Genomic DNA, 57671 nt, shown 5'->3' on the forward strand with positions numbered 1-57671 from the left:
GTGACCCCGGTAGGGCCGTCGTAGGGCGGCTCGTCGAGGGAGCTCAGCTGGGTGTCGAGAACGGCGTGAACCTTGGCGGGGTCGGGCTTGTAAGGGCCGACCAGGCCGGCCGCGCCGGCGGCCACCACCGCTCCCATTCCCGGGCCGCCGTGACCACCGTGGTGGCCGCCCTGGTGGGCGTACGGGTCGTGGCCACCGCCGTGGGCGTACGGGGCGTGGCCGCCCTGGTGGGCGTACGGGTCGTGGCCGCCGTAGTGGCCGCCGCCGTGCGAGTACTGGGACAGCGCGGCCAGCCAGCCGTTGATCTCCGAGGCCCAGTCGCGGTGCGCCGCCTCCTGGTGGCTGGTCTGCCAGCGGCCGAAGGCGTCACCGCCGGAGCCGTAGCCGCCGGTACGCTTGTCGGCCTCCAGGACGATGTCCAGCCCACCGGGGTTGGCGATGAAGGTCAGCTCGACCTCGTTGATCTGCCCGGAGTAGGCGGGCGGCGGGTAGAACTCGATCTCCTGGTAGAACGGCAGCTGCTGGCTCACCCCGTAGATGTGGCCATGCTCCAGGTCGGCGCTCTTGAAGTGGAAGCCGAGCTGGGAGAACGCCCGCAGGAACGCCTCCTGGGAGGCCAGCGGCTCGATCTCGACCGGGTCCATGTCGCCCTTGTCGACCGCCGCGGCGATCGCCAGCTCGGTGCGCACCCCCATGCCCATGCCGTGCAGGTGCTGCCCGGCGATCTCGGTGATCGGCGCCTCCCAGGGGACGGGGAACTGGAAGGGAACGGTCCTGTCCTCCCCGCTGCGCAGCCGGAACGGTCCAGAGACCTGTGTACGGTGAAGTTCCATCAGGCCGATCTGCTCACCCTCGCCGTGCTCAGATTCCACCCGGGTGACCAGGCCAAGCGTGATGTACTCGATGTCGGCGTCGAAGTCGCCGCCCTTGATCCTTACCTCGCCGCGCAGCAGCCCGCCGGGTTGCACGCGGGGGGTGGACAGGACGGTGTCCACCGACGGGGCCCCGACACCGAAGGCTCCCAGCATCCGTTTGAAGATCACGGCTTCCTCTCCTGCTCGTCCGTTGAACGTGACCGAAGAGCAAACGATCACCAGGTGTGCTGGGTTCCCGGCCTCTGCAGCAGTCAGGCGGCGCCGGGGAAACGGAGGTACCGCCCGCCGCCGCGTCGGCGGGCGAATGTCCTGCCGGTTGTCACGAAGTGTGCCGGATGCGCCGTCCGGTGATCTCGCTGGGGAAGATCCTGAGATAGAGCTCGCGGTCGCCGCCCGCCCAGGGCTCGACTCCCGAGGCGGCGGCCTCGGCCTGCTCGTCGGCGGAGACGTGGTGGGCGCCACCTCGGATGAGCACGCTCCATCCTTCGCGGGCGGCGTCGTCGATCCGGTCGATCTCGAATGAGATCTTGAACTCGACCCCCTGGACGCCGGTGCGCAGGTTGCTGTCGAGGGGGCCGCCGACCGCGGTGCGGACGATCACCGAGTTGTCGTGCAGTACGTAGTTGACCGGCAGGATCGTCAGTCCCGCGGGCTCCTCGAAGGCAACCCTGCCGACACCGCCGGGGGAGATCAGCCGCAGGCACTCCTCGGGCTGCAGCTTCTCCAGGTGGGCGTGGGGGGCGGGGCGGCCGTGCCCGGAGGGCAGGTTCATCGTCGCGCCGAGGAGCTCCTCAACGTCGGTGTTCAGGGCGGTGGCCAGTTTGCGCACCGTGTCGGGGGTGGGGGAGGCGGCGGTCTCCTCCAGATAGCCGAGATATCCGGGGTCGATGCCGGCCCGGTCGGCCAGTTGCTCGCGGCTCAGCTGCAACTCTTCGCGTCGCCTGGCCAGCCGGCGGCCCAGGTCGCCCGGGGTTGCCATATGTTCGGTCATCAAAATCTCCCATTAGAACAGAACGAGCAAAGATCTGGCATCGTCAATCTGACCGTGCAGGGGCTTTGCGGGTTTTTCGGCCACCGCCCCTCTCCCCTTCCGAGAGGAAAACAGTACCCGGCGGGGCGGCGGGCCGCCTCGGGGCGAATCGCCCTCGCGGGGGATGTTCCCCTCAGCCGGTATTCCACCACGGGCAGGGTACGAAGATGGGGGCCGGAAGTCCCCGGTGAGCGGGTCTTTCGGCCACTGCGGAGAACGTGGGGAACCGGTCTGATGGAGGGGAGAGGCGGAGGGGGAGAAGATGACAGCGCAGGTGGTGGCGGGTACGGAAGGCTCGCCTTCCTGGTGGGCCGGTGACGACGCCGTGCCGGGTTCGACGACACGCCATGCCCGGGGTGAGTCGTGATGGACGTGCAGAGCCTCAGGGTGGCGCGGGTGATGAGCCGGACGCTGGTCGTCGTCGAACCCGACGAGTCCCCGCTCATGGCCTGGGAGATCATGCGTCGCGCGGGTGTCCATCACCTGCCGGTCGTCGACCGGAACGGCTGCCTGCGCGGTGTCCTCACCCAGGAGGATCTCGCCGCCCGCTGGTCAGGCGGCCCGGTCGAACAGTCGCGCGCTCAGGTCGACTCGTTGCTGGCCGAGCACCGCTGCCCGCACACCACCCTCGACGCGCGCCTGGTCGACGCGGCGGCGGCCATGATCGGCGCCGGTGTCGACGCGGTCCCCGTGCTGGGGGAGTCCAACAGGCTGGTGGGCATGGTGACCGTCACCGACGTGCTGCGGGCCGTGGCCGGCCTGATCACCGAGGAGGAGGAGCCGCCGGAGCTGATGACGGGGATGTTCCGCCTGGTCCCCGTCCTGCCCAGGTCCCACGGGGCTGACGATTCCTTTACCCGTGATGGAGGTTGAGTCATGATCGCTCGCACCACCGAGGAGATCACCTCGGCGATCCACACGGCGGTCCAGGCCGCCGTGTGGGCACCATCGGTGCACAATACTCAACCGTGGTCCTTCACCGTCGACGGTGAGGAGATCGCCCTGCGGGCCGACAGCGAGCGGAAACTACGGCTCGGCGATCCCGAGGGCCGGGAAATGCTGATCAGCTGCGGCGCCGCCCTGATGAACGTGCGGCTCGCGCTGCGCGTGCTCGGCTGCGAACCGCAGGTGCGCGTGCTGCCCGACCCCGACCGCCCCGCCCTGCTGGCGACGGTACGGATGGGGGCGGCCGTTGCCACGGACGAGCACACCCGGCTGCTGTACGCCGAGATCGAACGCCGCCGCACCCATCGCGCCGGATTCACCGAGGTGCCCGTGGCGGACCGTCTCATCGAGGCGTTCGGCTGCCAGGCGAGCGCCGAGGGGGCACGGTTGACGCCGGTCAAGTCCGAGGCCGCCGTCCGGGTGCTCGCCGCGCTCACCTGCGCCGCCGAGGACGTGCAGTCCCAGAACCGGCTGCTCACCCTGGAGATGATCCGCTGGGCACAGCCGCCGGGAAGCCCCCGCACGGACGGGGTTCCGGCGCGGGGCTACCCACGCGAGCCCAGACGGACCCGTCCGCACTTCGCCCAGCGCGACTACACCCACGGTCACCCCTGGGGCGACGACGCCGACCAGTTCCGCTCCACCTCAACCGGAACCGTGGCGGTGCTGACCACGCCGGGGGACTCCCGCGAGGACTGGATCGTGGCGGGCCAGGCGTTACAGCGGGTCCTGCTGCACGCCTCCGCCTACGACGTCAGCGCCGCCTTCCACACCCAGGCGCTGGAGATGTTCCACCTGCGGGAGTTCCTGCGGCAGGAACTGCTGTCGGGCGAGCACCCCCAGATGATCATGCGCCTGGGCTTCACCTCCGACGAGAGCGAGGGCATCCGGCGGCCGGTCACCGATGTGCTGGAAGAACGCGGGCCGGGCTGATCCGAAGGTCACGAAGGAGCGGCGGGGGCGGCCGGGTCCCCGATGCCCTCACGGCTCGATCAGGCCCGCGCGGATGGCGTACCTGGTGAGGTCGAGCCGGTCGCGCATGCCGAGTTTCTGCAGGATGTTGGCCCGATGCCGATCGACTGTCTTCGCGCTGATGAACAGGGTCTCGGCGATCTGCTTGGCCGAGTTGCCCTCGGCGATCAGCTTGACGATCTCCTCCTCGCGCGGGGTCAGGATGCTCTCCGGAATCGCCTCTCCCAGCCTGTCGCGCTGCAGGTAGTGCCGGATCAGGGCGGTGACGGCGCCCGGATACAGGAACGGCTCGCCTCGCATCGCCGCCCTGCACGCCTCCAGCAGGTCGCGGTCGGCCACCGACTTCAGCACGTACCCCGAGGCCCCCGCCTTGAGCGCCTCGAAGAAGTACTGCTCGTTGTCGTACATCGACAGGATCAGCAGCCGGATGCCGGGCGCGCGCCGTGAGATCTCGCGGGCCGCCTGCAGGCCGGTCATCCGCGGCATCGCGATGTCGAGGATCGCCAGGTCGACCGCCTCAGGTACGGCCGCCTCCACCGCCTCGGCGCCGTTGGCCGCCTCGGCCACCACGGTGAGGTCGGGCTCGGCGTCCAGAATCAGCCGCAGCCCGCGGCGGACCAGGGCGTGGTCGTCGGCCAGCAGGATCCTGGTGGGGTTCATCGGCTTCCTTGTTTGTTCTCGGCCGGTACGGTGAGCCGGACGTCGGTGCCGCCGCCCTGGGGAGAGGTCACGGTCAGGCGGGCGCCGATGAGCATGGCGCGCTCGCGCATCCCGCGGATCCCCGCCCCGTCCTGGCGCACGCCACCGCGGCCGTTGTCGGTGATGCGCAATTCCAGGCCGCTGGGCCCCGCGGTCAGGGACAGCTCGACTCGGGAGGCGCAGGCGTGCCTGGCCGCGTTGGTCAGGCCCTCCTGGGCGATGCGGTAAATGACCAGTTCGACGTCCTCGCTCAGCGAGGGCAGTTCCGGATCGACCCTGCGGGTCACCGGAACGCCGCTGCTCTGGGAGAAGTCGCTGCTCAGCGCGTTGAGGGCGCTCTGCAGGCCGAGATCCTCCAGCACGCCGGGGCGCAGGCGGCGGGCGACCTGCCCCACCTCGTCCAGGCTGGCGCGGACGCTCTCCTGCACCCCGCGCAGCTCCTCCCGTAGATCGTCGGGTGCACGGTCGGCGGCGTGTTTGAGGCTCAGCAGGACCACGGTGAGGCTCTGGCCGATCTCGTCGTGCAGCTCGCGGGCGATGCGCCGTCGCTCACCCTCCTGAGCGGCCAGGGCGTGGGCGCTGCTGGCGCTGTGCTCGGCCTCCAGCCGGTCCAGCATCGCGTTGAACGTGTCGATCAGGTGGGTCAGGTCGCCGTTGCCGTCGCTGGGCAGCCGGTCCAGCGGGTGCAGCAGATTCACCCGCTGCATCAGGGCCGTGAGCGCCTCGAGCGGGGCCAGGCTGGTGCGCAGAAGCAGCGCGTTGGCGGCCAGTATCAGCGCCAGGCCGACCGTCAGCACCGGGATCTCGGTCAGCAGCACCGGCGAGGACACGGTGGCGGGGGAGAGCGCGAGCACCAGCGTGCCGACCGTGAAGACCAGCCCGTTGATCACGAACAGGCGTTTGAACAGGATGCGCGCCGGGCTGCGCGTTCCTGCCACCTTTTCGGGGCGCTCGCTCATCTCATCAGCCTCCCGGCCGCCGAACGGCTTGTCCATGGGGGGCGTCTCCCATCTTCTCGTGCCGCTTCTGCACGTTCCACCCCTGATCAGATGGGTGCTGGCCCTGATGGTGACAGAGCCGCGACACCGATGGGATGGAGGGGCGGCGGACACCAACAGGCAGGAGAGGCGATGAGTACCAACGATGTCGGCATCCTCTGGTTGGAAGCCGCCACCCGTGACGGTGTCACGATAACCGTCAACGCGGTCGCCCGGGCTCTGGTCACCGATCCCGCGGCGTGCGCCTCCTATCCGGGTTCGCCGGGCGCCGCCATGCTGGCCGCAGCCGAAGCCGAGATCCGCCGGTACGTCGGGGAGCGCGACCTGTCGCGGCTGTCCCGGAGTGTCGATCTCGCCGGCGACGCCTATGACGGGGCCTGCCACTGGGGCGTCGAGGTGACGCTCGTGGCACTCACCCGTGTCGAGGTGCGACTCCAGGAGGACTTGATCCGCTGGGCGGAACGACTCGCCTCGTGACCGCGGCTTCGAGTGGAAGGGAGTGACCACCGATATGAACATCACACGTACGACTGTGCCCGGTGAAGGGGTCCTGTTCCACTTCGTCACCCGAGACGGCCAGAACCTGGCGGTCATGGTGGACAGGAACGGATCCCGGCGGATCTTGGTGTACGGCGGGGGCGATGAGCCCTCGCAGGCCATCCACCTGGCGCAGGACGAGGCCGACCAGATCGCCCAGGTCCTGCACAGCCGGTCGGTGGACGACAGGCTGGCCATCCTCGAACAGCGGATGGCCGAGATCGCAGGAGGGACACCGTGAGCACGCCGCCCGCGGTGCGCCATCTCACCCGACAGGAAGGTGCCATGCAAGCGCGCGACATCGCGGTGAGCCTTCCAACGGTCACCACGAGTGACTCCGTCGCGAAGGCCGTACGGGTCATGGTGATCGGCCGCCTGCCCGGACTCATCATCGTGGACGACCGCTCGCGGCCCAAGCTGGTACTTCCGGGCACCCAGGTGCTGCGGCTGGCCGTGCCCGGCTCCTACCAGGAGGATCCCGCGCTGGCCAGGACCATCGACGAGGCCTACGCGGACCAGTTCTGGCAGGACCTGGGCAATCGCACGGTCGGTGACTGCCTGCCGCGCGAGCACGCCAGGCCGGTGACCGTCCCGGTGGACGCGAACCTGCTTGAGGTGGCCGCGCTGATGGCCAGGATACGCAGTCCGATCGTGGCAGTGGTGGAACGTGACGGCTCGCTGGCCGGGGCGATCACCCTGGAGCGGCTCCTCACCAGCCTGGCCGTCTTCGGCCTCGGTGAGTCTTGAGCGCGCTGCTCGCCCTAGGGATCTTCCTCGTCGCGTTCTTCTTCATCGCCACCGAAAAGGCGAACAAGGTCAAGGTGGTCCTTGTCGCCGCGGGCGCGATGGCGGTTCTGGGGCTGATACCGGGCTCCGAGGTGTTCTTCTCCGAGCACGAGGGCATCGACTGGAACGTCATCTTCCTGCTACTCGGGATGATGATCATCGTAGGGATCATCAAGCAGACAGGGATCTTCGACTACCTGGCCATCTGGGCGGCGAAACGTTCCAAAGGCGATCCCTACCGGCTCATGGTCATGCTGATGGTGATCACCGCCATCGCCTCGCCCTTCCTCGACAACGTCACCACGATCATGCTGGTGGCGCCGGTCACGGTGGTCGTGTGCGACCGGCTGCGGATTCCGGCCCAGCCGTACCTGATCGCGGAGGTGCTGGCCTCCAACATCGGCGGTGCGGCGACCCTCATCGGAGATCCGCCCAACATCATCATCGGCAGCAGGGCGGGACTGACGTTCAACGACTTCCTGGTGCACATGGCGCCCGTCGTGGTCGTCATCTTCGTCGCCTTCGTGCTGCTGACCAAGGTGCTGTTCAGAGGGTCCTTCCAGTACAACCCCGAGCACGTCGCCGCGGTGATGGCACTGCAGGAGCGGCGGGCGATCACCGATCCCAAGCTGCTCGTGCGCTGCCTGGCGGTGCTCGCCGCGGTGGTGGTGGGGTTCGGGCTGCACGCGGTGCTGCACATCGAGCCGTCCATCGTGGCGCTCGTGGGAGCGGGAGTGATGCTCCTGCTGTCGCGGGTCTCGGTCTCCGAGGTGCTGTCGGAAGTCGAGTGGCCGACGCTGGTGTTCTTCATCGGGTTGTTCGTGATGGTCGCGGGTCTGGTCGAGACCGGCGTGATCGCGACGGTGGGCACGTGGGCGATCGAGGCGGTCGGCGACGACTACTTCCTCGCGGCGACGTCGCTGCTGTTCGGTTCCAGCGTGCTGGGCGCGTTCTTCGACAACATCCCGTATGTCGCGACGATGGCACCGATCGTCGAGGGGATCGTGGCGCAGGCACCCGACGCGGCGACCGGACAGGCGCTGTGGTGGGCGTTCGCGCTGGGCGCCGACTTCGGCGGCAACGGTACGGCGGTGGCGGCCAGCGCGAACGTGGTCGCGATCGGGATCGCGGCGCGGACGGGCCACCCGATCAGTTTCTGGCAGTTCACCAAGTACGGAATCGTGGTGACGGTGCTGAGCACGCTCATGGCCTGGGCGTACGTCTGGCTGCGTTACTTCATGTGACATCCTCCCCCTCCCACGGGAGGGGGATTTCAGTCGAGCCGGCGTACACCACTCGCGGACTCGCCCGGCGGCTGCATGGAGTGGTTCTGGGGCAGCCGGGCCCGCACCGACGAGCTCACCGCCGGCCTTCGCACCTGACGGGACACCCGCCGGGAGCGTCCTTGGCCGCTCCCGGCGCCCCGTCATACCGGGTCCCCGCCCGACCTCCCCTGTCCACGCCGGTTCCGGGCGGCTATTTCGAGCTGCTCGTCCGTTTCGCGAGGACCATGTTCCGGAGAACCGTCCCGGTCCGAGGCCGGGGCTCACTCCGGGTGCGGTCGTGCCGCGGCCGTCTCGGGCGTGGCCGGTGGCGGGGCCAGCAGGGACCGTATCTCCTGAGAGGTGAGAGTGCCGCCGCGTTCGAACCCGGCGGTGAAGCGGTCCGCGCCCAGCGCTTCACGCACCCGCGTGGTGATCCGGTCGATGTCGCCGCGTTCCGTGGGAGGCGGTGGGGAGTTCGACGCGCGGGCCGCGGACCCCGCACCCAGGAGCAGGGCGGCGCCGTCGTGGTCTCCGGCGAGGGTCAGTGCCCCGGCCAGGCCCTCCAGGGTGCCCGGCATCTCACGGGAGCTTTCGAATCTGGCCGCGAGGTCGATGGACTTCAGATGCGAGGCGAGGGCCGCGGCGGCGTCGCCACGCTGCTCGGCGACGAATCCCAGCTCGCTCATGATCATGGGGAGGTACGGGGGCGGAGTCTCCTCCGCGCTCTGCTCGGGGGCACCGTTCAGCAGGTCGCGCAGGTGGGTCTCGGCGAGATCGAGAAGATCCTCCCTGCGGGCCGCGAAGGCGAGCCCCATCGTGGCGAAGATCTGCGCGGTCCGGTGGCCCTGCTCGGCCGCCAGCCGTAGTGCCCGCTCGCAGGTCTCCCTGGCCTGGGCGTAGTCGCCGCGTTGCAGGGCGGTCCAGCCGAGCCAGGCCAGCCGCCCGGCGACCTCGGGCCAGAGCCCGAGTTCTTCCGCCATGCGTAGGCCGTCCCGGTGCAGCCGGTCGGCCCGCTGGAGATCACCGGTCATCTCGGCCAGAGCGCCGAGCCAGCCGGTGGCCTCCAGCCTGCCCCAGCGGTCGCCGAGCTCGCCGAACAGCTCCGCGCTCCGTTCGCCGTCGCGTCCGAGCGCGGCCAGGTCACCTCGTACGTGCGCGAGCTTGGCCCGGGTGGCGAGGGCCGCGGCCGTCCCCCACCGGTCATCGGCCGCCTGGAAGGCCGGCAGCGCCTGGTCCAGCAGGTCCTCCGCGACCGACAGGTCGCCCAGGTCGATGCCGGTGTGGGCCAGAAACCACTCGGCCCTGGCACGCCCGGCGGGATCGCCCGCGTCCTCGTACATCGACAGGGCCGCGCGGCGGCGATCCTCTCGATCCGCGACGTCACCGTGGAGGAAACCGATCCCGGTCTCCCAGGCCAGCGCACCGGCGCGGAGCGCGGAGGTCCGGGAGACGGACGCCTCGTCGGCGAGGGCCAGTGCGGAGGCCAGGGATCGCCGGGCTTCGGTCAGCCGTCCACGCAGCAACCAGTACCAGGCCATCGCGTTGACCAGGCGTAGCGCGCCGGCCGCGTCCTTCGCGCCGAGGGCGGTGTCGAGCGCGGTGCGGATGTTGGCGGTCTCCGTGTCCAGGCGGTGCAGCCAGCGTTGCTGCCGGTGTCCGTACAGGTGCGGCGCGGCCTGTTCGGCGAGGTCGGTGTAGTGGTGCCGGTGGCGTTGTCGCAGGCGTTCGAGCTCGCCTGTCCGGCGGAGATGTTCGGCGCAGTAGGCGGCGACCGATTCCAGGAGACGGTAGCGGGGGCCGTCGGCGGTGTGGACGACGGTGACCAGGGAGCGGTCCACCAGGCGTGCCAGGAGGTCGGGGACGTCGGCGGAGGCGAGGTCCTCGGCGGCGCAGACGTTCTCCGCGGCGTGCAGGGTGCAGTCGCCGGTGTGAACGGCCAGGCGCTGGAGGGTGAGACGTTCCGGATGGGTAAGGAGCTCCCAGCTCCAGTCGATCATGGCGTGCAGGGTCTGCTGGCGGGGTGGGGCGCCGCGGTGCCCGCCTGCCAGGAGGCGGAAGCGGTCGTCGAGGCGGTCGACGAGGTTGTGGACTCCCAGGGCGCGGACCCTGGTGGCGGCCAGTTCCAGGGCCAGCGGGATGCCGTCCAGGCGGCGGCAGAGCGTCGCGACCGCCGGGGCGGTGTCGGCGTCCAGGGTGAAATCTCTGCCGGCGGCGGACGCCCGGGCGACGAACAGCTGTACGGAACCGGTTTTTCGCAGTGTCGGCAGGTCGGTCTCGGTGAGGCGGGGCGTGTCCAGGGGCGGGACGTTCCAGATCACCTCGCCGGTCAGTGCGAGCGGTTCCTGGCTGGTGGCGAGGATGCGCAGCGCGGGGATGGCCTCAAGCAGGTGCCGGACGAGTTCGGCGGCCGGTTCGACGAGGTGCTCGCAGTTGTCGAGCACGAGGAGCAGCCGCCGGGAGCTCAGGGCGCCGGTGAGCCGGTCTCGAGGTGACATCGGCTCCGATGGGGCGAGGGGGGCTCGGATGTCCAGCACCGTCATGATCGTTTCAGCGAGCCGGGACACCGCGTCCGACGCCCCGGACCGGTCGAGCGAGGCGAGTTCGACCAGCCACACGCCGTCGGGAAAGGGGACGGCGGGCGACTCGGGGGAGGGGCCGGTCAGGTGTCCGGCGACTTTGACGGCGAGGCGGGTCTTGCCCACTCCGCCGGGACCGGTGAGGGTGACCAGGCGGTTGGCGCCCAGCAGGGCGCGGAGCTCGGTGGCCGCGTGGTCTCTGCCGATCAGGGGGGTGAGAGGGGTGGGCAGGTTGGTGGCGGGTCCGGCGGCGCTGGTGGGTGGTGCCGGCGGGTCGAGGGCGGGGTCCTGGGTGAGGATGGCCCGATGCAGGGCGCCGAGGTCGGCGCCGGGGGTGAGGCCGAGCTCGTCGGCGAGGTGGTCGCGGAGTTCCTCGTAGCTGCGGAGTGCCTCTGTCTGCCGTCCGGAGCGGTAGAGGGCGCGCATGTGGGCGGCGCGCAGCCGTTCTCGCAGGGGATGCCGGGTGAGCAGATCGCCCAGTTCGGCGGCGAGCCGGGCATGCTCACCGAGGGTGAGGCGGGTCTCCGCGTGGTCTTCGTGGGCGGTGAGCAACTCCTCGTGCAGGCGCGCGACGGTGGGGCCGGTGAAGGGTTCGTCGGCGAAGTCGGCCAGGGCGGGGCCGCGCCACAGGGCGAGCGCGTCGGTGAGCAGCGCCGCTCTGGTCCGCGGGTCGCTGGTCCTTCCCGCCTCGGCGACCAGCGAACGGAAGCCGTCGGCGTCGGTGTCGGCCTTCAGCAGATATCCAGCCGGGTGGTGTGCGACCAGCTCCCGGCCACCGGGTTCGGCGTCCTCCAGCGCGCGCCGTAGCTGCGAGACCCTGACCTGCAGAGTGCCTGCGGGATTGGCCGGCGGGTCCTCGCCCCACAGGTCGTCGATCAGCCGGTCGGCGGGCACCGGGCGTCCCTCGTGCAGGAGCAGGTCGGCCAGCAGGGCGCGGACCTTCACCCCGGGGATCGTGACGGACCGTCCGTCCGTCGTCCACACGGCCAGTGGCCCCAGTATCCCAAAGCGCATGATCGACACGATAACCCGACATAGGAGAACGGCTTACCGGGTTCGTGTCGATCACAACAGCCGACGGTAAGTCCGCGAGAAGAAGACCGTAAGTCCCTCCAGACAGGATGGAGCACATCGAGCCGGACACGGAGGCGAAGGAGGCCGGAGATGGCGGAGACGCATGAGAGCGACCGGTTGAGGGTGGCGGTCATCGTCGGCAGCACCCGTCGCGGACGGTTCGGTCCCACGGTGGCGGCCTGGTTCGTGGCGCGGGCGCGCAGGCGGGCCGATCTGGAGATCGATCTGATCGATCTGGCCGAGGTCGCCCTGCCCGGCACGCTCATGGCCGAGGACGAGGCGCCGCCCGCCCCGGTGGCGGCGCTGGCACCGCGCCTGGCCGATGCCGACGCGTTCGTGGTGGTGACTCCCGAGTACAACCGGAGCTTTCCCGCTCCGCTCAAGAGCGCCATCGACTGGTTCTACCCGGAGTGGCGGGCCAAGCCCGTCGCGTTCGTCTCCTACGGCAACGACTCCGGCGGTCTGCTGGCCGCCGCGCAGCTGCGTGAGGTGTTCACCGAGCTGCACGCGGTGGCCATCCGCGACGGTGTCGCGCTGCCCCGCTACTGGGAGCAGTTCGCCGCCGACGGCAGCTGGCCCAGAGCCGGCGCGCCGTGCGACACCGCGGTCAAGACCACTCTGGACCAGCTGACCTGGTGGGCCCACGCACTACGCGAGGCCCGCGCCAGACGTCCCTACACCGTCTGAACCACGCAGGACACGACCGTAGGAAATCCCTCGCGCCGCGGAAGACCGCGGGGCGTTTCACCCAACAGCGCGTTCACCGAACGCCGGAATCACGGAGACACCAATGGGTAAGGTCATCACTTCGACCTACGCGACGCTCGACGGTTTCATCGACAACCCCCATCTGTGGTCCATGCAGTACGCGAACGCGGAGAGCGGCGAGTACGCCCTCGGCCTGCTCTTCGCCGCCGACGCCCTCCTGCTGGGACGGGTCACCTACGACGGTATGGCGCAGGCCTGGCCGTCGATGAGCGGCAACCCCTACGCCGACCGGGTGAACGACATTCCCAAGTACGTGGTCTCCTCGACCCTGGAGAAGGCCGAGTGGAACAACTCGACGATCATCCACGGAGACGACCTCGTCACCGAGGTGGCCAAGCTGAGGGAGCAGCTCGACGGGAACATCCTGATCTGGGGCTGTGGCCGGCTCACCGACACGCTCATGGAGCACGGCCTCCTCGACGAGTACCGGATCTGGCTCTACCCGGTCGTCCGCGGCCAGGGGGAGCGGCTGTTCCGTGAGGGCACCGAGGCGACCCTGGAGCTCACGGACACCGCGACGTTCGATTCGGGAGTCGTCATCCTCACCTACCAGCCGGCGAGCGCCGGCTGAACGCCCCCCGGCCAGGGGAGACGGCCCTGCTCTCCTGGCCGGGGCGGCAGGTCTGACGTTCCAGGTGGCCGTTCCGCGCGACCATATTTAGCGATCTACAATGTAAAGGCGCTGGTCGAGGTTAAATACCCAAAAACCCGACAAACCATCGACCGGCACGACAGTGCGGAGCGAGAGCTCAGACCCGGCGCGCGTGCTGGATGACGGCCACGGGCGCGTGGGCGTGGGGGAGAAGGGCATGCACCGTCGATCCGAGGAGCCACGCGGAGCCGGGGGCGCCCACGACGACCAGTTCGGCGGAGGCCGAGGCGTCGATGAGTGCTCTGGCCGGGTGTTCGTGTACCACCTGCTCGACGATGGGCACGTCGGGGAACCTCTCCCGCCAGCCACCGATGGACTCGGCCAGCAGGCGCGCCTCTTCCTGGCCGACACCTTCGAGGTCGAAGACGAGCGGTTGCATGTCGCCGGGTGCCCTGACGGCCGGATGGATCCAGGCGTGCACCATCCGCAGGGGGAGGCCGCGCAGCATGGCCTCGTGGAAGGCGAACTCCAGGATGTGTTCCTGGCCGGGGCGTCCGGTGACGCCGACGGCGATCTCGGTGCCGTGCTCGGTGCGGGGTTGGCCCACGACCACCACCGGGCAGGGGGATCGATCGGCGAGGGCGCGGCTGACCGAGCCCAGCAGCAGCCCGGCGAATCCGCCGCGGCCCCGGCTGCCGACAACGATCATCTGTGCGGTTTCGGCCGCGGCGATGATCGCCTCTGCGGTGGCGCCGTCGGCGATCTCGGTGCTGACCGTCACGGTGGGGGCGGCGGCGAGGGCCCGCTCGGAGGCATGGCGCAGCAGCCTCCGGGAGGCGGACTCCGCCGCGGGTCCCCAGTGGGCGGGCTGCGGGACGAGGGGGACGTCGTAGGCCCAGCGGAGGGTGACGTGCACCAGGTGCAGGGGCGCGTTCCTCAGGGTGGCCTCTCGTGCGGCCCAGGTCACGGCTTGGAGTGAGGAGTCCGAGCCGTCGACGCCGACGATGACGGGTTCTGTCATGAGCACCACCTTGGGATGGAAGCCGGGCCGCGCCCGTATGGAGGCTATGTACCCGCCTTGGAACCGTGTCTCCGCTGGTCCGGCGCTTTTCGATCTTGAAGTGGGGGCATCCCGGTGGGGTAGCGCACGTCCCGTGCCGGGGTGCGAGACTTCGCAGTATGGGGGAGTTCGAACCCGGCGCGTTGGTACCGCACATGCGGCTGGACGAGCTGCTGTCGGAGCTGAGGGTGCGTCTGGAGGCGGTGCTCGCCACCCGTGACCGGGTGCACGCGCTGCTGGACGCGGTCGTCTCGGTGGGCGGTGAGCTTGATCTGGAGACCGTGCTGCGCCGGATCGTGGAGACCGCGATCTCCCTTGTCGACGCCACCTACGGCGCTCTGGGGCTGATCGGTGAGGAGAACACACTCGTTCAGTTCGTCCCGGTGGGGTTGAGCGAGGAGGAGATCGCGGGCATCGAGCACTGGCCACACGGCCTTGGCCTGATCGGCCTGCTGATCAAACAACCGCAGTCACTGAGGCTGGCTCGCATCTGTGATCATCCGGAGTCGTACGGCTTTCCGCCCGGCCATCCGCCGATGGGGTCGTTTCTGGGGGTGCCGATCCGGGTGCGTGAGGAGGTTTTCGGAAATCTTTACCTCACGGAGAAGCGTGGGGGAGGGGAGTTCGACGACGAGGACGAGGCGATCGTGACCGCGCTGGCCACCGCCGCCGGTGTCGCGATCGAGAACGCCCGGCTGTATGAGGAGAGCCGGCGGCGGGAGATGTGGCTGCAGGCCTCGGCGGAGGTCACCACCAGCCTGCTGTCGGGGGCGGAGCCGGGAGAGGTGCTCACGTTGATCGCGCGGCGAGCGCGGCAGATGGCCGGTGCCGATCTCGTCGCGGTCCTGTTGCCCGAGGAGGGCGGGCAGGTCCTGCGAGCGGTTGTCGCCGACGGGCCGGGTGGTGAGCAGGCGGTTCATGCGGAGACGTCTGTCGCCGACTCTCTTGCCGGTCTGGCCTTCACCAGCGGTGAGCCGCTTATGGTCACCGATTCGGCCGAGGCGGAGATTCTGACCGTGATCACCGGCCGTGTCCCGCCGGGTACGGTGGCCGCGGTGCCGATCGGCGCGGCGGGAGGGGTGCGGGGTGTGCTGCTGCTGGGTAAGCATCCGGGGTGTGTCCCGTTCAGCCAGGCGGAGTTGCGCACCCTGCACTCCTTCGCCGGGCAGGCCGCGGTCGCCCTGGAGTTGGCGGAGAGGCGGGTGGACGCCGAGCGGCTGAGCCTGCTGGAGGATCGTGACCGGATCGCCAAGGATCTGCATGATGTGGTGATTCAGCGGTTGTTCGCCGTCGCCATGACGCTGATGGGCACCGCGCGGTTCGTGGAACGGTCTGAGGCCTCTGAGCGGTTGCGTAACGCGATCGACGAGTTGGACAGGACCATCCGGCAGATCCGCTCGACGATCTTCGCCCTGCAGGCTCCTCTTCAGGAAGGCGGTCGCGGTCTGCGCACGCAGATCGTGGAACTGGTCGAGGGCGCGCGGGCCCATCTGGGTTTCATGCCGGGCCTGATGATGGAGGGGCCGCTGGATGGTGGCGTGCCGGAGCGGGTCGCGGAGCACCTGCTGGCCGCCCTGCGGGAGGCTCTGTCCAACATCGTGCGGCATGCCAGGGCCTCCAGGGCCGAGGTGACCGTTGAGATCGAAGGCGATCGGCTCGTTCTCACCGTGGTGGACGACGGGGCCGGGGTGCCCGGGGGGTGCAGGCGCAGTGGGTTGCGTAATCTCAAGGAGCGGGCCGAACGGCTTGGCGGGTCCTTCTCGGTTGAGTCCTCTCCGGAGGCGGGGACCCGCCTGATCTGGAGCGCGTCCCTCACCTAGCCGAAGGTCCGCTCATTCGGGGTGGTTGGTCCTCAGTCGTGTCACCAGGGCGGCGGCCTGGGTGCGGCGTTGCATGTTCAGTTTGGACAGCAGGTTGGAGACGTAGTTCTTGACCGTTTTCTCGGCGAGGTACATTCGCTCGCCGATCTGCCGGTTGGTCAGGCCTTCGCCGATCAGTTCCAGGATGTGGCGTTCCTGGTCCGACAGGGCGGCCAGGGGGTCTTTCTTGACGGCCTGGTCGCGTAGTCGCGCCAGCATGGCGGAGGTCGTCTGCGGATCCAGCATCGATTCGCCGCCCGCCACCGTGCGTACCGCGCCGACCAGGTCTGAGCCGTGGATCTGTTTGAGCACGTAACCGGAGGCGCCCGCCATCACGGCGTTGAACAGGGCTTCGTCGTCGGCGAAGGAGGTCAGCATCAGGCAGGCCAGTCCCGGCATTTTGGAGCGGACCTCACGGCACACGTCCACCCCGTTGCCGTCGGGCAGGCGCACGTCCAGAACCGCGACGTCCGGTTGTAGTGCTGGAATGCGGGCCACCGCCGACTCGGCGGTTCCCGCTTCGCCGATCACCTCGATGTCGCCTTCGGATTCCAGCAGTGCGGCCACGCCGCGCCGTACCACTTCGTGATCGTCGACCAGGAACACGCGAATCATGTCCTGAGGTTATCCTTCCCGGAGTGCCGGTGGTAAGGACGAGGGTCCCTGCCGTCGTGTGGTGAGCGGTCCTGACGTCTTCGGCGCCGAGCCGGCGGCGAGGGCCGGTGATCAGGTTTTTGCCTCGAACAGGCAGGCCACCCCGGCCATCGCTCCCAGGTGGATTCCTTCGGAGGTGGTTCCCGCCTGGAGGTCTCGCACGTCATTGTTCAGCGCCTCCGTCAGGAAGGGGTGTGAGGCGCCGGGGCACAGGCGGGCCAGTACTCCGGCGTGGACGACGGCGCTCAGCGTCGAGCCGTGGCAGGTGCGGGCCAGGTAGTAGTCCACGGTGTTCCTGGCCATTGTGGCGTCCCATTCGTAGCCAAGGCCGGTCAGGATCTCGTCGAGCCCTTCCTCGCCGAGCAGGTGGAAGAGCATGAGCACGTCGGCCTGTTTGGAGGCCTTGTACCGGTTCGGCGTGTCGCCTTCGGCTTCGAGGATGCGGTCCAGCCGCCGGATGTCTCCGTACTTCTTCCGGTAGGCGGCCCAGTCCAGCTCCTCCAGGCCCGCGTACCCCTCGAACTGGCTGATCACCCCTTCGTGGAAGTCCACCCGCATTCGCCGGGTCAGGGCGGTGAACAGCTCGATCTCCTGTTGGCCGACCCCCTCGGAGCCGACCAGGCCGATCATGTCCAGGACCCGGCGCATCAGCCAGGCGGTCATGACGTTGGTGTAGGCGTTGTTGTCCAGTCCGGGTTCGGCGCGGTCGGGGTAGCCGTCGTGATACTCGTCCGGGCCCATCACGCCGCGGATCGCGTAGCGTTCCTTCTCGCAGGTCGCGAGTGAGGCGAAGAAGCGGGCCACCTCCAGCAGCAACTCGCCGCCGAAACCGGCCAGGAAGGCGGTGTCCTTCGTCGCCTGGTAGTGCTGCCACACGTTGAAGGCGACGGCCAGGCCGACGTGGCGCTGCAGGTGTGAGCGGTCGGGGAGCCAGCGGCCGGAGCGGGGATTGAAGTGCAGGCGTGGTGTCTCCTCCCGGCCGTCGCTTCCGCTCTGCCAGGGGAACATCGCTCCGGCGTATCCGGCGGCATGGGCGGCCCAGCGTGCCTCGGGCAGGCGGCGCCACCGGTACCTGAGCAGTGCCCGGGTGATTTCGGGCAGGCGTGGGGCGAGGAAGGGGATGACGAACAGGTCGTCCCAGAACACGTGGCCCCGGTAGGCCTCGCCGTGCAGGCCCCGGGCGGGTAGGCCGGTGTCGAGTTCCGCGATGTGCGGGGAGGCCGTCTGCAGCAGGTGGAAGACGTACAGGTTGAGGATCTGCTGCACCTCGGTGTCCTGGGCGGTGACGTGCGCCCGCTGCCACAACCGGTCCCAGGCCCGGGTGTGCCGTTTGAGGAGGGTGGAGAAGCAGCCCGCGCGTACGACGGCGCTTCTCGCGGCGGCCTCGCTCTCGGCGATCGCCCTGTCGCGGGAGGTGTAGAGGGCCACGATCTTCTCCACGGTGACCTCGTCGCCGGCTTTCACCTCGACGGTGCGGTCGTCGCCGACCCAGCCCTCCTCGACGTCGGCGCGGCAGCGCCCGTCGGCCAGTGTGGTGCGGGCGGCGAGTGCGATCTCCACGCGGGAGGTGGCGGTGCGGGTCAGTAGTTCGATCACGCCGTGGGCGGCGTGCCCGCAGATCGGAACGAGATGCCGGCCGTCCAGCTCGCGGTAGCGGGCGACTCCGGCGTTGGTGACGCGCCCGTCCAGTGCCGAGCGGATCTCCAGTGATCCGTTCCAGTTCTCCGGAACGATCGTCATCGTGAGGGCGGCCAGGTGTGGGTCGTCCATCGAGACCAGGCGGCGCTGTTCCACTCGGGTGATCCGGCCTTGGGAGTCGCGTATCCGCAGGAATCGGGTGAGAGTTCCCTGGCGCATGTCGAGCGTGTGGCGGTGGGCCAGGATCTCGGCGTTGCCGGGAGCGAACCAGTCGCCGTCTTCGGCGCGAAAGGTCAGGGACAGCCAGTTCGGCACATTGACGAGATCCTCGTTCTCCACCGGGTGTCCCGCGACCTGGGAGACGAGCCGGTCGTAGCAGCCGGCGACGTAGGTGCCGGGATAGTGCACCCCGTCGGCGTGTGACTCCGGCGCGGCGCCCCGGGTGGCGAAGTAGCCGTTGCCGAGCGTCGTCAGCGCCTCTCGCAGCCCCTCCTGGGCGGGGTCGAAGCCGTCATAGGTGAGGAGCCAGGGGTTCACGTCTTCTCCCGTGAAGTTGTGGTTGTGCCAGATCGGTGACGAGGCCGACGCCGGTGATGGGAGCGGAGGCGAAGTGGCCTGCCCTGACTGCCGGGAGAGTCATGGGTACCCCCTTCCGTCTGCACGGTATGGCACTGTGCGCGGCGGTTTTAGGGCTGATCGGCCCTATGGCGCAGGGACCTTCGTCGGAAGATCGGGCATTGTGCGCGGGAGGGGACGAAGGTCCCCCTGCTCGGGGACGATCGCCCCTGGGGGAACCGCCGGTGCCGCGATCCGATGGCAGCGGAGGAAGTGATGACCGAATCGATCGCTGTCGGAACGGATGGCTCGGCCGCCGCCACCGCGGCCCTGGCGTGGGCGGTCGACGACGCCGTCCGCCGGGGGGTGTCCCTGCGGATCGTTCACGTCATGGACCGCTGGCCGCACGATCTTGTTGGGTTTCCCGAACCGGGCCGGCCCGGCCGGCTGGCGTGCTTCGGCGAGCAGGTACTCACCGAAGCGGCCAAGGCGGCGATGGAGCGGAGGCCGGATGCCCGGGTGACCACCGAGCTGATCGAGGGAACGCCGTCCGACGTTCTGTGCGGGCAGGCAGAAACGGCGGTCGAACTGGTGGTCGGCGACCGCGGTCTGGGCGGTTTCGCCGGATCGCCGCTCGGCTCGGTTCCCGTCCGGATGGCGGGCCACGTAAGCGGCGCGGTGGTGGTCGTCAGGCAGGGCTGTGCCGAGGCGCACGGCGAGGTGGTCGTGGGTGTCGACGGTTCCGCCGAGTGCGAACCCGCTCTCGGGTTCGCCTTCGAGCAGGCCGCTTTACGCGGATGCGGGTTGCGCGCGGTCTACGCCTGGCAGACGCCGCTTCAAGCGTTCTCGCCGGAGGCGGGCGGAGACAGCGAAGAGATCCGGTGCGCACAGCGCCGGGTGGCCGAGGAGCGGTTGGCCGGCTGGCGGGAGCGGTTTCCCGCGGTCGAGGTCGTCTCGGAGGTGACGCGTGCGCGCCCGGTGCCGGCACTGCTGGCCGCCTCGGCGCGGGCGGACCTGCTCGTGGTGGGTTCTCGCGGCCTCGGCGCCGTCGGCTCGGTCCTTCTGGGATCGGTCAGCCGTGAGGTTCTCCACCATGCTCGCTGCCCCGTCGCGGTCGTCAGATCAACCAGGTCCACCGGTCGGGGGCCGCGCGCCTCACCTGGGTGACCGGAGACCACGGGGGTAGGAGAGCTGCACCGGCTTCTGCCGTGGGGGCGGCCGGAGGTTAGAAGGGGGAACAATATGATCCTGGTGGGAGTCGACGGTTCACAGGCCGCGCTTGAGGCCGTGAGCTGGGCCGTGCGGGAGGCCGGGCTACGCGACGCCGAGTTGCGCGTCGTGCACGTCATGGTGGCCTGGCCGTTGGAGATGACCGAGGACGCTCCGTACGCCGACGTGGGCCGGTGGATGCGCGACGGGGCCACGTCCATGCTGACGGACGCGCTGAACCGGGCCCGCGAGGAGGACAGCCGGGTCAAGGTGGAGTCGTCGCTGCTGCCCGGCGATCCCAGGGACGTCCTGATCAAGGCCGCGCGGGACGCCGACCTCCTGGTGGTCGGCAGTCACGGCCGGGATGGTTTCTCCGGCATGCTGCTGGGGTCGGTCGCGCTGGGCGTGGCCGGGCATGCCCCTTGCCCGGTCGCCGTCATACGGAGGACGCCCGCGCGGTCGGGCGGTGAGGTGGTCGTCGGAGTCGACGGCTCCGTGGCAGGCGTGTCGGCCATCGAGTTCGCCTTCGCCGAGGCGTCCCTGCGCGGTGCCGGTCTGCGGGCGGTGCACGCCTGGAAGCCCGTCGCCGGTGGGGGGCCGTTCGCCCTGGCGTCCGCCGAGGAGACGGCCGAGGGGGAGCGGCGGCTGCTGGCCGAGGCGCTGGCCGGCTGGGGCGAGCGCTATCCGGATGTCACGGTCACCGAGCAGGTGGAGCAGGGGCATCCGGTGGATGTGCTGAAGAACGCCTCGGCACAGGCCGATCTGCTGGTCGTGGGATCACGTGGCCGCGGGGACCTCGCGGGGCTGCTGCTGGGCTCGGTCAGTCACTCGCTGCTGCAGCACGCCGTCTGCCCGCTGGTCGTGACACCCGCCGTCGCGGCACCCCGGCACACCTGACCGGACGGCCGGAGAGGGCGACATCCGCTTACCGGCGGCGAGAGACGAAGGGGTGGATCATGAAAGCGCTGGTCTATCGGGGACCCGGCAGGAGATCGTGGCAGGAGGTCCCCGAGCCGGGGATCCAGGCGCCCACGGACGCGGTGGTCCGCGTCGACGCGGTGACGATCTGCGGCACCGACCTGCACATCCTCAAAGGGGACGTGCCGGCCGTCGAGCCGGGCCGGATCCTGGGACACGAGGCGGTCGGCACGGTCACCGAGGTCGGCGCCGGGGTCGCGCTGAAGCCAGGCGACCGCGTCCTGGTCTCGTGCGTCTCGGCGTGCGGGCGCTGCCGCTACTGCCGTACGGGCTCCTACGGGCAGTGCCTGGGCGGCGGCGGCTGGATCCTGGGCCACCACATCGACGGGACGCAGGCCGAGTTCGTACGCGTTCCCTTCGCCGACACCTCGACCCATCTCGTGCCCGAGGGGATCGGCGACGAGGCCGTGCTCATGCTGGCCGACATCCTGCCCACCTCCTACGAGGTCGGTGTGCTCAACGGCAGGGTCACCCCCGGCGACACGGTGGTCGTCGTGGGCGCGGGCCCGATCGGCCTGGCCGCGATCACCACCGCCCGGCTCTACAGCCCCAGCCGCATCATCGCCGTCGACCTGGCCGAGGCCAGGCTGGAGGCGGCCACCCGCTTCGGCGCCGATGTGGTGATCGGCGCGGGCGGTGATCCCGCCGAGGAGGTGGCCGAGCTGACCGGCGGCCTGGGCGCCGACGTCGCCATCGAGGCCGTCGGCGTGCCGGAAACCTTCGAGCTCTGCGCCCGCCTGGTCAGGCCGGGTGGCCACGTCGCCAACGTCGGCGTGCACGGCAGGCCCGTCACCTTGCACCTTGAGGAGTTGTGGGCACGCGACCTCACCTTCACCACCGGCCTGGTCGACACCTACTCCACGCCGACGCTGCTGAGCATGCTCGAGGCGGGCCTGCTGGACGGCGGCCGGTTCGTCACCCACCACTTCGCGCTGCACGACATGGAGAAGGCCTACGAGGTGTTCTCCCACCCGCAGGAGACCGGGGCGCTCAAGGTGGTGCTCACCCGCGGCTGACCCGCTCGGCGGACGTCGCCGGCACCGGGAGACGGGGTTTCCTGTCGCGTGTCCTCGATGCCACAGCGCCGTCCGGTTCCGCCACGGGTGACGAAAGGCCCTGCCGTCACGCGGGCCGGAAGGGACTTCCGGCCCTGGGCGCGGCAGGTTTAGCGAAGGTCAGATGGGAATAAGGAGGACCCATGTCTAATCTGATCATTGTTGGAGCCGACGGCTCCAGTAACGCGACCGCCGCCATCGAGTGGGCGGCCGACGACGCCGCCCGGATGGGCCTGCCGCTGCGCATCGTCACCGCCGTGCAGCGCTGGCCGAACGACATCCCCAAGTTCCCCGCCCCCGAATGGGAGGACGCGGTGACCGAGTCCTCCCGGAAGGTGCTGGCCGCCGCGGAGGAGACGGCCCGCTCCCGGCAGCCCGGCATCGAGGTGACCACCACGCTGATCGAGGGACCGCCGTCGCTGGTCCTGCGCGAGCAGGGAAAGGACGCCACGGAGGTCGTCGTCGGAACCAGGGGGCTCGGCGGGTTCGCCGGAGCCGTGATCGGCTCGGTCAGCGTCCACGTCGCCGGTCACGTGCACTGCCCGGTCGTCGTCGTCCGTCCCGGCCGGGCCGGGGCACACGGCGAGATCACGGTCGGCCTCGACGACTCCGACGCCTGTGAGCCCGCCCTCGCCTACGCCTTCGAGCAGGCCAGGCTGCGCGGCAGCACCCTGCGCGCCCTCTACGCCTGGCAGGTGCCGGTGCACATCTACGCCCCGGAGATCGTCTATGACATGGACGAGTTCCGCGCCGCCCACGACAAGGTCATGACGGACCGGCTCGCCGGGTGGCGGGAGAGGTACCCCGAGGTGAAGGTGATCGAGGACGTGCGCCGCGCCCACGCGGTCGAGGCTCTCAGTGACGCCTCCGACACCTGCGACCTGCTCGTCGTCGGTTCCCACGGCCGCGGTGCCCTCGGCTCGCTGTTCCTGGGCTCGGTCAGCCGGGGTGTCCTGCACCACGCCCGCTGCTCCGTCGCCGTCGTCAGGTCTTAGCAGGGGACTCGGCAGGGTCCTGGCAGGGTCCTGGCGGGACCCTGCCAGGGTTCGACGAGGGCGAGAGGCCGAAGGTCCCATGAACGCGATGACCTTCGCAGTCCGGGCGCGAGCCGTACGGCACTGCGCGGCGGCCCCGGAAAACGATGTGATGAAGACACAACAGAGACCGCGAAACACTACCGAAAGGGGCCGTCATGGCCACCACGCACGGTCGGGACGTTCCCTCCAAGCAGTCCGCCACGAACGTCACCCCTCCGGTGGCGACGCGTCCGGTCGACTACGTCTGGGCGATCGCGCGCATCTCGATCGGATGGATCTTCCTGTGGGCGTTCCTCGACAAGACCTTCGGCTGGGGGTTCGCCACCCCCGCCGACCGCGCCTGGATCGCCGGTGGCAGCCCCACGACCGGGTTCCTCAAGGGCACCGGTGAGAACGCCCTCGGCGGCCTCTTCTCCGGCCTGGCCGGTCAGGCCTGGGTCGACTGGCTGTTCATGCTCGGCCTGCTCGGGGTCGGCGCCGCCCTCATCCTGGGGGCCGGCATGCGGATCGCCGCCGTCGCCGGGGGCCTGATGCTGATCCTGATGTGGGCCGCCGAGCTGCCCCTGGCCACCAACCCGTTCATGGACGACCACATCGTCTACATCGTCGTGCTCGCCGGGCTGGCGATGGCGGGCGCCGGTGACACCCTCGGCATCGGCAGGTGGTGGAGCAACACCTCCCTGGTGCGGAACTACCCCGTCCTGCGGTAACCGGGCCGCCGAGACGCCCACTCCGTGATCGGGGTGGGCGTTTTGCCGTCTTGGTGCGAGACTCCCGGACATGGCAGACACCGACTCCCACCCCCTGCTTCCGAACATGCGGCTGGATGAACTGCTGTCGGAGCTGCAGCTCCGGCTCGAAGCGGTCCTCGCCACCCGCGACCGCGTACACGCCCTGCTCGAGGCGGTCGTGGCGGTCGGCAGCGACCTCGACCTGGAGACGGTGCTGCGCCGCATCGTCGAGACCGCGACCAGGCTGGTGGACGCCGGTTTCGGCGCGATGGGCGTGGTCGGCCAGGAGAACACGCTGGTGCAGTTCATCCCGGTCGGGCTCAGCGAGGAGGAGATCGCCAGGGTCGAGCACTGGCCGCACGGCCTCGGCCTGCTCGGTTTGCTGATCAAGGAGCCGCGACCGCTGCGCCTGGCGCGCATCTCCGACCATCCCGAGTCCTACGGCTTTCCTCCGGGCCATCCCCCGATGGGCTCCTTCCTCGGGGTGCCGGTCCGGGTGCGCGACGAGGTGTTCGGCAACCTCTACCTCACCGAGAAGCGCGGCGGCGGCGAGTTCGACGAGGAGGACCAGGCGATCGTCGTCGCGCTGGCCACCGCGGCCGGTGTGGCGATCGAGAACGCCCGCCTGTTCGAGGAGACCCGCCGCAGGGAGACATGGCTGGCCGCGTCCTCGGAGATCACCACCAGCCTGCTGTCCGGCGCGGACCCCCAGGAGGTCCTCACCCTGATGGCCCGGCGCGCCCGTCAGATGACCGGCGCGGACGTCGTGGCGATCCTGCTGCCGGAGGCGGGCGGGCAGCTGCTACGGGTGGCGATCGCCGACGGCGAGAACGCCGGGCAACTGGAGCAGGTGGAGGTCCAGGTCGCCGGCTCCCTGGCCGGACGGGCCTTCGCCGGCGGCGAGCCCCTCATGGTCAACGATCTGGACGAGACCGGACTGCGGAGCGTGTTCTCCGATCATCTGCCGATGGGCCCGGTGGGGGCCGTCCCGCTGGGCGCGGCGGGTGTCGCGCGCGGCGTGCTGTCACTCGGCAAGCGCTCGGGCCGCATCCCGTTCGTCCGGTCGGAGCTGCGTACCCTGCACGCCTTCGCCGCCCAGGCGGCGGTGGCGCTGGAGCTGGCCGAGAGCCGCAAGGACGCCGAACGGCTGGGCCTGCTCGAAGACCGCGACCGCATCGCCAAGGACCTGCACGACGTGGTCATCCAGCGGCTGTTCGCCGTCGCCATGACGCTGATGAGCACGGTCCGGCTGGTCGAGAGACCGGAGGCCTCCGGCCGCCTGAAGGGCGCCATCGACGAGCTCGACGAGACCATCCGCCAGATCCGCTCCACCATCTTCGCCCTTCAGACGCCCAGCGGGGACGGCGCCCCCAGCCTGCGCGCCCGCATCGTCGAGATGGTGGAAGGCGCCCGTGGTCACCTGGGCTTCATGCCCGGCCTGCGGATGGACGGGCAGCTTGACAACCGTGTGCCGCCCGAGGTCGCCGACCACCTGCTGGCGGTGCTGCGCGAGGCCCTGTCCAACGCGGTACGGCACGCCAGGGCCGGGAGGATCGACGTCTCCGTCGAGGCGCTGGACGACCGGCTCACCCTCGTCGTGCGGGACGACGGCGTCGGGCTGGCCGGCGACGGCAGGCGCAGCGGCCTGCGCAACCTGCAGGAGCGGGCGGCCCTGCTCGGCGGCTCCTTCGAGATCGTCTCGCCGGAGACGGGGGGCACCAGCCTGACCTGGAGCGTACCGCTCTAGTCGCGCGCCACGGCGCCCTGGGCCCCGTCCTGCGGTCCTTCGGCTCGCGCCTGCGGGAAGGCCGCCGCGGCCGGTCGGAACCAAGGGCGCGGTCAGCCTGAAGGCCGAAGCCCGGGACGCCGAGGGCAACCGCCTCAAGCAGACCGGCACCCGGCTGTTCAACCCGCGCTGAACCGTCCGCTGAGCGAAGAGTCTGCCGGGTGGCGGGGATCTCCCCGCCCCCGGCAGCTTCGTGTGCGGGTGGCAGTCGCCGGTCAAAACCCTCTGCGCGCCGGGAAAGGGCGGATATCGCTACGCTTACCAGAAGTTTTGTCTGTAGCAGGCACTCTGGAGAAGCCCATGTCTCTTGCCGGAGCCCCGGAGCGGGCGGATGTCGCGCTCGCCCGCCGTCAATCGCTGGCCGACCTGCTTCGCCGGTCCGCCCGGCGTCATCCCCACCGGCTCGCCGTGTCGGACGGCGTGAGCAGCCGTACCTACGCCCAGCTCGACGAGGACGCCGGCAGGATCGCCAACGCGCTCCTGGAAAGAGGGGTGCGCCCCGGCGACCGGGTGGCGGTGCTCTCGCGCAACAGCATCGCGTACGTCCAGACGATCTTCGCCGTCGCCCGGGCGGGTGCCGTACTGGTGCCGATCAACTTCATGCTCCGGGGCGAGGAGGTCGGATATGTCGTCGGTCACTCCTCCGCCGTCGCCCTGATCGCGCAGGATGAGCTCCTCCCGGTCGCCGAAGAGGCGATCAAGGCGACGGACCGCCTGCGGACACGGATCGTGTACGGCGAGACGACCGGAGACTGGGAGCCGTTCTCGGCCCTGCTGGACCACCGGGACTCCCGCGAGCCCGCGCTGCCCATCGCGCCGGACGACCCGGCCCAGATCCTCTACACCTCGGGCACCGAGTCGCGCCCCAAGGGCGCGGTGCTGTCCCATGCCGCGCTGATCGCCCAGTACGGCAGCTGCGTCATCGACGGCGGCATGGACCGCGACGACGTCGAGCTGCACTCGATGCCGCTGTTCCACTGCGCGCAGCAGCACTGCTTCCTGGTGCCCGACATCCAGCTCGGAGCCTCCAGCGTCATCCTGCCCGGACCCGACCCGGCCGCGGTGCTCGCCGCGATCGAGAGTCACCGGGTGACCAAGTTCTTCGCGCCGCCCACGGTCTGGATCGCCCTGCTGCGCCACCCGGACTTCGACAGGCGCGACCTCTCCTCGCTGCGCAAGGGCTACTACGGAGCGGCGATCATGCCCGTGGAGGTGCTCCGGGAGATCGGTGAGCGGCTGCCCGGGGTGCGCCTGTGGAACTTCTACGGCCAGACGGAGATGGCGCCCGTCGCCGTCATGCTCCAGCCCGAGGACCAGATCCGCAAGGCCGGATCCGCCGGTCAGGCCGCCCTGAACGTGGAGACCCGTGTCGTGGACGCCGAGGGCAGGGACGTGCCCGCCGGCGAGATCGGGGAGATCGTCCACCGGAGCCCGCACGCCATCCTCGAATACCTCGACGACCCGGAGAAGACCGCCGAGGCGTTCCGCGGCGGCTGGTTCCACTCCGGCGATCTGGGGACCATGGACGAGGAGGGCTACCTCACGGTCGTCGACCGGATCAAGGACATGATCAAGACCGGCGGGGAGAACGTCGCCAGCCGCGAGGTCGAAGAGACGATCTACGAACACCCCGCCGTCGCCGAGGTGGCGGTCGTCGGGGTCAGGCATCCGAGCTGGATCGAGGCGGTCGTCGCGATCGTGGTGGCCAAGGCCGGTGCGGCCGTCACCGAGGAGGAACTGCGGGCGCACGCCCGTGAGCGGCTGGCACCGTTCAAGGTTCCCAAGGCGTTCGCGTTCGTCGACGCGCTCCCGAAGAACCCGAGCGGCAAGATCCTCAAGCGTGAACTCCGGGAGCGGCACGGCGAGCTCGCGGACCGGATCGCCGACGCGGGCGCCAGGCGCTGAGACCCCGGGATGTCATCCGCCGTACGGGCGGCACGCACCCGGCCGCCCGTACCGGCGGTGCTCGCCGACGTGGCCGGGTGCGCGCCCGCCACCTCGGAAGACCGGCCGTGCCCAGCCGGTTCACCCTGCCGCGGGGGCGGGGTGTTCCATCCAGCACCCGGTGAACTCGCGGCAGCGGTCATCGGCGTCAAGCCGGATCACCCACAGGTCGCTGTATGTGCGGTCCGGATAGGCGGTGCGCCCCTGGACGATCGCCACCTCGTCGGTGACGGTCACCGGACGCCGGTCGAACACGGCCTCACCGGGCTTGGTCGTCGACGGGCCTGGGCGAGATGCGACGGCCGGTGAGGTGGCCCGTCTGCACCAGGATGTAGTGGTCCCGGCTTGCCGGTGCCCAGGTGGTCAGGGGCAGCCGGGCCAGGCGTTCGATCTCCCGCGACTCGTACACGGCTCGCGCGGGCCCCACCGCGGTGACCGACCAGCCGGTGCGCGCCGACGGATCGAAGTCGTCGGCCTCGAAGGCGACGATCGCGTCGCGGGCCGCCGCGGCGAGCTTGGAGCCGATGGTGGTGCGGATCACCACCGTCTCGCCGTCGAGGACGAAGTTGACCGGCTGCACGGCCGGAAGGGCACGGTCGGTGAACACGATCCGTCCGATCGAGACCGAGCCCAGGAGTTCGAGGCACTCCGGCCGGGAAAGCACTTCAAGGCCTGCCGAGTCGAGCTTCATGCCTCCCAGGCTGCCCGTCGGCGTACCGGGGACGTTAGGGGCTAAAGTCCTGTCATTGGCGGTGTTCGGCCTTCGGGGAGGTCCGCGGTACGCGTTCAACGCCGTTGCCGTCCCGGTTTCAGCTGGCCGGCCCCTCCCCATGTGATGATCGTGACCATGGCCGACATCGAGTACGTCGAGTACGCCGGGGTTCTGGACGGTGACGACCACATGACCATGGCGCGCGTCCTGGAGGTCTGGGCGGGTGGTCCGGTCCGCGTCGCGCTCCACTTCTTCGGCTGGGAGATCGACTACGACAGCGAGATCATCTCGGTCTACGCCCAGCCCGTGAACCGTCGTGACCAGGAGCCCCATTACCTGCTGTCCGGCACCCTCAAGGCGACGGCCGCCGAGGCCGAGGCCCGCCTGAGGGCTCTGATCGCCGCCTGTGGCGAGGTGGGCATCGGCTGCGAGCTCGAATACCTGATCGTGGACGAGAACGGCCGCGTGCTCGAAGAGCGCGAGGGCGGCATCGTGTCCTGAGCCTTCATCCCCGTGAATCCCCGGGGGAGCGGCGCTCCGACAGCGGTTGGGAAGCGGGCCGATACTCGTGAAATGGGTCCGCCTGGCCGGTTGTTCTCCTATATGGGACTCCGAACCGGGGCCTTTCGCCCTTGCGAACCGGGGCCTTCAGCCCTGGCGCCGGGATGTCCCGGCGGCTGACATTGGCTGTTGGGGGTGAGGTCTCGCCGTCGGCTGTGAGGAGGGCCGCGGCGACCGATGGGCGGCCGGTTGCCCGGTGAAGCCGGACGCGGACGTGATCTCGAGGCTCCGCAGGTGAGCGGAGGTGCGCGGGGCGTCGGAAGGGGGGCGTGGTGTTCGCCGATCGTCAGGATGCGGGCCTGCGGCTGGCCGAGCGGTTACGCGGGTCTGTCGGTGCTGATGAGGAAGTGGTCGTTCTGGGTCTGCCCAGGGGCGGCGTGCCGGTGGCGTTCGAGGTGGCGCGGGCCCTTGACGCGCCACTGGACGTGATCGTGGTCCGCAAGCTCGGGGTGCCGTTCCAGCCGGAACTCGGGTTCGGCGCCGTGGGGGAGGGCGGGGTCCGCGTCATCAATCACGACATCGTGCTGCTCACGGAGCTCACCTACGCGGAGACGACCGAGGTGGAGGAGTACGAGCGGGCCGAGGTCCTGCGCCGCGCGCGCCAACTGCGCGGCGACCGCGCTCCGGTGGACCTGACGGGCCGCACGGCGATCGTGGTGGACGACGGGGTCGCCACCGGGGGGACGGCGCGTGTCGCCTGCCAGGTCGCCCGGGCGCGGGGCGCCTCACGGGTGGTGCTGGCGGTGCCGGTGGGGTCACCGGAGACGATCGCGAGCCTGCGCGAGGTCGCCGACGAGGTGGTCTGCCTGCGGACACCGGAACGCCTTCTGGCGGTCGGCGTCTGGTACATCAATTTTTCCCAGACCACCGATGAGCAGGTGGCCGAGCTGCTCCGAAGGGCCGCGTCCGCGGCGGGGGAGCGCGACGGGAGCGCGACCTCCGATTCGCCGGGCCGCGACGAGGAGGTCCTGGTGGACGCCGGGCAGGTCGGGTTGCCCGGTCAGCTCGTCGTCCCGGAAGGCGCCGGGGGAGTGGTGGTGTTCGTGCACGGCAGCGGCAGCAGCCGGCACAGCCCGCGTAACCGGTACGTGGCCGGCGTGCTCAACGGCGCCGGTCTGGGGACGCTCCTGTTCGACCTGCTCACCCTGGAGGAGGGGGCCGACAGAGGCAACGTGTTCGACATCGGGCTGCTGGCCGAAAGGCTCGTCCGGGTGACCGGCTGGCTGGGCGAGCAACCTTGGGCGGCGGGCCTTCCTGTCGGCTACTTCGGAGCGAGTACCGGAGCGGCGGCCGCGCTGTGGGCGGCGGCGGAGCCGGGCTGCGAGGTCGCCGCCGTCGTCTCCAGGGGCGGGCGGCCCGATCTGGCCGGGCCGCGGCTGCCCGAGGTGCGGGCGGCGACCCTGCTGATCGTGGGAGGTGCCGACGGGATGGTGGTCGACCTCAACCGGGCCGCGCAGGAACGGTTGCGCTGCGAGAGCCTGCTCCAGATCGTCCCCGGCGCCACCCACCTGTTCGAAGAGCCGGGGGCACTCGAAAGCGTCGCCGCCCTCGCCCGCGACTGGTTCACCGGTCATTTCGGACCGCCGGCGTGAGGTCTTTCACACCGCACCCATGTACCCCCGGGGGTATATTGGGGGCGGAGGTGAGGCGGGATGGAGATGGACGCGACGGTCCTGTCGGACGCGCTGACACGACTCAAGCGGGCCCAGGGGCAGCTGGGCGGAGTGATCGCGATGATCGAGAACGGGGACGACTGCGAGCGGGTGCTGACCCAGTTGGCGGCGGTCTCCAAGGCGCTGGACCGGGCCGGATTCAAGATCATATCGACGGGCATGCAGCAGTGCCAGATGGCACGCGAGCGCGGCGAGCAGCCGCCGATCAGCCAGGAGCGGCTGGAGAAACTGTTCCTGGCCCTGTCGTGACCCATCGCGTCCCGCCCGCCGCGCGGTGGGCGGGACGTGATGGGAGGCATGGCATTTTCCTGTCCGGAGGATACCCCCCTGGGTATATTCGCACCGAAGTGGGGTGAACACCCTCCGTGACGCGGTCCCGGGCGGGCCGCCGCGGCGACGCCGGACACACATCCGGCGGGAGCTCGCCGACCGGCCTGAAACCCGGGCCCGGCCGGTCCTCACCTACCGGCGAAGACGACAACGACGAAGTGAGAGGCGATGATGACGACGATCGAGACAGTGGTGGTGGAGACCTCCTCGCTGGGGGACCGCAGCTATCTGGCCCACGACGGGCGGGTGGCGCTGGTGGTCGACCCGCAACGGGACATCGACCGGATCCTGGCCCTGGCCGGCCGGCTGGGCGTGCGCGTCACCCACGTGGCCGAGACCCACCTGCACAACGACTACGTCTCCGGCGGGCTGGCCCTGGCCAGGCTGACGGGCGCGGCCTATCTGGTGGCGGCGGCCGACGAGGTCGCCTTCGACCGGGTGCCCGTGAGCGACGGCGACGAGATGGTGCTGTCACCGTCGATGCGCCTTTCCGCGGTGGCCACCCCCGGGCACACCTTCCACCACCTGTCCTACGTGCTCGGTGGCCCCGGCGGGCCGACGGGAGTGTTCACCGGAGGGTCGCTGCTGTTCGGCACCACCGGCCGCACGGACCTGCTCGGCGCCCGGCACGCCCACGTCCTGGCCCAGCACCAGCACGCCTCGGTGCGACGGCTGGCCGACCTGCTGCCCGACGGTACACAGGTCTGGCCCACCCACGGGTTCGGCAGCTTCTGCTCGGCCACCCAGACCGACGCCTCATCCTCGACGATAGGACGCGAGCGTGGCGCCAACCCGGCGCTGCGGCTGGAGGCCGACGACTTCGTCACCCAGACCCTCGCCGGGCTGGACGCCTACCCCGCCTACTACGCCCACATGGGCGCCAGGAACACCGCCGGTGCGGACCTGGTCGATCTGACCCCGGCGAGGCGGGCCGACGCCGCCGGGCTGCGCGCGCGTATCGACGCCGGTGAATGGGTGGTGGACCTGCGCTCGCGCAAGGCGTTCACCCAGCGGCACCTGGCCGGAACGCTGAGCTTCGGCCTGGACGGCCCGATGTCGACCTGGCTGGGCTGGATGGCCCCCTGGGGGGCGCCCATCACGCTGCTGGGCGAATCGGCGGAGCAGGTGGCCGCCGCCCAGCGCGAGCTGGCGCGCATCGGCATCGACCGTCCGGCCGCCGCCGCGACCGGTACCCCCGAGCAGTGGGCCGGTGGCGACGGCGCCAGGCTGGGTGAGCTGACCGTCGCCACGTTCGCCGAACTGGCCGCCGTGCGCGGCGGCCGTAACGTGCGCGATCTGCCCGCCCCCGACGTCGTGCTGGACGTACGGCTGCGCAACGAATGGCGCGCCGGGCACATCGACGGCGCGACGCACCTCCCGCTACCCGAACTACCGCACCGCCTGGCCGAGATCCCGGACGGGACGGTGTGGGTGCACTGCGGCTCCGGCTACCGGGCCGCCGCCGCGAGCAGCCTGCTGGCCCGTGCCGGCCGCCGGGTCGTGCACATCGACGACAACTACTCCCAGGCGGCAGAAAGCGGCCTGACCATCGAGGAGACCTCATGACCGGCCACGACACACCCGCCACGCTGGATACGGCCGCCCTGCGCCGGCTGATGGACTCCGGGCAGACGCCCCGGCTGATCGACGTGCGCACCCCCGGTGAGTTCGAGACCGCCCACATCCCCGGCTCGGTCAACGTGCCGCTGGATCTGCTGCGCGAGCACCGTGAACGGCTGCGCGCCCACCTCGGCGGCCCCCGGCGGGAGCAGGTGGTGCTCGTCTGCCGCTCCGGGCAGCGCGCCGCGCAGGCCGCGGCGGCCCTGTCCGGAGCCGGGCAGGCGGCCCCGCGCCTCCTGGAAGGAGGCATCCTCGCCTGGCAGGAGGCCGGCGCGCCGCTCCGCACCGGCCGGACCCGCTGGGAGCTGGAACGCCAGGTGCGCCTGGTGGCCGGATCCCTCGTGCTGACCTCGATCCTGGCCAGCACGCTGTTCCCGCCGGCCAAATGGCTCGCCGCCGCGATCGGTGGCGGGCTGACCTTCGCCGCGCTCTCCAACACCTGCGCGATGGGCATGCTGCTGGCCAGGCTCCCCTACAACCGAGGCCCCCGCCGGCCCGGCCTGGAGGCGGTACTGGGCCAATTGGCGCAACGGGAGGCGACCTCTTGACGGCGGCGCTCGGCCTGGGCGCGCTGATCGGCATCCTGCTCGGGCTGCTGGGCGGCGGTGGATCGATCCTGGCGCTGCCCGCCCTGGTGTACGGGGTGGGCCTGCCGCCGGCCTCGGCGGTGCCGGCCTCGCTGCTGGTGGTGGGCGTCTCCTCGGCCACCGCCGTGCTGCCTCGCATCCAGGCGGGACAGGTGCGCTGGCGCATCGCCGTGGTGTTCGGCGGCGCCGGGGCCCTGGCCGCGTTCGGGGGCGCCGCGATCAACAGGATGCTGCCCCCGCAGGCGATCCTGATCGGGTTCGCCGCGCTCATGGCGGTGGCCGCCTGGCGGATGCTGGCCGGCGACGCCCCGGCCGGCGGGGCCTGCGCGCTGCCCGGCGGCGGGGTGAACTGGCGCAGCTGCCTGCCCAGGTCCGTCGCCGCCGGCGCGGCCGTGGGCGCGCTGACCGGCCTGTTCGGCGTCGGCGGCGGGTTCCTCATCATCCCGGCCCTGGTGCTGGCGCTGGGATTGCCGATGACGGCCGCGGTCGGCACCTCGCTGCTCATCGTGGTGGTCAACTCGGCGGCGGGGTTCGTCGCCCACGCCGATGGCGCCGACCTGGACCGCACGCTCATCGGCGCCTTCACGGTGGCCGCGGTGATCGGGTCGCTGGCCGCCGCCCGCCTGGGCCGTCACCTGGACGCCGAGCGCCTGCGCCGCTGGTTCGCCTACCTCGTCCTCGCCGTGGCCGCCTTCGTCCTGGCCCAGGGAGTGCTCAACTGATTCCTTGGCAACACGCTGACGGTACGGAAATCCATACCTGAGGGGGATCGTCATACGATGAGGACGCCGGTCCAGGAAGACCTCTCGATCTTCCCAGCCGGGCCGGGGAGACGGCACGGTCTGCTGTGACCAACGATACCCATTCCGCGGGCAACGGCCCGCGACAGGGGACGGAAGTCCCTGGTGAGGGGGTCGTTGGTCCGCTGCGGGGAACGCCGCCACGCGGTCGGATGGAGGGGGAGTCCGAGGGGGCGACGACATGACGGCGCATGTGGTGGTGGGCACGGACGGCTCGGCCCCCGCGGAGGGCGCGGTCGCCTGGGCCGCCGATCGGTCTCCCTGGCCCTGGCCGGGCGTGTGGCCGCACCGATCGTGATCGTCGCCTTGTCCACCGGCCGAAGGTCCTGATCCCGGCACGGCTCGCCAGGAGGCTGGGAAAATGGGACGTTTATCGGCCATCGCCCTTCTTGTGGGCACCATGGCCGGACTGCTGGCCGGTCTCGCGCTCCGCCTGACCGGCGCGGAGGCGGCCGCCGACATCGTGTGGGCGGTGGTCACCGGCGTGTCGCTGGTGCCCGCGGCGGGATGGGTGGTGTCGGCGCTGCGGAGCGGCCGGATGGGTGTGGACGCCATCGCCGTCCTCGCCCTGGCCGGAGCGCTCGCCGTGGGGGAGTACCTCGCCGGTGCCCTGATCGGCGTGATGCTCGCCACCGGGCGGGCACTGGAGGAGCACGCCCTGCGCCGGGCCCGCCACAACCTGACCGCCCTGTACGAACGGGCACCGCACTCGGCCCGGCGCTACGAGAACGGGGTGCCGGACCTCGTGCCGGTCGAGCAGGTTCGCCCGGGCGACCTGCTGCTGGTCCCCAGCGGGGAGATGGTCCCCGTCGACGGCGCGGTGGTGGGCGATCTCGCGCTGCTGGACGAGTCGGCGCTGACGGGTGAGTCGGTACCGGTGGAGTACGCCGCGGGGGAGGGGGTGCGCAGCGGCGTGGTGAACGCCGGTGCCGCCTTCGACATGCGAGCCACCCGGACCGCGGCCGACAGCGCCTATGCGGGAGTGGTGCGGCTGGCGCGGCAGACAGAGACCGACAGCGCCCCCGTCGTACGGCTCGCCGACCGGTTCGCCTCCTGGTTCCTGCCGGTCACCCTGCTGCTGGCGGCGGCCGCCTGGCTGCTGTCCGGCCAGCCGGTACGGGCCGTCGCGGTACTGGTCGTCGCCACCCCCTGCCCGCTGCTGCTCGCCGCACCCGCGGCCATCGCCTCCGGGCTGTCTCGCACGGCACGGCACGGCGTGGTGGTCAAGGGCGGTGGAGCACTGGAGCGGCTGGGCCAGGCACGCACGCTCATCCTGGACAAGACCGGGACGCTGACCGCGGGCCGGCCCCGGGTGATCGACGTCGTGGCCGCGCCCGGCGTCCGTACCGACGACGTGCTGCGCCTGGCCGCCGCGGTGGATCAGATGTCGTCGCACGTGCTCGCCGCCGCGATCGTCGACGCGGCCCGCGCGCGCGGTGCCGAGCTGCCGCAACCGGCCGAGATCCAGGAGAGGCCGGGCACCGGCACCACGGGGGTGGTGGACGGGCACCGGATAGAGGTCGGCAAGGCGACGACCTCCTCGCCTTCGGAGTGGGAACGGATCCAGCGGGCGCGGGCCGCGCTGGACGGGGCCATGACCGTCTGGGTGACGCTGGACGGCCGGGCGGCCGGGGTGATCCTGCTCCGCGACGCCATCCGGGCCGACGCCGCGCGGACGCTGCGGCGGCTGCGCGCCGCGGGCATCGAGCGGGTGGTCATGCTCACCGGAGACCGGGCCGAGGTCGCCGAGAGCGTGGGCGTGGTACTCGGCATCGACCAGGTGCTCGCCGAGCAGACCCCCGCGGCCAAGGTCGAGGCGGTACGGCGGGAGGCGACCGGCGCGGTGACCGTGATGGTGGGCGACGGGATCAACGACGCCCCGGCCCTGGCGGCGGCCGACGTCGGAGTGGCGATGGGGGCCCGGGGGTCCGCCGCCTCCACCCAGGCCGCGGACGTGGTGCTCACCACCGACCGCCTGGACCGGCTCGCCGACGCGATGGACGTCGCCCGCCGCTCCCGGCGCATCGCCGTACAGAGCGCGGCCACCGGGATGGCGCTGTCGCTGCTGGCCATGGTGGTGGCCGCGGCCGGAGCCCTGCCGCCCGCGGCCGGCGCCCTCCTGCAGGAGGGCATCGACATCGCGGTGATCCTCAACGCGCTACGGGCGCTGCGTCCCACGCGGGGAACCCGGCCGCTGATGGACTCCGCCACCGAATCCCTGCTGCGCCGCTTCGAGATGGAGCACTCCTCGCTGCGGCCGACCCTGGAACTGATCCGCGAGACGGCCGACGAGCTGGGCAGGGTCCCGCCCACGGCGTCACTCGATCGGCTGCGAGAGGTCCAAGCATTCCTCACCGAGCGACTGCTGCCTCACGAACGGGCCGAGGAGCAGCGGCTGTATCCGGCCATGGGGCAGGTGCTGGGCGGCCCGGAGGTCGTGATGACCATGAGCAGGGCGCATGCCGAGATCGAACGCCTGGCACGACGCCTGGGAAGTCACCTCGCCCTCATCGAGGCCGGCGGGCCGCGCCCGGAGCAGCTCGACGACCTGCGCGCCTGCCTCTACGGCCTGTACGCCGTTTTGATCCTCCACTTCGACCAGGAGGAGGAGGCCTACTTCTCCCTGGCCGCCGGTTCGTCGGCGTGACCCGGCTTGCGAAGGCGTGAACGGTGCGCATTCCCTGTCACATCCGATCGCCGCCCTGGTCAGACGAGGCGTGTCGATTTTCACCGGCCCCGATCGACGCACAGCTGGAAACCGGCGAGGATCGGTTCTCTGAGCACCCGAAGGAGATATGACGATGCGATTCCTGATGACCACCAAGGGCGGCGACGCGGCACCCCCGAGCGAGGCGGTCCACGTGGAGATGGCCGCGTTCGTCGAGGAGATGACCCGGGCGGGGGTGCTGCTGGCGACCGGTGGCCTGGACCCGGTCGGCCTCCGCGTCTCGGCCTCCGGTGGCGAGATGACCGTCACCGACGGGCCGTTCACCGAGACGAAGGAGGCCATCGTCAGCTTCGCGCTCATCGAGGCGCGCTCGCAGCAGGAGGCCATCGAGCTCTCCCGGCGCTTCTGGAAGATCATCGGCGAGGGGGAGGGCACCATCCAGCAGGTCTTCGGTCCACAGGACTGATCGGGCGCTTGCGTACCCGGCCCGGCGGGTGCTGTGATCGAGCCCGTGATGCCCCGGGACGCCCATCGTGCGGTCGACGAGGTCTGGAAGATGGAGTCGGCGAGGATCATCGCCGGGCTCGTCCGGATGCTGGGCGACGTGGGACTGGCCGAGGAGCTCGCGCAGGACGCGCTCCTCGCCGCCCTCGAACGGTGGCCTGACTCAGGCGTTCCGGATAATCCGGGTGCCTGGCTCATGGCCGTCGCCAAACGTCGCGCCATCGACCACCTGCGGCGCGGCGAGCGGCTCGAGCGCGGGCACGAGCAGCTCGCCCACGAGCTCGCCACCCGGCCGGACGGCACCGAGGCCGAGACCGACGCGGCACTCGACGACGAGGTGGGCGATGACGTCCTGCGCCTGATGTTCGTCTCCTGCCACCCGGCGCTGTCCGCCGAGTCCCGGGTGGCGTTGACGCTGCGGTTGCTCGGCGGCCTGCGCACCGACGAGATCGCGAGGGCCTTTCTCGTCTCCGAGCCGACCGTCGCGCAGCGCGTCGTCCGGGCCAAACGCACCCTCGCCGAACTCGGGGTCCCCTTCGAGGTCCCCACGGGGCCGGACCGGGCCGCGCGCCTGTCATCGGTCCTCGAGGTCATCTACCTGGTGTTCAACGAGGGGTACGCGGCGAGCGCCGGCGACGGCTGGACGCGCCAGGACCTCTGCCAGGAGGCGCTGCGCCTGGGCCGTCTGCTGGCCGGGCTCGCGCCCGGCGAGGCCGAGGTACACGGACTGGTCGCACTGATGGAGCTCCAGGCGTCCCGGCTGGCCGCCAGGACGGGGCCGTCGGGGGAGCCCGTCGCGCTGCACGAGCAGAACCGCGGACGCTGGGACCAGCTCCTCATCCGCCGCGGCTTCGCGGCACTGCTGCGTGCCAGGCAATCCGGCGGACCTCTCGGCCCGTACGTGCTGCAGGCCGCCATCGCGGTCTGTCACGCGCGGGCCCGTACGGCGGAGGAGACCGACTGGGCACAGATCGCCGCCCTCTACGAAACGCTCGTCCGGGTGCTGCCCACCCCGGTCGTGCAGCTCAACCGGGCGGTCGCGCTGGCCATGGCGTACGGTCCCGAGGCGGGGCTGGCACTCGTCGACACCCTGGTGGCCGAGCCGGCGCTCAAGGGCTACCACCGGGTGCCCAGCGTGCGTGGCGACCTGCTGGCCAGGCTCGGTCGCCACGAGGAGGCCCGGCGGGAGTTCGAACGGGCCGCGGCGCTCACTCTCAACGTGCCCGAACGCACGATACTGCTGGAACGCGCCGCGGCCTGCGCGGACGCCGTCACGCCGGGGAGCGCGGTCACCCTGGCCGAGGCCGCGGACGCCTTCCTCGCCCGTGAGGACCTGGACGCCGCGAGCCTCCGTTCCTACCGCCAGACCATGAGCCGGCTCCGTCGCGATCTCGGCGACGACATCCCGTTGCGGGACGTGACCGCCGGACAGGTCGCCGAGGTCTTCGCCACCGCCTGGGAGAGCGCCGCCGCCGCGACGTGGAACAGGCACCGGGGTGCCGTCCGATCCTTCTCCGCCTGGGCCGCGGACCGGGGCCGGCTGAGCGAAGACCTGGCCGCCGGGATCGGTCGCCGGCCCGAGCCCCGGTCGCGCACCCGCCCCATGGAGCCGCCACGCGTCGAGGCGCTGTGGGAGCGGCAGGACCTCGCCCCGCGCGAGCGCGCCCTGTGGCTGATGCTCCACGAGAGCGCGGCCGGGATCGGCTCGGTGCTCGCGCTCAACGTCGAGGACCTCGACCTGGCGGGGATGCGCGGCAGGGCGCCGGGGTCCCGCTGGATTCACTGGCGGTCGGGCACCGCCGAGCTCATCCCCCAGCTCATCGCGGGCCGTCGTCGCGGCCCGCTGTTCCTGTCCGAGCGCAGGCCCGGCCCCGGCCGTCGGCCCGCCCCCGGCGACCTGTGCCCCGAGACCGGCCGCCGCAGGCTCTCCTACGAACGGGCCGAATATCTGTTCAAGCAGGCCACCGGCCACACTCTCCATCAACTGCGGAGCAGATGAACCGTTTCGGCGCGCTTCGGCGCCATGCGCCCGATCAGGGATGCCGCTGATCCGGTGAGGTGATCGTGCCGGCGGCGGCGTTCGATCTTCTCGGTGTGGTAGCGGGCCTTGTCGGCTGCTTCTTCTCGACTGGCTCGACCTCGAATAACCCGTCCCCACCACGCATACCGCCATCATCCCGCACGAATGATCACGAAACGCGAGCGGGTCGTCTCCATGCTGTCATGCCTGGGGTCGCCGCTCCGGGCGGAGGTTCAGCATGTAGAAGACCTTGTCGAAGCGGCGGGCGCCGACGGCGACGAAGTCGGGCAGACGGCCGTATTCGCTGAAGCCCAGGGACCGGTAGAGGTGCAGGGCATTGCTGTTGTCGCCACGGGCGTCCAGGGTAAGGATCTCGATTCCCGCCCGCCTGGCGTCAGCGATCAAGCCGGTGGTGAGTGCCCGGCCGATGCCGCGCCCATGGGCGGCAGCATCCACCGCGATCTTCTCCAGATCGGCGTGCGGACGATGGGTCGGTCGCGCGTAGCGCAGCCAGTACCCCAGCCCGACCAGCCGACGGTCGACGTATGCGACACGCATGGCTGCATCACCGGCGTGCACCGCGGAGACGACGTGGTCGAGGAGCTCCGCCACCTCACCGGGCGAGGGAGGTTCAACCCAGCCAAGTGCGGCACCTCCACGGACCAGGTCCGCCAGGATCTGATGGGCCGACTCCGCAAACCGGGTCCAAAGGTCCGGATCGGACGTCAGCCCCGTCGGGTCAAGGATGACAGGCTCACCGGTTCCGCCGCTGGTCATGGCCGTATTCATGAGCAGCAGCCTAACCAGCCCGAGCCCCAGCAGAGACCCTCCACCCCAGCACCAGCCGTGACCGAGCCACGTTACCGACCCACGCTCCTCCCGCATGGTTTCAGCCGCCTGGCTGATACGGCGCAGTGCCGCCCGACGACCCGGGCGGCGCTGCGCGTCGAAGGCGTCAGCGTGCGGGGTCGCGGTTGAACGTGGTTTTCGTCCGGACCTGTCCGATGGCCGCCATCCAGTCGGCAGGTCCCGCGGTGGGCCGGAATCCGATCAGCATTCGCGCCGGTCCGCCAGGGCGTCGGATGGCCTGCCGTGATTGTGGTTCCTTCGCGGGAGTTCTGTCGGAGCGGTGAGATAGGTTCCCGGTTCATGATCGACTGTTTACCGGCCGGCACGGCCGTGTGGGAGCAGTGCGGCAGGGTGCCGGTGGTGCCACCGGCCCGGCCCCGCAAGCTGGCGAAGGTTCCCTTCGTCGAGCTGGCGGACGGCCGGCTGCAGGGCGTCGTGTCGAGCGGCTCGGACATCGGCCGCGTCTACGTCTCCTCCGTCACCGCGGCCACCCACACCTACAGCTGCAGTACCAACAACAACCGTCCGTGCGGTGGCCTGTCCGGTTCCTACCCGTGCAAGCATCTGCGGGCGCTGACCGCCGAGGCCGTGCTGCAGTACGGCCTCGACCGGGTGGCCCGTTACCTGCGGGCCGAGGTCTCCGAGGGGGCCGACCTGATCGACTGCCTGCGCGGCGGCCTTGGCCCCGCTCCCGCGGCCACCGTGTTCAGCCGTTTCCTGCGCCACCTGGCCTACCTGGAACTGCCCGACACCACCACGCCGATCCCCGAGCTTCACTGGTTCCCGGCCACGGGGGTGGTGCGCTGATGCTCGCCACACAGCTGACCCGGCTGCGGGGTGGCGAGCCGGCGGGCCTCGGGGAGGCGCTGGAGCTGGTGACCGGCTTCGACGAGGCTCTGGTGCACGGGCTGGCCCGGCTCTCCGAGCAGCACGCCGCGGCGCTGACCGCTCTGGCCGGCGCCTTCGCGCTCACCCCGATCGGCGAGGGGGCGGCGGAGGCCGCTGCCAAGGTCGTCTCCGGCTCGATCGCCGAGGAGCATCTGACGGTGCTGGCAGGCGGCCGGACCGCGCTGCTGGGCGCCGTGCACGACGCTCTGCTGGCCGAACTGGACGCGGCCCTGGGGCGCGAACGCGCCCCGTGGCAGGCAGCGCCGGAGCCCGAGGCGGACGGCGCGGGCAACCTGCTCGCCGCCGCCCGGTCCTGGCTGTGCGAGCTGGCCATCACCGGCTGGCGCGGCGTCGACCACGACCTCGTCTCGGCCTCGGACCAGACCATCGAGGCGCTGCTGGCCGTGCCGGAGCAGCGCAGGCCGGCGGTGCTGCTCGACGGCCTGGCGGCCGAGCTGCGCGCCTGCTGCCCGATCGGCACGATGGAGCGTCTGCCCGTACGGCGCTGGGCCGATCTGTGGACCCGGGCCCTGCTGCTGGCCAGAGCGGGCGGCCAGAGCGGCGAGCGCGTCGCGGCCGAGCGCCTGTCGGGGCGGCTGCTGATTCTCGGTGTCGACGTGCACGAGCACGCCACCGCCGTACAGATGCAGGTACACGGCGTGCTGGAGCCCGCCGGCGGCGGCCGGGCCCGGCTGGTGCGCACCAGCGTGGCCGCCGCCAAGGTGGACACCATCGTCGGCCCCGCCGTCTGGAAGCTGCCGCACCGCCATCCCCGGCTGCTGGGCGCGCTTGCCGAACGGCGCAGCCTGGAGATCACCGATGTGCCCGTGCTGGCCAGTGGTGACCTGGTGTGGGATGACGATCGGGCGCGGGCCGGTGAGCCGGTCGACGCCTTCGCGGTGGCCAGGGTCTCCCTCGCCGGGGCGCTCGCGCCGGCCGCACCGCCCCTGGACCGCCACCCGGTGCTCATCGCCGAGCCGGTGCTGGTGGCGGATTACCAGGTCACCCGTGACGGCTCGTTCGACCTGGGCGGCGCCGTGCTCGCCGTCGACACCGATGGACTGCCCGCCTGCGGCCCGCTCACGCCGAAGCTGGTGGCCGGATCCTCGGAGTGCATCGGGCTGATGCGCTGGGACGGCGGCCGCTGGCTGCTGCAGCCGCTCGCGGTGCGAGCCAAGGTCAAGCGCGAGACGGTCGAGGCGCACAGCGGCGACTGGGCCTTGGGGCCCACCGACCCCAAGGTGGTCAAGGCCGAGGCCAGAGCGGGGGACGCGGTCGCGGTGCTGCGCGAACGAGCCGGACGGTTGCTGAGACGATGAGCCGGCACAGCGAGAACATCACGGCGAGCGCCGAGCAGAACCGGCGTCAGGTGCTCTACTGGCGGCTGCTCGCCCGCCTCTTCGACAGCGACGAGCAGCCCGCGCTGGAGAGCGCGGGCGTGGCCATCGTCGACGATCTCGGACTGCCCGCGGCGTTGCTCGACCCCTCGGTGTCCGTGGACACCCTGGTGCAGCGTTTTCCCGAGCTGGCCGCGGAGTTCCAGGACCTGCTCGCCCTGAGGGAGCGACCGGGGGAGCAACCGGGGGAGCGGGAGGCCGGCCAGGAGGTGCGCAGGGCGGCTCTGGTATCGAAGCTGCTGCTCAACGTCTTCGCCACCGGGGCGGGCGAGGTCACCGCGACCCGGCTCGCGGCCTGGCAGCAGGACGCCGGCTGGTTCAAGCAGGCCCTGGGCTGTGCGGACGGCCGCCAGGCGGGCGGTGCGGGTGGTGATGCGGGCGGCGGCGTGAGTGACCGCGAGCTGGCCTCGGTGCTGGCCGGTCTGGAGGCCGACCTGGTCGGCCGCATGCGGTTGCGTGAGGTTCTGGCCGACCCGGTGCTGGCCAGGCAGCTCACACCGAGCATGTCGCTCATCGAGCAGCTGCTGCGTGACAAGGCCAACCTGTCGGGGGTGGCGCTGGCCAACGCCAAGGCGCTGATCCGCAGGTTCGTCGACGAGGTCGCCGAGGTGCTGCGCACGCAGGTCGAGAAGACCAGCGTGGGCGCCGTCGACCGCTCGGTGCCGCCCAAGCGGGTCTTTCGCAACCTCGACGTCGAGCGCACGATCTGGAAGAACCTCGTCAACTGGAACCCCGAGGACCAGCGGCTCTACGTCGACCAGCTCTACTACCGGCGCACCGCCAGGCGCACCACGCCGGCCCGGATGATCGTGGTCGTCGACCAGTCGGGATCGATGGTCGACGCGATGGTCAACTGCACCATCCTGGCGTCGATCTTCGCGGGGCTGCCCAAGGTGGACGTGCATCTGATCGCCTACGACACCCGCGCGCTCGACCTCACCCCGTGGGTGAACGATCCGTTCGAGGTGCTGCTCCGGACCCAGCTGGGTGGCGGCACCGACGGCACGGCCGCCCTGACCCTGGCCCAGCCGAAGGTCTCCGACCCGCGCAACACCGTGGTCGTGTGGATCTCGGATTTCTATGAATGGCAGTGCGAGGCCGTCTTCGCCGGACTGGAGGCGCTGCACCGCTCCGGCGTCCGGCTCATCCCGGTGGGTTCGGTGAGCAGCGGCGGCCAGCAGAGCGTCAATCCATGGTTCCGCCAGCGGCTCAAGGACCTGGGCACGCCGGTGATCTCCGGCCACATCCGCAAACTCGTGTTCGAGCTGAAGAACTTTCTCACCTAGGAGCCCCTACCGATGACCAATGAGATGTTGCGCGCGCCCGCCGAGGTGAAGTACGCCGAGGAGCTGGACTGGCTGGAGTCGGTCGACGACGGCCCCAAGCCCTTCTCCTGGCGGCTCAGCCCCCGCATGGTGCGACTGTTCGTGCTCGGTTCCGAGCGCTCCGACGGGCTGGAGCGGGAGATCTCGCAGAAGTGGTTCGGCGAGCGGAGTCTCGTCGAGCGCAGCATCGTGACGCTGGCCTCCGACCGCGGGCTGCTGCTCATCGGCGACCCCGGCACCGGCAAGAGCTGGCTGGCCGAGTTGCTCGCCGCCGCCATCTGCCGCAACTCCACCCTGGGCGTCCAGGGCACGGCGGGCACCACCGAGGACCACATCAAGTACTCCTGGAACGTCTCCATGGTGATCGCCAAGGGGCAGTCCCGCGAGTCGATGATCCCCTCGCCGATCATGACGGCGATGGAGCGGGGGGTGATCGGCCGTTTCGAGGAGCTGACCCGCTCGACCAGCGACGTGCAGGACGCCCTGATCTCGATCCTGTCGGAGAAGTACATCTCCATCCCCGAGCTCGACACCGACAACATCGTGTTCGCCAAGCCCGGGTTCTCCGTCATCGCCACGGCCAACAGCCGTGACCGGGGAGTGAACGACCTGTCCTCGGCTCTGAAGCGGCGGTTCAACTTTGTCAGGATCCCGGTCGTGACGAGCAAGGCCAGCGAGGCGGAGATCGTCCGCTTCCGCACCACCGAGCTGCTGCGCCGCCACCGCATCGAGCTGGACCTGCCGCCCACGCTGCTGGACATCCTGCTGCGGAGCTTCGCCGACCTGCGCGCCGCGGCGGCCTCGGCCACCAGCGAGGACGAGAAGCTGGAGTCGGCGCTGTCGACCGCCGAGCAGATCGGCGTGCTGGAGGACGCCATCCTGCACAGCAACTTCTTCGGTGACCGCACCCTGCGCGCCCAGACGCTGGGCGGCGCCCTGGTGGGCTCGCTGGCCAGGCGCGCTCCCGAGGACCTGGCCATCCTGAACAAGTACTGGCACGGGGTCGTCGAGCCGCGCAGCAAGAAGGAGGGCGGGGAGTGGACGGACTTCCTCGAAGGCGGTCGCCAGGCGATCTCCACGCTGTCGTGACCTCCTTCCCACGACCCGTGGCATCACGCCGAGTTTCCCGCCCAGAGCCAGAGCTCGGGGTCTCCACGCCCGAGGAGATGTGATGAGCACCTTCGCCGCCCTGCGCGAGCAGCTTCTGGATGCCGCCACCGCCTTTGCCGGCGGCCCGGACGCGCTGCCTGAGATCCTGGCGGGCCTGGTCGACGACGTCGACCGGGCGCTGCGCGAGGAGCTGGAGATATTCCCGGTGTGTCACCACTCACCGGCCTCCGCGCTGGCCATGACGCGGCGGCTGCGCGACAGGCAGCCCAAGGTCATCTACCTGGAGTTGTGTGAGGACCTGCGGCCGCTGCTGGAGGAGCTGCGCAACTGCCGGCTGCCGGTGGCGCTGCAGGCGTTCGCCACCGAGCTGGAGGGCTTTCCGCCCGGCTCCGGCCCGCTGAGCGTTGTGGCGCCGCTGACCGAGGCCTCGGCGGAGTACCAGGCCATCGCCTATGCGCTGGACACCCCGGGCGTCGAGCTGGTGCTGGTCGACCGCTCGGCCGACCATGTCTTCCAGTGGCTGCCCCGGGAGGAGGCCGGGCCGGTCACCGCCGAGCGCGACGGCGACCTGCACGGCGACGCCGTGGGTGTCGAGGTGGGTGACCTGAGGCCGCGTTTCGCCGAGCTGGAGGAGCACCTGCTGCGCCACGGCAAGGTCCGCCACTGGTCGGAGTGGTGGGACCAGTACGTCGAGCAGCCGCTGGCCGGCGCGGACTACGACACCTACCGGCAGGCCATGGCGCTGATCGGCAGCCTGTTCCGGCGGCTGGGGCCCGGTGGCGAGCGGCTGGCCGGTGACGAGGAACGCGAGCGCCACATGTGGACCCGGATCCGCGAGCACCTGGCCGTCTCCGGCGCCGACCCGGCGACCTGCCTGTACGTGTGCGGTGCCTTCCACGCCGTCAGCACGGTGCCCGAGTTCGGCCTGGCGGCCGACGCGCCGGCGTACACCATCACCCCTCCTACGGCCACGCGCTGGCTGTACGGGTTGATCCCCTCCAGCCACTCGGCGATCGAGGCCCAGTTCGGCCTGGCCCAGGGGTCGGTGTCGATCGCCGCGGCGACCTGGGCCAAGGCGGCGACGCGCGGCGGCCTCACGCCGTACCGGCTGCGGGGGCAGCGGGGCACCCGCTCGCGGACCGTGTCCCCCGCACGGGCCGCGGTGCCGGCCCCCGCAGGGCAGGTCACCGACCGGTTGTCGGGGTTCCTGGCCACGCCGCCCGTGCTGGACGGCCTGGACGAGGCCGAGCTGCGCGGCTGGTGTGTCGACATCGTGCGGCTGGCCCGCCGTAACGGCTACCTGGCCAGCACCGCCGACGCCATCGCGGTGTTCGAGACCTCGATCCTGCTCGCGGGGCTGCGCAACCGGGCCAGGCCGACGCCGTACGACTTCCAGGACGCGGCTGTCACGTGCATCGAGAAGGACGTGGTGCCGGGCCGTCGTGACATCCGCCGCCTGTGCGAGATCCTCCTGGGAGGCGACCGGATCGGCGAGGTCGGCTACGACGCGCTCCCGCCGCTGGCGCGCGACGTGTACGACCGGCTGGAACCGCTCGGGCTGGACCCGGGTAGGCGCACCCAGCAGCGGGCGCTGCTGGACCTGCGGGCCGATCCCGAACTGGTGCCATGCTCGGATTTGCTGTGGATACTGCGCCAGCTGCTGCCCGAGGGCGCGGTCCGGCCCATCATGGGGGCGCGCCGCCTGGGAGAGCGGCCGATCCAGGAGAGCTGGGACCTGGCGATCGGCCGCCACCAGCGGTCGATCATCGAACTGGGCTACGAGGGCGTCACCGTCGAGCAGGTGCTGGAACAGCGCCTGCGCCGCAAGGTGTGGGAGCCCCAGGCCGGTGCGGGGGTCGCTCTGGCGGCGGTGGAGGACGCCATCCTCTACCTGGGCGGCCGCCGCTTCGCCGACGAGCTCGGCAGCCGCGCGGTGGAGCTGCTGGCGGCCGAGCGCACCGTGGACGATGCCCCCGAGGTGCTGCGCCGGATCCGCCGGCTGCTGGCGCACTATCGGGCCACCCAGCCGGACCTGCCTGTCTGGTGCGAGGCGTTCGTCACGGCCGGTTACGCGCACTACTGCACGCTGCTGCCGACCGCCTTCGTGGACGAGGACACCGGAGTCCGCCAGGTCGGTGCCATGCTCGGTTTCCTGTTCTCCATGGAGGGGCTCGCGCTGTCGCTGGGCTGTGACCGGACCCAGCTGGAGCTGGCGGTGCGGCAGGCGCATCCGCAGGAGCCGGCCAAGATGGCGCTGCTGTGGGCGGCCCAGACCCAGCTGGGTCTGCTTTCGCAGGCCCAGCTGCGCGCCCGGTGTGACGAGCTGCTGGCCAACCCGCTCGTCATCCCCTCCTTCCCGCTCTATCTGAGCGGGTTCGTCCAGGCGCTCGAACCCGTTCCCGCCCTCGCGCCGTTCGTGGTCGAGGTGCTGTCCAAGGCCTTCGCCCGACTGCCCGACGAGGTCCTGCTGCCGTGGCTGCCGACGCTGATCACGACGCTGCGCCGGCACGCGCTGGAACTGGTCCCGGTGCTCGTGCGCGAGGCGGGCAGGACCTTCCCCGCCTCCCTGGCCGAGCTCGACGAGTGGGTCGCGCCATGGGAGAGGCCGGCCCGGCCCGTGGCGCCGGCCCGGCCGGCGTCCGCGCCGAGCGGGCCGGTGGCCGGCCTGCTGGCCGGGCACCCGCAGGCGTGCGACGCCGTGGCGGCACTGCTCGGCTGCGTGGGGGAGTGGCCGACGACCACCGAGGGCATCGCGGGCACGGAGGGCACGGTGGGCGCGGCAGTGGGTGAGCTGCTCACCCGGCATCCGGCGACGACCGGCGCGATCGCGGTGCTGCTCACCGGCTGATGACGGGCGAAGCCGCTCGTCAGCGTGCCGCGAGGGCGGGCGTGTCCCCGCCGGGGTTCACCCCCGGAGGGAGGGCGCTCGCCTCACCTGCGGCGATGACGGCTGCCAGGGCGCGGTGTGGTCGGGCGTTTGGCCTCGACGCAGTCCTTCCCCGTCTGGCGCCTCCGGGGTCCGGAGGGTCGAAAGTCCCATGGGAACGGGACCTCCGGGGCCTCGGCGCGAGCCGTACGGCACTGCCTCCGGGCTCTGGAAAACGATGTGATGAGGGTGCGACAGAAACCGGGAGACACCACAGAGAAGGGGAGCCGTCATGGCCACCACTCGCGGACGAGTTCACACCGGGCCGGTCATGAACGCCGCCCCCGTCACCCCCACCCCCGTCACCCCCACCCCCGTCACCCCCGTCACCGTCACCCCCGCCGCCGCGAGGCGCCCGGTCGACTACGTGTGGGCGATCGCCCGCATCGCCCTGGGCTGGGTGTTCCTGTGGGCGTTCCTGGACAAGACCTTCGGCTGGGGGTTCGCCACCCCCGCCGAGCGGGCGTGGATCGCCGGGGGCAGCCCCACCACCGGGTTCCTCAAGGGCACCGGGGAGAACGCGCTCGGCGGCCTGTTCGCCGGCCTGGCCGGGCAGGGCTGGGTGGACTGGCTGTTCATGCTCGGCCTGCTCGGCATCGGCGCGGCCCTCATCGTGGGGGCGGGTCTGCGGATCGCGGCCGCCACCGGCGGGCTGCTGATGGTCCTGATGTGGGCGGCCGAACTGCCGCTGACCACCAACCCCTTCATGGACGAGCACCTCGTCTACGCCGTCGTGCTGGCCGGCCTGGCGATGGCTCAGGCCGGTGACACCCTCGGTATCGGCAGGTGGTGGGGCGCCACCCCGCTGGTGCGGGAGCACCCCGTCCTGCGCTGACCGGCCACCTCGGTGAAAGACCCGCTCCCGGCAAGGGGGCGGGTCTTCCTGGTTTGACGCCGGCCGACATCCCCACCGAGCGGCCTTGAACCGGACTGCGATGGTGGCATCGGCACGGTCACCGGCCGCAGTCGCGACAGTCGGCCGGTCGGTGTCTCGTGCCCACGACCAGTCCTAACACTGGAAGGCCCCCTTCAGGTCACGTTCAGGCGAACGGTCGGAGAGTGCTTGGAGGGCCGGGCCGCGGAAACGCGTGCGGGGCGAGCGCGGCGGCAAGGCAGGCGACCGGGACCACGGGTAGGACGTAGCGGTGATCGAAGTCCAGGATGGCGACCGGACCGATGAGCGGTCGAGCATCCGTCCCACCAGGCGGAAATCTCAGGTCAAGTGCGGTTTCCAGGTCCGTTTCGGCGGCGCTCCCGGCGGCTTCGGGCCGGCTTGACGCCCCACTTGAGGCAATTGTATGGTTACTTAGTAGGAAATATAGGAAATGTGTGATGCGGAAGCCGCTCTGTGACGGCGCGGTCACGGATCTCGGCCCACGGACGACGGCGACGGCAGGGCCGAAGGAAGGGCGTCGATTCCTTGCGGCCGGTGCGGGACACGGAAAGCGCATCGATGACCACTGCTTTTTCTCCCGGCGGAGTGTCGCGTGGAATTAATGGAATATCCGGCTGAAGTCGATCAGCCGGAAAGGGTGCCCCTTCGAAAAGACGTGCGGAGCTCGGCGGTCCATGAACCGTCGCAGCCGCGCTCCATGTCGCCGGACTTCTCGCTGGAATTTCTCCGGAAACTCTTCGATGACGCGTGTTTCGACGAGAAGACGTCGGCACGGGTCGCGGACCTTCTCGACCAGTGGTCCGCGAGAAAGGCGACAGCCCCGCGGTCGGTGAGACGACTGCTGTGGCAGGGGCAGGTGGACGAGGCGCTCCTGGCGCTGCGGAAGCCGAAGGGGCCTGGCTCGCCGGCGCTTGGACCGTTCCGTGAGCTGAGCGACTGGGTCTTCTGCTGGTATCCGGGCCTCCAGGTCCGCGCGCCTCGCGGCGAGATCGAGGTGACCACCGGGCTGGAGGGCATGCGGGTGCTGTCGGCCTTCCTGGACGGACACGCCGACCAGCAGGCCGTCACCCGTGCCGAGCAGGTCCTGCGGCTGTGCCCGATGGGAGACGCGGCGCTGGAGCCGCTCACCGCCGCGCTCGCCACCCTGGTCTACGCCGACCGGGCGGACCTGGCCGGCCGGTGGTGTGAGCCGCTGCTCGAACAGACCACGACCCACTGCGCCCCGACCTGGCAGGGGATGTTCGCAGCGGTCCGGGCCGAGACCGCGATCCGCCAGGGCCGGCTCCAAGAGGCGGAGCGGTGCGCCCACGCGGCGCTCACCCACATGCCGACGGCCGCGTGGGGGGTGGGGCTCGGCCTCCCGCTGGCCAGCATGGTGGCCGCCAAGGTCGGGATGGGCAAGTACGAGGACGCCGCACGCTATCTGGCGGTCCCGGTCCCCGAAGCCATGTTCCAGACTCCGGCCGGGCTGCACTACCTGTCCGCCCGGGGTGGTTGTCACCTGGCGACCGGCGCCGCGCAGGCCGCCCTCACCGACTTTCTGACCTGCGGAGACCTCATGCGGCAGTGGGGGCGCGACCTGCCGGGGATCGTCGCCTGGCGGCTCGGCGCCGCCCGGGCGCACCTGGAGCTGGGCCGGACCGGCGAGGCCAGGACGCTCATCGACGACCAGCTCGCCCTGCTGGGGCCCGCCCCGACCCGTACCAGGGGCATCGCGACACGCCTGCGGGCGGCGACGGTCGCCCTCGAGGCGCGCCCGGCCGTTCTGGAGGAGGCGGTGGAGGTCCTGCAGATCTCCCACGACCAGCTCGAGCTGGCCCTGGCGCTCGCGGAGCTCGGCCGCGCCCACTCCCGTCTCGGGCGGTCCCACCGGGCCAGGACCGTCGAGCGCAGGGCCCGCCACATCGCGAGGTCCTGCGGTGCGGAGCCGCTGATCGACGCGCTCTCGCAGAGCCCGCCGCGACCGGGCACTCCGGGCGCGCCGGACGGTGCCGTCCCCGCGGACCCCGGCGATGTGGGACTGAGCGACGCCGAGCGCAGGGTCGCCACCCTGGCGTCCCAGGGATACACCAACCGGCAGATCTCCGGGAAGCTCTATGTCACGGTCAGCACGGTCGAGCAGCATCTGACCCATATCTATCGTAAACTCGGTGTTTCCCGCAGGGTTGATCTCCCGGCTCTTCTCGATTAGCGGCCCCTGTTTTAGGGGTCGCTAGGGGTACTCCATTGTCGGCCGAATAGCGAGGCTTGGAACAGCCTTTCTTGCCGGTTCACGATATGGAGCGAAGATGAGTCTCGACCATTCGACGTCAAACGAATGGGGAATCGAGCCGACCGACGCGATCGCCATCGTCGGAATGGCGTGCCGGCTGCCGCACGCGCCCGATCCCGGCGCGTTCTGGGACCTGCTGCTCCAGGGACGCTCCGCGATCACGGAGGCGCCCGCCGGCCGCTGGGGTGAGGCCGGCCCGGCTCCCCGCTTCGGCGGGTTCCTCGACGACGTCGACCGGTTCGACCCCGAGTTCTTCGCGATCTCCCCGCGTGAGGCGGCCGCGATGGATCCGCAGCAGCGCCTCGTCCTGGAACTGGCCTGGGAGGCACTCGAGGACGCCCGGATCCTGCCCGCCGACCTCGCGACCACCTCCACCGGCGTCTTCGTCGGCGCCATCGCCTCCGACTACGCCGCCCTGCAGCACCGGCGGGGGACGGAGGCCATCACCCGCCACACGATGACCGGCCTCAACCGCGGCCTCATCGCCAACCGGGTCTCCTACGCGCTGGGGCTCCGCGGCCCCAGCCTGACCGTCGACTCCGCGCAGTCGTCGTCCCTGGTCGCGGTCCACCTCGCCGCGACGAGCCTGCGCGCGGGTGAGTCCACCCTCGCGATCGCGGCGGGTGTGAACCTGAACATCGTCGTGGACGCCACCATCGCCGCCGAGAAGTTCGGCGGCCTGTCACCCGACGGGCGCTGCTTCACCTTCGACGCCCGTGCGAACGGCTACGTGCGCGGCGAGGGAGGAGGCGTCGTCGTCCTCAAGCCGCTGGCCCGGGCCGTCGCCGACGGAGACCGGATCCACTGTGTGATCCGCGGCAGCGCCGTCAACAACGACGGCCAGGCCATCGACCTCACCGGTGGCCTCACCGTGCCGAACCCGGACGCGCAGGCCGAGGTGATCCGGCTGGCCACCGAGCGCGCCGGAGTGGCACCCGATGCGGTCCAGTACGTCGAACTCCACGGCACCGGGACCAGGGTCGGAGACCCGATCGAGGCCGCGGCGCTCGGCGCCGCGCTGGGCGCGGGACGTGCTTCCCAGGACGCGCTCGTGGTCGGATCGGCCAAGACGAACGTCGGGCATCTGGAGGGCGCGTCGGGAATCGTCGGCCTGCTGAAGGTGGCGCTGAGCATCGGGCACCGGCGGATCCCGGCCAGTCTCAACTTCGAGACGCCGAACCCCGACATCCCCTTCGACCGGCTCAACCTGCGCGTGCAGTCGGGCACCGGCCCCTGGCCACGGCAGGAGCGGCCGCTCGTCGCCGGGGTCAGCTCGTTCGGCATGGGCGGCACCAACTGCCACATCGTGCTCGCCGAACCACCGCCCGCCAAGGCAGGTATCGATCCGGCTCCCGAGACCGAGGTGATCGCGTGGACGCTGTCAGGGGCGAGCGAGGCGGCGCTGCGCGGCCAGGCGGCCCGGCTGCACGCCTCCCTCACCGCACGTGACTCCTTCGATCCGGCCGGCGTCGCGTTGTCACTCGCCACGACCCGGACGGTGTTCAAGCACCGGGCGGTGCTCGTCGGAGAGCGCGCCGAGGCCCTCGACGGCCTGCGGGCACTCGCCGGGGGAGACCAGGCGGCCTGCCTCGTACGGGGCGTGAGCCGGACGGCCGGCGGCACGGTGTTCGTCTTCCCCGGGCAGGGATCCCAGTGGAAGGGCATGGCCGCGGACCTGTCGCGCACCTCGCCGGTGTTCGCCCGGCACCTTCGGGCGTGCGCGGACGCGCTCGCACCACACCTCGACTGGTCGCTGACCGATCTGCTCACCGGCCGCCCCGGCGCGCCCCCGCTGGAGCGGGTGGACGTCGTACAGCCCGCTCTTTTCGCGGTCATGGTCTCGCTCGCGCGGCTGTGGGAGTCGGCCGGCGTCCGCCCTGACGCCGTCATCGGCCACTCCCAGGGGGAGATCGCCGCCGCTCACCTCGCCGGTGCCCTCTCGCTCGACGACGCCGCCGCGGTCGTCGCCCTGCGAAGCCAGGCCATCGCCACCGTCGCGGGCACAGGTGCGATGGCCTCCGTCGCGCTCGGTGCGGGCGAGGTACGCGAACGGCTGGCTCGCTGGAGCGACCGGCTCGGCGTCGCGGCGGTCAACGGTCCCGCCTCCACCGTGGTCTCCGGTGACGCCGAGGCGCTCGCCGAACTCCTCGCCGGATACCGCGACGAGGGCGTCCGGGTCCGCGAGATCCCCGTCGACTACGCCTCCCACTCGCCCCAGGTCGAGCCGGTGCGCGGGCGCCTCCTCGACGCGCTGTCCGGAATCCGGCCCCAAAGCTCGGCCGTCGCCTTCTACTCCACCGTCACCGGTGGCTGGCTCGACAGCGCCGCTCTCAGCGCCGACTACTGGTACCGCAACCTGCGCCAGAGCGTGGAGCTGGAACAGGCGGTCAAGGCCGCCGTCGCCGACGGGCACCGCGCGTTCGTGGAGAGCAGCCCGCACCCGATCCTCACCGAGGGCGTCCGGGCGAGTGCCGACGACGTCCTGGCGATCGGTACGCTCCGGCGTGGCCAGGGCGGCCTGCGGCAGTTCCTCACCGCTCTCGCCCAGCTCCACGTGGACGGCGGAACCGTACGCTGGCCGGATGTCATCGGCGCCGGGGCGGTGCCGGTCGACCTGCCCACCTACGCCTTCCAGCGCCGGCGCCTGTGGATCGACACCTCGTCCGCGCCCGCCACGCGCCCTGAGATCCTCAAGGACGCCGAGGAGGCCCCGGCGGCAGGGGACGTCCCGGCCTCGGCACTTGCCGTCCGGATCGAGGGGCTCGGTGATCAGGAGCGGGACCGCGCGGTCCTGGACCTGGTCCGGACAAGCGCGGCGATCGTGCTCGGCCACCCGGTGGGGGACGCGGTCGGCGAGGATCTCACGTTCAGGGACCTCGGCTTCGACTCGGCGGCGGGGGTCGAGTTCCGTGACCGGCTGGCCGCGGCGACCGGGCTGCGCCTGCCCGCCACGCTCGTCTACGACCGCCCGACGCCGCAGGCCGTCGCCGTCTATCTGCGCGACGAGGTCGCCGGTGCCGTCCCGGGCCGGGAAGCCCCCGCGTCGGCGAGGCCGGTGGAAGGCGAGCCGATCGCGATCGTGGCGATGAGCGGCCGCTGGCCCGGCGGAGCCGGGACGCCCGAGGAACTGTGGCGGCTGCTGCTGTCCGGCAGGGACGCGATCGGCGGTTTTCCCGACAACCGGGGCTGGGACGTGGAGCGGCTCCTGGCCGCGGACGGGCCGGGCACCTCCGTCACCCGGGAAGGCGGCTTCCTGCACGACGCCGACCGGTTCGACGCCGCCTTCTTCGGACTGAGCCCGCGCGAGGCCGCGGCGATGGACCCCCAGCAGCGACTGCTGCTCGAAACGTCGTGGGAGCTCTACGAGCGGGCCGGGATCGACCCCTCCAGCCAGGGCGGTAGCCGTACCGGAGTGTTCGTCGGCGTGATCCCGCAGGAATACGGCCCACGCCTGCACGAGACGTCGCAGGGCTACGAGGGGCATGCCCTCACCGGCACCCTGAGCAGTGTCGCCTCCGGCAGGCTCGCCTACACACTGGGGCTGGAAGGCCCGGCGATCACCGTCGACACCGCCTGCTCGTCCTCCCTGGTGGCCATGCACCTGGCGATCCAGGCGCTCCGCGCCGGCGAGTGCGAGCTGGCCGTCGCCGGTGGGGTCACGGTGATGTCCACGCCGGGCATGTTCACCGAGTTCAGCCGCCAGGGCGGGCTCGCGCCCGACGGCAGGTGCAAGCCGTTCGCGGCCGCGGCGGACGGCACCGCGTGGTCGGAGGCGACCGGACTCGTCCTGCTGGAACCGTTGTCGGCCGCCCGGCGCCGCGGGCACCGGGTGCTCGCCGTCGTCCGTGGCAGCGCGGTCAACCAGGACGGCGCCAGCAACGGGCTCACCGCTCCCAACGGCCCCTCGCAGGAGCGGGTCATCCGCGAGGCCCTCGCCGGCGCGGGACTGTCGCCCGCCGACGTCGACGCCGTCGAGGCGCACGGGACGGGGACCACGCTGGGTGATCCGATCGAGGCACAGGCACTGCTGGCGACCTACGGACGCGACCGCGAGGGCAGCCCGCTGCTGCTCGGCTCGTCGAAGTCGCACATCGGCCACACCCAGGCAGCCGCGGGCGTCACCGGCGTCATCGCGATGGTCCAGGCCCTCCAGCACGCGATCCTGCCGCCGACCCTGCACATCGACCGGCCGTCCCCGCACGTCGACTGGACGGCGGGCGCCGTCTCACTGCTGACCGAGGCCACCGCGTGGCCACGGACCGGTCGCCCCCGCCGGGCCGCCGTCTCCTCCTTCGGTATCAGCGGCACCAACGCCCACCTCGTGCTGGAACAGGCGCCAGAGGAGACCGGGACGTCCGAGCGTACCGACGAGCCCGGCCTCACCCCGTGGGTCCTCTCGGCGAAGTCCGAGGACGCGCTGCGCGAGCAGGCCGCACGGTTGCGGGCGCGAGTGGCGGCCGATCCCGCACTCGGCGTATCCGATGTCGGGTTCACCCTGTCGGTGGCCCGCGCCGCCCTGGATCACCGCGCCGTCGTGCTCGCCACAGGCCGAGAGGAGTTCCTGGAGGCGCTGGACTCCCTCGCCGCCGGTGGAGTCACCCCGGCTGTCGTGCGCGGCACCGCCGCCAGACCGGGCGGGCTCGCCTTCATGTTCACCGGCCAGGGCAGCCAGCGTCCCGGCATGGGACGAGAACTCGCCGCGGCCTTCCCGGTGTTCGCCGACGCCCTCGGCGCCGTCGCCGCGCACCTGGACGGCCACCTCGACCGCCCGATCCTCGACGTCATGTTCGCCGAACCGGACAGCGCCGACGCCGCGCTGCTGGACACGACCGCGTACACCCAGCCCGCGCTCTTCGCCTTCGAGGTCGCCCTCCACCGGCTGGCCGAGTCCTTCGGTCTGCGCCCCGACTACCTCATCGGCCACTCCGTCGGCGAGCTCGCCGCCGCCCACGTCGCGGGTGTCCTGTCACTGTCCGACGCCGCGACCCTCGTCGCCGGCAGGGGCAGGCTCATGCAGGCGGTCGAGGCCACCGGCGCGATGGCGGCACTGCAGGGAACGGAGCAGGAGATCCGGGCGCTCCTGGCGGACCACCGCGGCGAGGTGGACATCGCGGCGGTCAACGGTCCCGACTCCGTGGTCGTCTCCGGAGACGAGGCCGTGGTGGGGGAGATCGTGTCGCGCCGGCGCGGGGAGGGCCGCAGGGCCAGGCGGCTCCAGGTCAGCCATGCCTTCCACTCGCCGCACATGGACGCGGTGCTCGACGACTTCCGGCGCATCGCGGCGAGTCTGGACCTCGCCGCGCCGCGCATTCCGGTGATCTCCAACCTCACCGGCCGCCTGGCCGCGGCCGACGAGCTACGCGACCCCGGCTACTGGGTCCGGCACATCCGGCATGCCGTCCGGTTCCGCGACGGCATCGCGACCCTGCGCGACCTCGGTGTGAGCGACTACCTCGAACTCGGTCCCGACGCGGTCCTGACCGCTCTGGCCCACGACTGCCTCGCGGGAACTCCGCCACGCACCCTGGCCGCCGCGTCCCGCCCCGATCGCCCGCAAGCCCAGACGTTCGGTACGGCCCTGGCCCACCTGCACGTTCACGGCGTGAACGTCGACTGGCGGGCGGCTCTGAACGGCCGCGACGCGAAACTGGTCGACCTGCCCACCTACGCCTTCCAGCGCCGCCGGTTCTGGCTGGACACCTCCCCGGCCGTCTCCGGCACGGCCGCCGCGGGCCTGGAGACGGCCGGGCACCCGCTGCTGGACGCGGTGGCCGACCTGGCGGGCGGCGAGGGCTCGCTGCTGACCGGCCGCCTCTCGCCACGCACCCAGCCCTGGCTGGCCGACCACGTGGTCTCCGGCGGCATGCTGCTTCCCGGCACGGCGTTCGTCGAGCTGGCCCTGCACGCCGCGGACCGGCACGGGGGTCTGCGCCTCGACGAGCTGGCGCTGCAGGCACCCCTGGTGATCCCGGAGCGCGGCGAGGTCTGGGTGCAGCTGTTCACCGGCGCCGACGACGGTTCCGGCCGCCGCCCGCTCGCCGTCCACTCCAGGACCGGCCCGTCGGAGAGCTGGACCCGCCACGCCACCGGTGTCCTGACCGCCGCCACCCCCGCGCCCAGGCAGGAGGAGGCCGGCGCCTGGCCGCCGCGGGGAGCGGTCCCCGTCGATCTGGAGGGCCTGTACGAGCGGCTCGCCGACCAGGGATACGAGTACGGCCCCGCCTTCCGCGGGCTGGTGGGAGCGTGGCGGCTGGGCGACGACATCCTGGCAGAGGTGCGGCTGCCGGACGAGCACCTCGCCGAGGCCGCCGGGTACGGCATGCACCCGGCCCTGCTCGACGCCGCCCTGCACGCGGTCGTCGGGATCACCCTCGTAGCCGACGAGCGGGGCATCCGCCTGCCGTTCTCGTGGAACGGGGTGTCGCTGGAGGCGTCGGGCGCGACCGTGCTGCGCGTGCGGATCACACCGACCGGCCCCGACACGGTCGGGATCACCGCCACCGACGCCACCGGCGAGCCTGTCGTCTCCGTCGAGTCCCTCACGTTCCGGCCCGTTGCCCCCGGGGGGCTCGGTACCCCCCGTACGTCGAGCCACGCGATGCCCTATCGGCTGGACTGGGTGCCCGCACCCGCCGCCCGGACGCCGATGCCGGCCCGCTGGACGGTGGTCGGAGCCGGCCTCGACATACCCGACGTGCCGATGGCCGCCGACCTGGAGGCGTCACGGGCGGCCGTTCCTGATCTCCTGCTCATCTCCGCGACCGGCTGCGGCGCGGCGCCGGATTCGGTGCTGCCGCAGGCGCTGCACACCGGCACGGTCACCACGCTGGACCTGCTGCGCGAGGCGCTGCTGGACGAGCGGTTCGCGGCCACCCGGGTGGCCGTCGTCACCCGGCGCGCCGTCGCCGTCC

Annotated in this window: 44 protein-coding genes (1 of these 44 running past the window's edge); 33 read left to right on the top strand and 11 right to left on the bottom strand. The window is 71.3% G+C overall.

Annotated elements, in window-relative coordinates; all coding sequences use genetic code 11:
- Positions 1 to 1043 (bottom strand): sporulation protein (locus ABT061_RS34510; protein WP_350925968.1); only part of this gene is annotated, 1043 nt, incomplete at its 3' end.
- A 151-nt stretch (positions 1044 to 1194) separates the two neighbouring features.
- Positions 1195 to 1866, bottom strand: a complete 672-nt coding sequence (locus ABT061_RS34515) for a pyridoxamine 5'-phosphate oxidase family protein (RefSeq protein WP_350925970.1) — start codon at positions 1864 to 1866, stop codon at positions 1195 to 1197.
- Positions 1867 to 2271: 405 nt separating this feature from the next.
- Between ABT061_RS34515 and ABT061_RS34520 the strand changes: the two genes are divergently transcribed.
- Both ABT061_RS34520 and ABT061_RS34525 read left to right on the top strand, forming a co-directional pair.
- Positions 2272 to 2778: a CBS domain-containing protein gene (locus ABT061_RS34520; RefSeq protein ID WP_350925972.1), complete on the top strand. Its 507-nt coding sequence runs from the start codon at positions 2272 to 2274 to the stop codon at positions 2776 to 2778.
- A 3-nt stretch (positions 2779 to 2781) separates the two neighbouring features.
- Positions 2782 to 3783 (top strand): Acg family FMN-binding oxidoreductase, encoded by a 1002-nt coding sequence (locus tag ABT061_RS34525; RefSeq protein WP_350925974.1) that lies wholly within the window; start codon positions 2782 to 2784, stop codon positions 3781 to 3783.
- Between the two features lie 48 nt (positions 3784 to 3831).
- Here ABT061_RS34525 and ABT061_RS34530 read toward each other — a convergent pair whose 3' ends face one another.
- Positions 3832 to 4482: a response regulator gene (locus ABT061_RS34530; protein WP_350925976.1), complete on the bottom strand. Its 651-nt coding sequence runs from the start codon at positions 4480 to 4482 to the stop codon at positions 3832 to 3834.
- Positions 4479 to 5516 carry a HAMP domain-containing sensor histidine kinase gene (locus ABT061_RS34535; RefSeq protein WP_350925978.1) on the bottom strand — a complete coding sequence of 346 codons (1038 nt, stop codon included), beginning with the start codon at positions 5514 to 5516 and terminating at the stop codon, positions 4479 to 4481. Before ABT061_RS34535 ends, ABT061_RS34530 begins: the two co-directional genes overlap by 4 nt.
- Before the next feature lie 135 nt (positions 5517 to 5651).
- Between ABT061_RS34535 and ABT061_RS34540 the strand changes: the two genes are divergently transcribed.
- Genes ABT061_RS34540 through ABT061_RS34555 form a run of 4 tightly spaced genes read left to right on the top strand, consistent with a single transcriptional unit; the run spans position 5652 to position 8086 of the window.
- The gene (locus ABT061_RS34540) at positions 5652 to 5996 is read left to right on the top strand and encodes an SPFH domain-containing protein (RefSeq protein ID WP_350925980.1); all 345 of its coding nucleotides are present in this window, start codon (positions 5652 to 5654) and stop codon (positions 5994 to 5996) included.
- A gap of 34 nt (positions 5997 to 6030) precedes the next feature.
- Positions 6031 to 6297, top strand: coding sequence for a cation:proton antiporter regulatory subunit (locus tag ABT061_RS34545; protein ID WP_350925982.1), 267 nt, complete (start codon positions 6031 to 6033; stop codon positions 6295 to 6297).
- Positions 6298 to 6341: 44 nt separating this feature from the next.
- The gene (locus tag ABT061_RS34550; RefSeq protein WP_030914291.1) at positions 6342 to 6803 is read left to right on the top strand and encodes a CBS domain-containing protein; all 462 of its coding nucleotides are present in this window, start codon (positions 6342 to 6344) and stop codon (positions 6801 to 6803) included.
- Positions 6800 to 8086, top strand: a complete 1287-nt coding sequence (locus tag ABT061_RS34555) for an ArsB/NhaD family transporter (protein WP_350925984.1) — start codon at positions 6800 to 6802, stop codon at positions 8084 to 8086. The genes ABT061_RS34550 and ABT061_RS34555 overlap by 4 nt, the downstream gene beginning before the upstream one ends.
- Positions 8087 to 8388: 302 nt before the next feature.
- Here ABT061_RS34555 and ABT061_RS34560 read toward each other — a convergent pair whose 3' ends face one another.
- Entirely contained in the window at positions 8389 to 11697 is a 3309-nt protein-coding gene (locus ABT061_RS34560; protein WP_350925986.1) for an AfsR/SARP family transcriptional regulator, read from the bottom strand.
- 150 nt (positions 11698 to 11847) lie between these two features.
- Here ABT061_RS34560 and ABT061_RS34565 point away from each other — a divergent pair, with 150 nt between their 5' ends.
- Both ABT061_RS34565 and ABT061_RS34570 read left to right on the top strand, forming a co-directional pair.
- Positions 11848 to 12444 carry an NADPH-dependent FMN reductase gene (locus tag ABT061_RS34565; protein ID WP_350925988.1) on the top strand — a complete coding sequence of 199 codons (597 nt, stop codon included), beginning with the start codon at positions 11848 to 11850 and terminating at the stop codon, positions 12442 to 12444.
- A 103-nt stretch (positions 12445 to 12547) separates the two neighbouring features.
- Positions 12548 to 13096 carry a dihydrofolate reductase family protein gene (locus ABT061_RS34570; protein WP_350925990.1) on the top strand — a complete coding sequence of 183 codons (549 nt, stop codon included), beginning with the start codon at positions 12548 to 12550 and terminating at the stop codon, positions 13094 to 13096.
- A 178-nt stretch (positions 13097 to 13274) separates the two neighbouring features.
- On the opposite strand, the gene ABT061_RS34575 is transcribed toward ABT061_RS34570, so the two are convergent.
- Entirely contained in the window at positions 13275 to 14138 is an 864-nt protein-coding gene (locus ABT061_RS34575) for a universal stress protein (protein WP_350925992.1), read from the bottom strand.
- 158 nt (positions 14139 to 14296) lie between these two features.
- On the opposite strand from ABT061_RS34575, the gene ABT061_RS34580 reads away from it, so the two are divergent.
- A complete protein-coding gene (locus tag ABT061_RS34580; RefSeq protein ID WP_350925994.1) occupies positions 14297 to 15997 on the top strand; it encodes a sensor histidine kinase in 1701 nt (566 codons plus the stop codon).
- 12 nt (positions 15998 to 16009) lie between these two features.
- Here ABT061_RS34580 and ABT061_RS34585 read toward each other — a convergent pair whose 3' ends face one another.
- Both ABT061_RS34585 and ABT061_RS34590 read right to left on the bottom strand, forming a co-directional pair.
- Complete coding sequence (locus ABT061_RS34585) at positions 16010 to 16651, bottom strand: response regulator (protein ID WP_350925996.1); 642 nt, start codon at positions 16649 to 16651, stop codon at positions 16010 to 16012.
- 111 nt (positions 16652 to 16762) lie between these two features.
- A complete protein-coding gene (locus tag ABT061_RS34590) occupies positions 16763 to 18865 on the bottom strand; it encodes a glycoside hydrolase family 65 protein (protein ID WP_350925998.1) in 2103 nt (700 codons plus the stop codon).
- A gap of 294 nt (positions 18866 to 19159) precedes the next feature.
- Between ABT061_RS34590 and ABT061_RS34595 the strand changes: the two genes are divergently transcribed.
- The 7 genes from ABT061_RS34595 to ABT061_RS34625 all read left to right on the top strand — a co-directional run bounded on the left by ABT061_RS34595 (position 19160) and on the right by ABT061_RS34625 (position 27584).
- Positions 19160 to 20050, top strand: coding sequence for a universal stress protein (locus ABT061_RS34595; RefSeq protein ID WP_350926000.1), 891 nt, complete (start codon positions 19160 to 19162; stop codon positions 20048 to 20050).
- 75 nt (positions 20051 to 20125) lie between these two features.
- Complete coding sequence (locus tag ABT061_RS34600; protein ID WP_350926002.1) at positions 20126 to 20989, top strand: universal stress protein; 864 nt, start codon at positions 20126 to 20128, stop codon at positions 20987 to 20989.
- Between the two features lie 59 nt (positions 20990 to 21048).
- Positions 21049 to 22086, top strand: coding sequence for a zinc-dependent alcohol dehydrogenase family protein (locus ABT061_RS34605; protein ID WP_350926004.1), 1038 nt, complete (start codon positions 21049 to 21051; stop codon positions 22084 to 22086).
- A 182-nt stretch (positions 22087 to 22268) separates the two neighbouring features.
- Positions 22269 to 23120, top strand: a complete 852-nt coding sequence (locus tag ABT061_RS34610; protein WP_350926006.1) for a universal stress protein — start codon at positions 22269 to 22271, stop codon at positions 23118 to 23120.
- Positions 23121 to 23317: 197 nt separating this feature from the next.
- Complete coding sequence (locus ABT061_RS34615; RefSeq protein ID WP_350926008.1) at positions 23318 to 23872, top strand: DoxX family protein; 555 nt, start codon at positions 23318 to 23320, stop codon at positions 23870 to 23872.
- Between the two features lie 70 nt (positions 23873 to 23942).
- Entirely contained in the window at positions 23943 to 25640 is a 1698-nt protein-coding gene (locus ABT061_RS34620) for a sensor histidine kinase (protein WP_350926010.1), read from the top strand.
- Between the two features lie 339 nt (positions 25641 to 25979).
- Positions 25980 to 27584 (top strand): fatty acyl-CoA synthetase, encoded by a 1605-nt coding sequence (locus ABT061_RS34625; RefSeq protein ID WP_350926012.1) that lies wholly within the window; start codon positions 25980 to 25982, stop codon positions 27582 to 27584.
- A gap of 120 nt (positions 27585 to 27704) precedes the next feature.
- Here ABT061_RS34625 and ABT061_RS34630 read toward each other — a convergent pair whose 3' ends face one another.
- Positions 27705 to 27878: a hypothetical protein gene (locus ABT061_RS34630; RefSeq protein ID WP_350926014.1), complete on the bottom strand. Its 174-nt coding sequence runs from the start codon at positions 27876 to 27878 to the stop codon at positions 27705 to 27707.
- 4 nt (positions 27879 to 27882) lie between these two features.
- On the bottom strand, positions 27883 to 28314 hold the full coding sequence (locus tag ABT061_RS34635; RefSeq protein WP_350926016.1) for a pyridoxamine 5'-phosphate oxidase family protein: 432 nt from the start codon (positions 28312 to 28314) through the stop codon (positions 27883 to 27885).
- Between the two features lie 156 nt (positions 28315 to 28470).
- On the opposite strand from ABT061_RS34635, the gene ABT061_RS34640 reads away from it, so the two are divergent.
- From ABT061_RS34640 to ABT061_RS34680, 9 genes are all read left to right on the top strand, one after another.
- A complete protein-coding gene (locus ABT061_RS34640; protein WP_350926018.1) occupies positions 28471 to 28836 on the top strand; it encodes a hypothetical protein in 366 nt (121 codons plus the stop codon).
- Positions 28837 to 29168: 332 nt separating this feature from the next.
- Positions 29169 to 30488, top strand: coding sequence for a phosphoribosyltransferase family protein (locus ABT061_RS34645; RefSeq protein ID WP_350926020.1), 1320 nt, complete (start codon positions 29169 to 29171; stop codon positions 30486 to 30488).
- Positions 30489 to 30548: 60 nt separating this feature from the next.
- A complete protein-coding gene (locus ABT061_RS34650; protein WP_030914234.1) occupies positions 30549 to 30818 on the top strand; it encodes a metal-sensitive transcriptional regulator in 270 nt (89 codons plus the stop codon).
- A gap of 249 nt (positions 30819 to 31067) precedes the next feature.
- Positions 31068 to 32465, top strand: a complete 1398-nt coding sequence (locus tag ABT061_RS34655) for an MBL fold metallo-hydrolase (RefSeq protein WP_350926022.1) — start codon at positions 31068 to 31070, stop codon at positions 32463 to 32465.
- On the top strand, positions 32462 to 33067 hold the full coding sequence (locus tag ABT061_RS34660; RefSeq protein WP_350926024.1) for a rhodanese-like domain-containing protein: 606 nt from the start codon (positions 32462 to 32464) through the stop codon (positions 33065 to 33067). The genes ABT061_RS34655 and ABT061_RS34660 overlap by 4 nt, the downstream gene beginning before the upstream one ends.
- Complete coding sequence (locus ABT061_RS34665) at positions 33064 to 33828, top strand: sulfite exporter TauE/SafE family protein (RefSeq protein WP_350926026.1); 765 nt, start codon at positions 33064 to 33066, stop codon at positions 33826 to 33828. Before ABT061_RS34660 ends, ABT061_RS34665 begins: the two co-directional genes overlap by 4 nt.
- Before the next feature lie 439 nt (positions 33829 to 34267).
- Positions 34268 to 36553, top strand: a complete 2286-nt coding sequence (locus tag ABT061_RS34670) for a heavy metal translocating P-type ATPase (protein ID WP_350926028.1) — start codon at positions 34268 to 34270, stop codon at positions 36551 to 36553.
- A 154-nt stretch (positions 36554 to 36707) separates the two neighbouring features.
- Complete coding sequence (locus tag ABT061_RS34675; RefSeq protein WP_350926031.1) at positions 36708 to 37040, top strand: YciI family protein; 333 nt, start codon at positions 36708 to 36710, stop codon at positions 37038 to 37040.
- Positions 37041 to 37073: 33 nt separating this feature from the next.
- The gene (locus tag ABT061_RS34680; protein ID WP_350926033.1) at positions 37074 to 39077 is read left to right on the top strand and encodes a sigma-70 family RNA polymerase sigma factor; all 2004 of its coding nucleotides are present in this window, start codon (positions 37074 to 37076) and stop codon (positions 39075 to 39077) included.
- A 222-nt stretch (positions 39078 to 39299) separates the two neighbouring features.
- Here the strand turns inward: ABT061_RS34680 and ABT061_RS34685 are convergent, their stop codons facing one another.
- Positions 39300 to 39875 carry a GNAT family N-acetyltransferase gene (locus ABT061_RS34685; protein WP_350926035.1) on the bottom strand — a complete coding sequence of 192 codons (576 nt, stop codon included), beginning with the start codon at positions 39873 to 39875 and terminating at the stop codon, positions 39300 to 39302.
- A 372-nt stretch (positions 39876 to 40247) separates the two neighbouring features.
- On the opposite strand from ABT061_RS34685, the gene ABT061_RS34690 reads away from it, so the two are divergent.
- From ABT061_RS34690 to ABT061_RS34725, 8 genes are all read left to right on the top strand, one after another.
- Positions 40248 to 40754, top strand: a complete 507-nt coding sequence (locus ABT061_RS34690) for a hypothetical protein (protein ID WP_350926037.1) — start codon at positions 40248 to 40250, stop codon at positions 40752 to 40754.
- The gene (locus ABT061_RS34695; protein ID WP_350926039.1) at positions 40754 to 42154 is read left to right on the top strand and encodes a hypothetical protein; all 1401 of its coding nucleotides are present in this window, start codon (positions 40754 to 40756) and stop codon (positions 42152 to 42154) included. The genes ABT061_RS34690 and ABT061_RS34695 overlap by 1 nt, the downstream gene beginning before the upstream one ends.
- Entirely contained in the window at positions 42151 to 43518 is a 1368-nt protein-coding gene (locus ABT061_RS34700; protein WP_350926041.1) for a vWA domain-containing protein, read from the top strand. The genes ABT061_RS34695 and ABT061_RS34700 overlap by 4 nt, the downstream gene beginning before the upstream one ends.
- Before the next feature lie 12 nt (positions 43519 to 43530).
- The gene (locus ABT061_RS34705) at positions 43531 to 44646 is read left to right on the top strand and encodes an ATP-binding protein (protein WP_350926043.1); all 1116 of its coding nucleotides are present in this window, start codon (positions 43531 to 43533) and stop codon (positions 44644 to 44646) included.
- A gap of 82 nt (positions 44647 to 44728) precedes the next feature.
- Entirely contained in the window at positions 44729 to 47515 is a 2787-nt protein-coding gene (locus ABT061_RS34710) for a DUF5682 family protein (protein WP_350926045.1), read from the top strand.
- 310 nt (positions 47516 to 47825) lie between these two features.
- A complete protein-coding gene (locus ABT061_RS34715; RefSeq protein ID WP_350926047.1) occupies positions 47826 to 48428 on the top strand; it encodes a hypothetical protein in 603 nt (200 codons plus the stop codon).
- 889 nt (positions 48429 to 49317) lie between these two features.
- A complete protein-coding gene (locus tag ABT061_RS34720; protein ID WP_350926049.1) occupies positions 49318 to 50679 on the top strand; it encodes a LuxR C-terminal-related transcriptional regulator in 1362 nt (453 codons plus the stop codon).
- A 97-nt stretch (positions 50680 to 50776) separates the two neighbouring features.
- Positions 50777 to 57671, top strand: the 5' portion of a protein-coding gene (locus ABT061_RS34725; protein WP_350926051.1) for a type I polyketide synthase. It continues 2483 nt past the right edge of the window; the window shows 6895 of its 9378 coding nt (coding positions 1-6895); it begins with the start codon at positions 50777 to 50779; its stop codon lies beyond the right edge, outside the window.

Origin of the sequence: Streptosporangium sp. NPDC002544 (genome assembly GCF_040295965.1) — a bacterium.
GTDB lineage: Bacteria > Actinomycetota > Actinomycetes > Streptosporangiales > Streptosporangiaceae > Streptosporangium.

Coding starts and splice junctions, on each gene's coding strand:
- ABT061_RS34655 (WP_350926022.1), top strand. CDS start 31,068: ATGATGACGACGATCGAGACAGTGGTGGTGGAGACCTCCTCGCTGGGG.
- ABT061_RS34640 (WP_350926018.1), top strand. CDS start 28,471: ATGGCCGACATCGAGTACGTCGAGTACGCCGGGGTTCTGGACGGTGAC.
- ABT061_RS34700 (WP_350926041.1), top strand. CDS start 42,151: ATGAGCCGGCACAGCGAGAACATCACGGCGAGCGCCGAGCAGAACCGG.
- ABT061_RS34540 (WP_350925980.1), top strand. CDS start 5,652: ATGAGTACCAACGATGTCGGCATCCTCTGGTTGGAAGCCGCCACCCGT.
- ABT061_RS34585 (WP_350925996.1), bottom strand. CDS start 16,651: ATGATTCGCGTGTTCCTGGTCGACGATCACGAAGTGGTACGGCGCGGC.
- ABT061_RS34635 (WP_350926016.1), bottom strand. CDS start 28,314: ATGAAGCTCGACTCGGCAGGCCTTGAAGTGCTTTCCCGGCCGGAGTGC.
- ABT061_RS34605 (WP_350926004.1), top strand. CDS start 21,049: ATGAAAGCGCTGGTCTATCGGGGACCCGGCAGGAGATCGTGGCAGGAG.
- ABT061_RS34560 (WP_350925986.1), bottom strand. CDS start 11,697: ATGCGCTTTGGGATACTGGGGCCACTGGCCGTGTGGACGACGGACGGA.
- ABT061_RS34710 (WP_350926045.1), top strand. CDS start 44,729: ATGAGCACCTTCGCCGCCCTGCGCGAGCAGCTTCTGGATGCCGCCACC.
- ABT061_RS34705 (WP_350926043.1), top strand. CDS start 43,531: ATGACCAATGAGATGTTGCGCGCGCCCGCCGAGGTGAAGTACGCCGAG.
- ABT061_RS34550 (WP_030914291.1), top strand. CDS start 6,342: ATGCAAGCGCGCGACATCGCGGTGAGCCTTCCAACGGTCACCACGAGT.
- ABT061_RS34660 (WP_350926024.1), top strand. CDS start 32,462: ATGACCGGCCACGACACACCCGCCACGCTGGATACGGCCGCCCTGCGC.
- ABT061_RS34530 (WP_350925976.1), bottom strand. CDS start 4,482: ATGAACCCCACCAGGATCCTGCTGGCCGACGACCACGCCCTGGTCCGC.
- ABT061_RS34650 (WP_030914234.1), top strand. CDS start 30,549: ATGGAGATGGACGCGACGGTCCTGTCGGACGCGCTGACACGACTCAAG.
- ABT061_RS34570 (WP_350925990.1), top strand. CDS start 12,548: ATGGGTAAGGTCATCACTTCGACCTACGCGACGCTCGACGGTTTCATC.
- ABT061_RS34675 (WP_350926031.1), top strand. CDS start 36,708: ATGCGATTCCTGATGACCACCAAGGGCGGCGACGCGGCACCCCCGAGC.
- ABT061_RS34595 (WP_350926000.1), top strand. CDS start 19,160: ATGACCGAATCGATCGCTGTCGGAACGGATGGCTCGGCCGCCGCCACC.
- ABT061_RS34515 (WP_350925970.1), bottom strand. CDS start 1,866: ATGACCGAACATATGGCAACCCCGGGCGACCTGGGCCGCCGGCTGGCC.
- ABT061_RS34600 (WP_350926002.1), top strand. CDS start 20,126: ATGATCCTGGTGGGAGTCGACGGTTCACAGGCCGCGCTTGAGGCCGTG.
- ABT061_RS34580 (WP_350925994.1), top strand. CDS start 14,297: ATGGGGGAGTTCGAACCCGGCGCGTTGGTACCGCACATGCGGCTGGAC.
- ABT061_RS34715 (WP_350926047.1), top strand. CDS start 47,826: ATGGCCACCACTCGCGGACGAGTTCACACCGGGCCGGTCATGAACGCC.
- ABT061_RS34525 (WP_350925974.1), top strand. CDS start 2,782: ATGATCGCTCGCACCACCGAGGAGATCACCTCGGCGATCCACACGGCG.
- ABT061_RS34685 (WP_350926035.1), bottom strand. CDS start 39,875: ATGACCAGCGGCGGAACCGGTGAGCCTGTCATCCTTGACCCGACGGGG.
- ABT061_RS34535 (WP_350925978.1), bottom strand. CDS start 5,516: ATGGACAAGCCGTTCGGCGGCCGGGAGGCTGATGAGATGAGCGAGCGC.
- ABT061_RS34545 (WP_350925982.1), top strand. CDS start 6,031: ATGAACATCACACGTACGACTGTGCCCGGTGAAGGGGTCCTGTTCCAC.
- ABT061_RS34565 (WP_350925988.1), top strand. CDS start 11,848: ATGGCGGAGACGCATGAGAGCGACCGGTTGAGGGTGGCGGTCATCGTC.
- ABT061_RS34520 (WP_350925972.1), top strand. CDS start 2,272: ATGGACGTGCAGAGCCTCAGGGTGGCGCGGGTGATGAGCCGGACGCTG.
- ABT061_RS34695 (WP_350926039.1), top strand. CDS start 40,754: ATGCTCGCCACACAGCTGACCCGGCTGCGGGGTGGCGAGCCGGCGGGC.
- ABT061_RS34575 (WP_350925992.1), bottom strand. CDS start 14,138: ATGACAGAACCCGTCATCGTCGGCGTCGACGGCTCGGACTCCTCACTC.
- ABT061_RS34615 (WP_350926008.1), top strand. CDS start 23,318: ATGGCCACCACGCACGGTCGGGACGTTCCCTCCAAGCAGTCCGCCACG.
- ABT061_RS34625 (WP_350926012.1), top strand. CDS start 25,980: ATGTCTCTTGCCGGAGCCCCGGAGCGGGCGGATGTCGCGCTCGCCCGC.
- ABT061_RS34610 (WP_350926006.1), top strand. CDS start 22,269: ATGTCTAATCTGATCATTGTTGGAGCCGACGGCTCCAGTAACGCGACC.
- ABT061_RS34620 (WP_350926010.1), top strand. CDS start 23,943: ATGGCAGACACCGACTCCCACCCCCTGCTTCCGAACATGCGGCTGGAT.
- ABT061_RS34690 (WP_350926037.1), top strand. CDS start 40,248: ATGATCGACTGTTTACCGGCCGGCACGGCCGTGTGGGAGCAGTGCGGC.
- ABT061_RS34670 (WP_350926028.1), top strand. CDS start 34,268: ATGGGACGTTTATCGGCCATCGCCCTTCTTGTGGGCACCATGGCCGGA.